A 55,560-nucleotide genomic window follows, 5' to 3' on the forward strand; every position below is an offset into this window, starting at 1 on the left:
GCTTCATGGTACGGATTTCCGGACCCTTGGTGTCCAGCAGGATAGCTGCGTGCTTGCCGGTCTCGGCCATTACAGCGCGCAGGTTGCTGATGCGGCTGCCGTGCTCGGCGTAGTCACCGTGGGAGAAGTTCAGGCGCATGACGTTCATGCCGGCGTCCAGCATTTTGGCCAGCATTTCTTTGGATTCGGTCTTCGGACCGATGGTGCAGACAATTTTGGTCTTTTTCATGTCAATCTTCATGGTTAAGGAATTTCCGCCGAGCAATATACACCAGTTTTTGGAATCTTTTTATGATCCAGAAACAACGTTTTGACCAGATAACGTTTTCTTTTCAGGGATAACGTTTTCCTGTGAGTCACATTTTAGAGCATACGGCCACAGGTTCGGGCTGAAGGGATACAAATGTTGCCATCTGTGGTTGTTTGGCCGGGTTGAGGTTCAGATGTTGTAAAATGACCACCCGTCCGCTGTCACCGTCTTGTCACCGGCTTGCGCAAAAATGTTAGTTCATTGGCGCACGGGTGAAGGAGGTCGGGATGAAAAACAGCCATGAAACCGGATGGGCTCTGCTCTTGCTAGGCGCCGCCCTGCTGCTGGTTCAGACGCTGCCAGCTCGCTACTGGCCTGATAATGCCGGTCTGCTGGCGATCTTCTCCCATCCAGTGAAAGGGGAGGCGGCCGCCGAGGGATTGGCGTGGCGAGAGTGGCAGGATCACAGTGCAGCGACCCGGATGGCGCTTCGTGTAGCCCGACAGCTGCCTGAAGCGCCGCAGCCTTGATATCTATTGCTGCTTACCGGTCGTGAAAGCGTGAAATTATCAACCATTAGTTGATAGTTCTTATCTATCTTGCTGGATTGTCCACCTTTCATGGCGGGAGGATAATCGATTCCAACAGCGATATCCCCTCCGGTATCGCCCCCTGATACTTTGTTGGAGTCCGCTTTATGTCCCTCGCCCCCGTCTGGTTTATCTCTCACGGCGCACCGGATCTGGTGCTGCGTGAGCAACCCGCCACTCGCTTTCTGCGAACCCTGCGTCTGGGTGAGCTCAAGGGGCTGGTGGTCATCTCCGCCCACTGGTTCAGCCGCGAGTTGCAGATCAACGTCGAGCCCAAACCGGCCTTGATGTACGACTTTTACGGCTTTCCCGAGCCCCTCTACCGGATGCGCTGGCCTGCCAGCAGCCCCGAGTGGCTGCAACAAGGGGTGAGCGACCAGCTGGCACTGGCCGGACTGACCGCCACCCCGGTGCGGCGCGAGCTGGATCACGGAGTCTGGTCGCCCCTATCTCTGATCGACCCAAACAGCGAGATCCCGCTGGTGCAGGTCTCCATTCCCGCGAGCTTCACCCCGGCCCAGTTGTGGCAGTTGGGAGAGGTGTTGGGGGCACTGCGCAGTCAGGGGATTGGCATCCTCGCCTCCGGCGCCATCACCCACAACCTGCGGGCGCTGGCACCGGAAGGCTCGCCAGTGCCGGAGTGGGCCAGCCTGTTTGTCGACTGGCTGGAGCAGAAGATGGCCGACGAGGATCGGCTGGCGCTGCTCGACTATCGTCGGCTGGCTCCAGGCGCGGTGGAGTCCCATCCCCACGACGATCATCTGCGCCCACTCTTTGTGGCGTTGGGGGCGGCCGATGGTGTGGCGCCGACCCGGCTGCACGAGAGCTGGGATGGCGGCAGCCTCTATATGGGGGCCTACCGCTTCGGCTGATAGCCTCTCAACAAGACCCCGCCAATTGGCGGGGTCTTGCTATTTACGGCGTGGGGGTTGAGCCGATGGTACTGGTGATTGAGCCGAAGGCTCTCAGGGAACCACTACCCGGCTCTCGCCACCGCCGAGGGCTTCGACCCTGATCTGCACGCCAATCCGCTCCACCAGCGTCTGGACGTGGGAGATGACCCCGATCTGGCGACCGGCGGCTTGGAGGGAGTCGAGGCTGGCGAGCGCCAGATCCAGACTGTCCGGATCCAGGGTGCCAAACCCCTCGTCGATAAACAGCGACTCGACCTGGGTCTGCCGTGACGAGAGGCTGGAGAGGGCCAGCGCCAGCGCCAGCGACACCAGAAAACTCTCGCCACCGGAGAGGGAGTCCACCGAACGCACCTCGTCCCCCATGTCGAGATCCACCACTTGTAGCGCCAGATCGGTGCCGGGTACCCGCTCCAGCCGGTAGCGCGGTGATAGCTCGGCGAGCTGGGCGTTGGCCTCCAGCAGCAGACGCTCGAGGGTGAGGCTCTGGGCGAAGGTGCGGAACTTGGCGCCGTTGGCCTGCCCAATCAGATCGCACAGCTGCTGCCAGTGGTCGGCCACCGCCTGCTGGGCGGCCAGCTCCTGTTGCAGGCTGCCTGCCTTGAGAGCGGCGGCTTCGGCCTGTGCCAGCTTGCTCTTGCACTCGAACAGCTGCTCTTCAAGGGCGCGACAACGGGCATCGAGTGCCGCCAGTTGGTCGCTCAGCTCTGCATCCGGCAGGGCGGCCAGCTCGGGGTGATGTTCCCGATAGCGATCCCGTTTGCTCTCCTCCAGCGCCAGCGCCCGTTGCCGCTCGGCAAGGCGGGTGCGCGCCTCGCCAACCGCATCCTCCAGCCCTTGCAGGGCAGTGCGGCGAGCCTTGAGTTCATCGGGGGTGATGGCGAGCAGGCGGCGAAGGTCATATTCGGCGATGCTGAGGGTACTGGCGTGGGCAGCCCAGCGCCCCAGCACCTCCCGTTTGCGGCGGCTGCTCACCTGCTTCTCCTGCTCCACATGGGTGAGACGGGTCTTGAGCTCGGTCTGCCGCTCGTGCAGGGCGCGGGCGCTCTGTTGCATCGCCTCCAGTTCGCTGGCGAGCTGCTGCAGTCGTTGCTGCCAGCGGCTCTCGACCTGCGGGATCTCCTCGCCATTCAGACAGGCGGCGCGGCTGGTGAGCAGCCCCTGCCGCTGCTGTTCGTGCTCCTTGTAGTCCCGCTCCAGCTTGTGCAGCAGCTCGCGCTGGGTCTGCAGGCGTGCCTCCTGCGCACTCAGTGCCGGGGTGAGGCTTGCGATCTCGCTGGCCAGCCGCTCCCACTCGCTCTGGCCGTGCAGCCAGGCTTCGCAGGCCTGCTGCCACTCGTGCCACTGTTGGCTGCCGAGCCACTGGCGCCAGGGTTGGCCAGCCATCTGCTCATCGAGACGGTTGCCCCCCTGTTCGAGGCGCTGGCGCAGGGTCGCTTCCTGCTCGCCCATTGCCTTCACTTCTCCTTCCAGCGCGATGCGCTGGCGATCGGCCTCCTGCCACTGCTGGTCAAACTGCTGGTGCTGGGCAGCCAACTGGCTAAGTTGCTGACGCACTCCCTGCAGCTGTTGTTGGCCAAGCTGGGCCTGACGCAGCTGCTGCTGGCTTTGGGCCAACCCCTGTTCCAGCGCTTGGCCACGGCTAAGCAGGGTGCTCATCAGCTCGTTCCACTCAATGGGGCTTTGGCGCAGCGGCAGCGGATGGCCAAGCAGGGTATCGCCCCCCAGCTGTTGCCAGCGCTGGGTCAGCTGCTCGGCGCGGGCTTCCAGCTCCGGCAGATGTTGCTGACGCACCGCCAGCTGGCGGGCCAGCTCCTGACGCTCGCTCTCGCACTGAATGTATTGATGATTGAGCCGCTCCCATTCGAGTTCGAGGCTTCTGACCCGCTCCGCCAGCTGACCTAGGATCCCCGCCACCTGGGGCTGGCTCTGGCTGTAGGGGTGCTCCACGGAACCGCACAGCGGGCAAGGTTCGCCATCGCTCAGGATATGGCGATACTGCTCGAAGCTGGCGATGGCGCGGGACTGCTCCAGCGCATGGCGCGCCTCATCCCGCTGCAGGGCGAGCCGCTCGCGGGCGGGGGCCAGCTCTTCGCCGAGGGTGGCGAGCTTGCCAAGGGCCTGCTCCAGCTGGGCAATCTCCTGTTGCAGGCGGGTATGCTGCTCGCCGTGGTTGCGGCCGTAATCGGCCAGCTCCAGCAGCTGGCGCAGCTGGCCCAGCTGTTCGGTTTGCTGCTGCCACTGCTCCTGCGCTTTGGCGAGGCGGCTCTCCCACTGCTGCTCCTGCAGCTCGTTCTGTTGCTGTTGCAGCCGAGCTTGTTCATGTTGCCAGTAGTCGCGCTCCTGCTGCCCCTTTTCCAGCTGGCGTTGCAGCTGCTGCAGGGCGCGCAGCTTGTGATCGCGCAGGGTGAGCAGTTGCTGCAGCTTGTCGGCATCCTCTGCCCAATCTTGCATGGCGCTGAGCAGGGGCTGCCACTGGCGGGCCACCGGTGCCAGCTCCTTGTGCTCTTCGAGCCAAAGGCCCCACTGCTGGTGCTGCTGCTTGAGCAGCTCCACCTGTCGGCTTTGCTCGCGCCAGCCCTGCTCCAGCGTGAGTTGCACTTCTCGCTCCTGTGCCCCCTCCTGCTGGATCTTCTGCAACTGCTGCACTTTTTCCCGGATGCGGGTATCGAGCTCCTGCGCCCGCTTGAGTTCGGGTTGCAGGGCACCCCATTCCCGCTCGGCGGCGATCTTCTCCGCCAGCAACTGCTGTTCGGTCAGCGCGCTCTGCTGGGTCTGCTCCTCGAGTTTGGCCAGCTCCGGCCCCAGCTCGGCGATCACCTTCTCCTGCTGCTGTACCTCAAGGGTGAGGCGGGCCAGCTCGTCGTGATCGGCGCGGGCCACCTGGGCCTGTTCGGCACGGGCAAACTCCTCGCGCTCGGGGGCCGCGGCGCCGTGGGCCTGCAGGGCGGCATCGAGCGCCGCCTGTCCCTCGGCGCAGCCCTGCAGCTGGGCTGCAATGCGACTGTTGAGGTCGCGCAAGTCCTGCATCAGCAGCTGCTGTTGCTGCTCGTGCTTGAGGGTGGTGGAGAGGCTCACCTGCTGGCTTACCCACTGTTCGCGGGTCGCTTCATCCATCAGCGCCACGTCGCCGAGGCGCTGGGCGATGGTGGCCAGCTTCTGCTGTTCTTCCCGCGCCCGTTCATAGGTCTGGATGGAGATGGCAGAGTAGAGTTCGGTGCCGGTCATCCGTTCGAGCAGGGCGGAGCGCTCGTTGGCATCCGATTTGAGGAAGGCGGCAAATTCCCCCTGCGGCAGGATCACCGCGCGGCGGAACTGCTCCCAGGAGAGACCCACCAGCTCGTCGATGCGATCCTGCAGCTCCCGCTTGCTGCCGGAGAAAACCTGCCCTGACGCCACATCGGTCAGGGTTCGCTCCTGCGCCTGAAAACGCCCCTCCGAGCGGTTTCGCGCCCGGCGCACCGCCCAGCGGGCCAGCCAGATGCGGCCATCGCAGCCACGAAACTGCACCTCGGCAAAGCCGCTGGCGTGGCCGCGACTGAGGATGCCACGCACGTCGTTGGCCTTGAGCTTCTCTTCGTCATCCATGCGGCCCACTTCGGCCACGTTCTTGCGATTGGCAATAAAGCGCGGCATCTCGTCGTAGAGGGCCAGACAAATGGCGTCGAGCAATGTGCTCTTGCCCGCGCCAGTGTTGCCGGTGATGGCAAACAGACCGGCGGCGCCGAGCGCCCCCCTGGTAAAGTCGATGGTGAAGGGGCCGGTCAGACTGGCCAGATTCTCACCTGACAGAGACAAGATTTTCATTGGTTTGACTCCTTCACCTGCTCCAGGATCTCTTCAAACGAGGCGACCAGTTGTGCTTCGGGTTCCCCCTCGAACTGGCGCTGATAGCAGAGGCGAAACACCTCGGTGGGGGAGAGCTCATCGAGCCTGCGCCGCTCGCGACCATCGGCCAGCCCTTCGCCCGAGCCCTGATACTGGGTGCTGATGCGGGCCAGACGCACCGGTTTGTCTGCGATTGCGGCGAGAATGCGCTCGCGGATGCGCGCTTCTGGCTTGGGCAGCAGCAGCCGCACTTCGAGGAAGGGTTGTGCCTCTTGTGGACAAGCAGGCAGCTCGAGCGATGCGATGGCTTGGAGTGCGTCGTCGAGGCTGCTCTGGGGCAGGCGGATCATCTCCACCGCGCGGGGTACAGGGATCCGCTCCAGCCCGGCCAGTTTCCCCTCTGAAAAGGTCACTTCCAGCACCTGATGGTTGTAGTTGGCTTCGGCCAGCGAAAGCGGCAGCGGCGAGCCGCTGTAGTGCACCCCCTCGGCCGGGCTCTGGGCCAGATGGAGGTGGCCGAGCGCCGTGTAGTCGGCACCGGCAAAGAGTTCGGCAGGCAGTGCGTGCTGGTTGCCGCCGAGCACCCGCCGCTCCGACAGCTCCGAGAGCTGGCCCGCCGCCAGATAGGCATGGCCCATGGCGATGAGCGGCAGACCCTCCCCGCAGCGGGCGCGCCCTTCGGCCAATACCTCGGCGTAGATTTGGCGTACCCCTTCGATCAGCCGGTCCTGCCCTTCTTCCAACGGCTCCACCCGCAAGTCGCTGCTGCGCAGGAACGGCACGGCGGCGCACCAGGCGGCAATGTTGCCCTCCTTGTCTTGCAGCGGTACCAGCAGGCGGTCGGTCTCGAGCTTGCCCTCACTGTCGCGACTGATGCTGCCCACCAGATGCAGATCAAAGGCGCGCAGCAGCTCGTGGGGGGCATCGAGCTTGGAGGGAGAGTCGTGGTTGCCGCCGATCAGCACCATGTTGAGGTGGGGCATCTCGGCGCGCAGCCGCGCCAGAAAACGGTAGAGTTGTTGCCAGGCGCTGGCGGGCGGATTGGCGGTATCAAACAGATCGCCCGCTACCAACAGGGCGTCGATCTCGCGCGCCTTGAGGGTGTCGCTCAGCCAGTCGAGGAAGGCATCGTGTTCAAAACGGCGGTCATGACCATGGAGTTGATGGCCAAGATGCCAGTCGGCGGTATGGAGGATTTTCATTGGAAAGCAGCCCGGTTGCAGGGACGGTGCCTAGGGCACCCGATGGAGACAAGATGAGGATGCCCCGTGCTTTTTTCAAGTAAAACAGCGGTCTGTCATCAGTTCATGCGGGTTCGCAGCACATCTTGTACTGGGGGTGACCGGTGAGGGGATCGGACTCTTCACCCTTGATGACGAAACCGTGGCGACGATAGAAACGTACCGCCTGATCGTTCTCGACGAAGACCCGGGCGTAGAGCGACGCCCCCTGACGCTTGGCCTCCTGCAGCAGGGCGTGGCCGACACCGCGACCCTGACGGTCGGGACGCACAAAGAGGGCGGCGAGATAGTTGTCCACCATCGCCATGAAACCGAGCAGATCGCCGCGCTCCTCGAACACCCAGATGGCGGCACGATCGAGATAGCGGGTACGCAGATCCTCCTGTGCCTGCCACCAGCAGGAGGCATCGACGAAATCGTGGGCCTGCAGGGAGGCCAGCAGCCAGATTTCGACGATCTCTTCCATATCTTCCGGGCGACTGGGCCGCAACATAAATCCATCCTTGGTAACAACTTGTACACTCGCAGTCTAGGGGAACTTGACGGCCGTTCAGGTGATATAAATGAGACCCTGTGAGGTCGATCGCCCTTTATTTAGCGAGAATGATTGGCTGATCACAAAGCGCCTCTCTAGTACAATGCCCGCCGGACAATCTAGAGACCGAGGACGCCATGTGGTTTAAAAACCTGCAGATTTATCGCTTTACCCGCCCCTTTGACCTGACCGTGGATCAGCTGGAAACCCAGCTGGAAGCCTGTGCCTTCACCCCTTGCGGCAGTCAGGACATCTCCCGTTTCGGGTGGGTCAAGCCCCTTGGCAAATTCGGCTCAACCCTGACCCACTCTGCCTCCGGCCACATCCTCATCTGCGCCCGCAAAGAGGAGAAGATGCTGCCCGGTACCGTGGTCAAGGAGATGCTGGCCGAGAAGGTAGAAGCGATCGAGTTCGAACAGGGACGCGCCCTCAAGAAGAAAGAGAAGGAGGCGCTGAAAGAGGAGATCCTCCACACCCTGCTGCCCCGTGCCTTTAGTCGTACCAGCCAGACCTTCGCCTGGATCAATCCGGCCGACAATTTGATGGTGGTGGACGCAGGTTCTGCCAAGAAGGCGGACGACCTGCTGGCACTGTTGCGCAAATCCATCGGCTCCCTGCCGGTGGTGCCGGTGGCTCTCAAGAATCCGCCCGAGATCACCATGACCGAGTGGCTGAATGAGGGCAACCTGCCCGCTTCCTTCACTCTGGAAGATGAAGCCGAGCTGCGCAGCGCCATGGAGCACGGCGGCATCATCCGCTGCAAGCAGCAGGATCTGATGACGGATGAAATCAAGAACCACCTGGCCAATGACAAGCTGGTGACCAAGCTGGCCCTCAACTGGGGCGAGACCGTCAGCTTCGTGCTGGGGGATGATCTCTCCATCAAGCGTCTGAAATTCAGCGAAGAGCTGCGCGAGCAGAACGACGACGTCACCAGCGAAGATCCGGCCGCCCGTCTGGATGCAGACTTCGCGCTGGTCACCGCCGAGCTGTCCCAGTTTATCCCGGCGCTGTTTGCCGCCCTGGGTGGCGAAGAGCAGTCCATCTAAGCTAACTGGCTCTACCTGATTGAAAAAAACCGCCTTCGGGCGGTTTTTTTATGTCTGTTACGGATAGCCATTATTGATAGATGAGTAAGATATTGATCTTGCTCAATAACTTGAGCTACCAGCGCCAATCGTGACATAGTCCCTCTTCATGGTCATAAAACAGACAAGGAGAGAGTCATGTTGCGCAAACCTCTGGGGCTCGCTATCGCCCTTGCCCTGCTGGCCGGTTGTGCCAGTGACAACGGCTTTCACTACACCCCGCCAGCCCAGACCCTGATCGCGCCGGAGGCGGCCAGTGGCTGGACCGACAAGCAGGGCTGGCAGGGCCATGACTTCATGGTGGCGGCCGCCAACCCGCTGGCGGTGGATGCGGGCTACCAGATCATCAAGGCCGGTGGCAGTGCCGTCGATGCCGCCATTGCGGTGCAGCTGGTGTTGACGCTGGTGGAGCCGCAATCCTCCGGGATCGGTGGCGGAACGCTGCTGCTGGTGTGGGATGGCCGCAAGGTGAGTGCGGTGGATGGCCGCGAGACGGCGCCGGCCGCTGCCACCGACCAGCTGTTTATGCAAGATGGCAAGCCGCTGGCGTTTTATGACGGGGTGGTGGGGGGCCGCTCGGTCGGCGTTCCCGGCACCCTGCGCGCTCTGGCACTGGCCCATCAGCGTTATGGCAAGTTGCCCTGGGCTGCGCTGTTCGAGCCTGCCATCACGCTGGCAGAGCAAGGATTTGTGATAAGTCCACGGCTGGCCACATTGCTGGCCAAGGATCCCTATCTGGCACGGGATCCGCAGGCGCGAGCCTATTTCTATCAGGCGGATGGCAGCCCCAAAACGGCGGGTACCCGGCTGACCAACCCGGCGCTGGCCAAGGTGCTGCGCACTCTGGCAACGGAGGGGGCGGATGCCTTCTATCGGGGGCCGCTGGCGGATGCCATGGTGGCCAAGGTACGCCAGCATCCCACCAATCCCGGGGTACTGGCGGCCACCGATCTGGCCAGCTATCAGGCCAAACTGCGGGATGGCCTCTGCTTTGACTATCGCCAGAGCAAGATCTGCGGTTTCCCCACTCCCTCATCCGGCACTCTGGCGCTCGGCCAGATTTTCGGCATGCTGGAGAGCCGCGATATGGCGGCCCTCAAGCCGATCACCACGAAGGAGGGGGGGCTGGCTGCCTCCAGCGAGGCTATCCACCTCTACAGCGAAGCGGCGCGTCTGGCCTTCGCCGATCGCAACCAGTACGTCGCCGACAGCGATTTTGTCAGGGTGCCGGTGCAGGGGTTGCTGGACAAGGGCTATCTGGCCGAGCGCGGCAAGCTTGTCGGTCAGCACTCCATGGGGATTGCCAAGCCCGGTACGCCGCCACTGGCGCTGGCGCGCGGCAAGGATGCGACCCCGGAACTCCCCTCTACCAGCCATGTCTCGATCGTCGACAAGGCGGGGATGGCCATCTCCATGACCAGCTCCATCGAGGATGGTTTTGGATCGCGTCAGATGGTCAACGGCTACCTGCTCAACAACCAGCTCACCGATTTCTCCTTCACCTCGGTAGATGCTGCCGGTCTGCCGGTGGCAAACCGGGTGGAGCCGGGCAAGCGGCCCCGATCCTCCATGTCACCCCTGCTGGTGTTTGACAAGCCAAGCGGCGAGCTGACCATGACGCTGGGCTCGCCGGGGGGCTCCGCCATCATCAACTACGTGGGCAAGACCCTGCTCGGCACCCAGGATTGGGGTCTGAACCTGCAACAGGCCATCAATCTGCCCAACTTTGGCAGCCGCAACGGCCCCACTGAGCTGGAAGCGGGACGCACCCCCATGTCGGTGGTCGAGGGGTTGAAGGCGAGGGGACACGAGGTGGTATTGAACGAGCAGACCTCCGGCCTGCAGGGGGTTGAGCGCAACACTGGCGGCTGGTTTGGCGCTGCGGATCCGCGCCGGGAAGGGATCGCCAAGGGGGAGTGAGGTTCCCATAGCAACAAGGCCAGCATGATGCTGGCCTTGTTGTTGATGGAGCGTGACGGAGCGCTTACTGGATACCCAACAGCTCCACGTCGAAGATCAGGACTGATCCCGGCGGGATTTTGCCTGCGGCACGGTCGCCGTAGGCGAGGTTGGCGGGGATGTAGAAACGGGTCTTCTCACCTTCCACCATCAGCTGTACCCCTTCGGTCCAGCCAGCGATCACCTGATTGAGGCCAAACTCGATGGGCTCGCCACGGGCGACCGAGCTGTCAAAGACGGTACCGTCCAGCAGCTTGCCCTCGTAGTGCACCTTCACCTTGCTGGTGGCGGTGGGGTGAACGGTGCCGGTGCCCGGGGTCAGCACTTCGTACTGCAGGCCGGAGGCGGTGGTGGTCACCAGCGGTTTGTCCTTGTTGCTGGCGAGGAACTCGGCGCCAATCCGCACGTTGTCGGCCGCCAGCTTCTTGTTGTTGCTGCTGGAGTAAAAATAGTAGGCCACACCGGCGATGAGCAGCGCGATCAGTATGAATTTCATCGGTTTTTCCTGTTCCATGAAATGTAAAAAGTGCAAGGAGGGCGCCATCTTATCGCGCACCGCCCCTGATGGCGAGCCACAGGGCGGGAGGATGTGAGCGGGCAGGCAAAGCCCGGCGAGCTGGACGCAAAAAGGGGCGAGTCGGTGACTCGCCCCTTTTCATGGCAGCTGCGCTTACTTGGCGGCCACCATCATCAGGGCGGGCAGGGCGAAGAAGAGACCCGTCACATAACCCAGAGCCAGCAGCTTGTTCTCGCTGCCTACCCGGGCCAGCCCCTCGGCGGCGCGCACCGGCAGGTCGCGCAGGAAGGGGATGCCATAGATGATGACCACGGCAAAGAGGTTGAACAGCACGTGGACCAGTGCGATGGTCAGAGCCAGCTGGGCACCGGCTCCGCTGATGGCGGTGGCTGCCAGCAGGGCGGTGATGGTGGTCCCGATATTGGCCCCCAGGGTGAAGGGGTAGAGCTGACGGGTGCTGAACACGCCGCCGCCGGCCAGCGGGATCATCAGGCTGGTGGTGGTGGAGGAGGACTGCACCATGATGGTCACCAGCGCACCTGAGGTGATGCCGGTCAGCGGGCCACGGCCCAGCGCCTTGTGCAGCACCTCTTTGGCACGGCCAACCAGTACCTGTTGCAGCACTTTGCCGAGATAAGTGACGCAGGCGAGGATCAGCAGGATACCGATGACGATAGTGGCGATGGCGGCACCCTTGCCCGGCAGGAAGGCGACGGCGCTGTCAATCAGCTGCTGGGCCGGTGCGGTCAGCGGCTTCATGAAATCCATGCCCTTCATCGACATATTGGCGGAGCCTACCAGCAGGTTGGCCAGCCACTCGGCGCTATGTTGCAGCAGACCGAACATCAGCTCCAGCGGCAGGAAGATGAACACCGCCAGCAGGTTGAAAAAGTCGTGCACGGTGGCGGCGGCGAAGGCGCGGCGGAACTCGGCGCGATCCCGCACATGGCCCATGGAGACGATGGTGTTGGTGATGGTGGTGCCGAGGTTGGCACCCATCACCATGGGGATGGCCATGCTGATGGGCAGGCCGCCAGCCACCAGACCGACGATCACCGAGGTGACGGTGCTGGAGGATTGCACCAGCGCGGTAGCGAGAATACCCAGCAGCAGGGCGACAAAGGGGTTGTTGGCAAAGGCGAAGATCTGGGCTGCGCCCTCGGCGCCGCCGGAGAAATCTTTGAAGCCGTGGGAGATGGCGCCCACGGCAACCAGGATCAGGTAGACCAGTACGATGACACTCATCCAGTTGAACAGGGCGCGGGTCGCGGGCGGCTGTGACAAGGAGTGATGGTGTTGCATAAAGCCTCTTGAGACGGTCGTTCCGTCTTGGGTTGTTGATGACCCGCGCATTTAATCAATGGTTAATGACAGAAATATGACAACGTGACATTTCGATGATGTTTTTATGACGACGAACTGCGGCGACAGGCGCTGACCGAGTCGGTTGGCTCTGGGGTGGCAAAAGGGGGGGACGAAAGCACTGCCGCCTTGCCAGCCGGAATGTGAGCGCTACACTGCGCCCCTTTATTGGCAAGCAGGAGTAAACAAGATGATGCGTGCATGGATCCTCTCTCTGTCGCTGGGGCTGCTCTCGGCAGGGGCACAGGCCAGCCTGTTGAAAACCGACTGCAACCTCGACAAGGCCCTCAAAAACGAAGCGGTGAATGCCACTCTGGGGGTCAAGGGCAACTGTGATACCAGCAAGCTGGTGAAGCAGGAGAAAGAGAAGGTGAAAGCTGAGGTGCAAAAAGGCCGCACCGACCTGCTGGGCGAGAAGCGTGCCGACCTCAAGGAGAGCGGCAACGGTATGCAGCAGAAGATGGACAAGGCAAACCACCAGCTGCACAAGGCGGAGCAGGATGTCAAGACCATCACTCGCGATCCGGTCAAGGCTGCGGCGACCGCCGTACTGGATAAGCAGTAAGCAGACCGGGCCCAAGCCCGTGTGACCGGCCACAGACCGGCAGCAAAAAGGGGAGCCATGGCTCCCCTTCTGTCTATCCGTTATCCGCAAAGGATCAGGCGTCAGCCGCTTCCTCGTACTGACGGAACGGGATACGGAACACCGCCAGACGCAGGAACAGATAGGTTGCGCCGAGGCCCGCCCAGATCAGGCCCAGCTCCAGCGAGCTCTGCTCCAGGTTGATCCACAGAGCACCGATGGTGGCGGCGCCGAGCAGCGGCATCAGCAGGTAGATGACGTGATCCTTGAGGGTCTTGTTGCGTTTCTCGCGCACCCAGAACTGACCGATCACCGAGAGGTTGACGAAGCTGAACGCCACCAGTGCGCCAAAGTTGACCAGCGCCAGTGCGGTATCCAGATCAAACGACACGGCGGAGAGGGCCAGACCGCCCACCATCAGCACGTTGATGGCCGGAGTGCGGTATTTCGGGTGGATGTAGCCAAACACCCGCTCCGGGATCATCCGGTCACGCCCCATCACGTAGAGGATGCGCGACACACCGGCGTGAGCCGCCATGCCGGAAGCCAGTACCGCGACCGTGGTGCAGACCAGCACCACGGACTGGAAGAAGGTGCCGCCAACGTAGAGGGCGATCTCCGGCAGTACCGCATCCGGATGCTGGAAGCGGGCAAGGCTCGGGAAGTAGAGCTGCAGGCAGTAAGAGACCACCACGAAGATGATGCCGCCGATAAGGGCCGTCAGCACGATCGCCTTGGGGATCACCTTGCCAGCGTTCGGCGTCTCTTCGGAGAGGGAGCTCAGACCGTCAAAGCCCAGGAACGAGAAGCAGAGGATGGTCGCACCGGTAAAGAGCGGTACCAGCTGTGCTGACTCGAAGTGGAACGGACGGCTGCTCATCAGGGTGCCAGCCCCTTCACCGTGGTAGATGCCCCACGCCATCAGGCCGATAAAGAGGGTGATGATGGCCAGCTGGATCACCACGATCAGACCATTGAAGTTGGCGACCAGATTGATGCCACGCAGGTTCAGGAAGGTCATCACGGTCACCAGACCGAAGATGAACACCCAGGGCTCAACGCCCGGGAACATGGCGGTCAGGTAGATCTTGGCCAGCAGGATGTTGATCATCGGCATGAACATGTAGTCGAGCAGGGATGACCAGCCGACCATGAAACCGACGTAGGGGTTGAACACCTTCTGGGCATAGGTATAGGCAGAGCCCGCAGAGGGGAACTTGCGTACCAGATGACCGTAGCTGAAAGCGGTGAGCAGGATGCCACCCAGAGCCAGCAGATAGGCGGTGGCGACCCGGCCATCGGTGATGTCACCGACGATGGCGAAGGTGTCGAAGACAGCCATGGGGGTCAGATAGGCCAGACCCATCACAATCACTTGTGTCAGGGTAAGGGTCTTGAGCAGCTTGGCGTTTTGCGATGCCATTACGCTTTCTCCTCAATCAGTGCCGCAGCACGTGCTTGCAACGAGCGCAGGGATACGATGGATTCGCAAGCCTGTACATCAAGGGCGCCGGGGAGGCGCATACCGGGCTGTACCGGCAGGAAAGCATTAAAACGCCCCATTGTTATCCTCTCAACGTCGGGAGATTGTTTGGCAATCTCGGATATCACTTCCGGAAATGTTCCGGCCTCTTGTGGTGGGTTTGTACTGCACTTCAAAATAGAAAAACCGATGTCGCAGTGAACATCGGTCCTTTATTGGCGGCGTATTGTGCATTCGGTCAGCCCCCTTGACAAGCAAAAAAGGGCGGATTAACGCATTTTTTTGCATACGCAGGGGGCGGGTAAGTGGTCACTCGCCCCCGGCAGCCGTCCCCGAGCCGCTCCCCCCTTTTCGGGGGGGAAGAGAACCCTGTCGTAACGTATGAAAAGTCGGCAAATTGGGGCTGCAGGGTGCATAGCGCCTCAACATTGATCCTGATCATATTTGCCGGCGTTCCCCCGGGCTCGAGTCCAGCGATCTTATCGGCTGGCGGGGGATGGGAGGGGGTGAAATGGAAAAAGAGTGATTGCATATCCATTCACATTAGTGACTAATGATAGGAGGCGACGCGGCTCGGGCCATGGCACGGCGAGCGGTCCGGCTGGGTAGTTATTTGAAATCAGTCACACTTCCTGCAGAAACCGCGTTTCTGGCAACCAGCTCGCCGCAAAAACAACAAGGAGCCCGCAGGCTCCTTGTTTTGTATGGCGGTATGGTTGAGCCGCGATTACTGGGCGATCTCCACCTTGTCAGCAGGTTGTAGCGGGATGCGGAACACGGTGAGGCGCAGGAACAGGTAGATGGCACCCAGCGCCGCCCAGATCAGCCCCAGCTCGAAGGAGGCGGGTTCCAGATTGAGCCACAACACCCCGATGCAGGCGGCGCCACAGAGCGGCAGCAGCAGGTACATCAGGTGATCCTTGAGACACTTGTTGCGGCCCAGCTTCACATAGAAGTGGGCAATCACCGCCAGATTGACGAAGGTGAAGGCCACCAGGGCGCCAAAGTTGATCAGTGCCAGTGCCATCTCGAGATCGAACGATACTGCGGAGAGGGCCAGCAGACCGACCAGCAGCACATTGCATGCCGGGGTCTGCCACTTCGGATGCACATAGGAGAAGAAGCGACTCGGCAGAGCGCGATCACGACCCATTACATAAAGCAGGCGCGACACCCCGGCGTGAGAGGCGAGTCCCGAGGCCAGCACCGCCACCGTAGTGCAGACCAGTACCACCGCCTGGAACAGTTTGCCACCGACATAGAGAGCGATCTCCGGCAGGACTGCATCCGGTTGCTTGAAGCGGGAGATGTCCGGGAAGTAGAGCTGCAGGAAGTAGGACGTGCTGACAAACAGCACACCGCCGATCAGCGCCGTCAGCACGATGGCGCGGGGGATCACCCGATCCGCGTCCGGTGTCTCTTCCGACAGGGTGCTGATGGCATCAAAGCCGAGGAACGACAGACAGAGGATGGAGGCACCCATCAACAACGGCGAGATGTTGATCTGCTCGGAGAAGAAGGGACGGCTGCTGGCCACGGTCCCCAACCCTTCACCGTTGTGGACGCCCCAGGCGATCAGGCCGATGAAGACGGCGATAATACTGAACTGCATGATGACGATCAGGCTGTTGAAGTTGGCCACCAGCTTGATACCGCGCAGGTTAAGGGCGGTCATCACCGCCGCCAGACCAAAAATATAGGTCCAGGGCTCCACCTCGGGGAAGAGAGCCTGCAGATAGATCTTGGCCAGCAGCATGTTGATCATCGGCATGAACATATAGTCGAGCAGGGAGGTCCAGCCCACCATAAAGCCGACATAGGGGTGAAACACCTTCTGGGCATAGGTATAGGCGGAGCCTGCCGACGGGAACTTGCGTACCAGATGGCCGTAGCTCAGGGCGGTGAACAACATGCCGATGAGGGCAAAGAGGTAGGCGGTCGGCACATGGCCTTCGGTAATTTCGGTGACGATGCCGAAGGTATCGAATACCGCCATGGGAGTGAGGTAGGCAAGACCCATGACCACGACCTGCCACAGTTTCAGGGTCTTTTTCAGACCAACCGGTTGGGCGTTCATCATGCCTGTTCCTCACGCGGTGCCAGGGCGGCACACTCCATCAACGAAACCGGGAGAGAGGCCCGGGAATCAAGGGCGCCGGGGTGGCGCGCGCCGGTCAGAGCCGGCAGGAAAGCATAGAGATGCCCCATGTTGTTCCTCACAGAATGTGGTGTCGGGAGATTGCTGCCAATCTCGCTATCTTTTCCGGGGGTTATCCGGCCTCGTTTATGGGTTTGTTCGCTGCACAAAAAAGGACCGGTGAGATGTGGTGATACCGGTCCTTGCAGTGGCGGCGCATTGTGCATTTGCAGGGCCCCCTTGACAAGTAAAAAAGGGGGGCGAAACTGCATTTTTTTGCACAGGTTAGCGATTGCTTTCCTGCTGGTCAGTCCAGCACGGCCTCCAGCGATTTTTCAAGGAGTCGCAACCCTTCGTCAATCACTGCCGCAGGGGCGGTCAGGGGGGCGAGAAAACGGATGACATTTGCGCGCACCCCGCATGAGAGCAGGATCAGACCGCGTTTGCCCGCTTCGGTCACCAGACGTTTGGTGAGGTCGGGATCGGGCCGGCTGGCATCACGTTGTTTCACCAGTTCCATGGCCACCATGGCTCCGGGTCCACGAATTTGACCTATGCAGTCAAAACGCTCGGCTATGCGTTCCAGTCCCGCCTTGATCTGCTCACCTTGCGCCTGGGCCTTCTGGTTGAGCTGCTCCTCTTCGATCACCTGCAACACCGCCAGCGCGGCGGCGCAGGCAATGGGGGAACCGGCATAGGTGCCACCCAGGCCCCCCGGCTTGGCGGCGTTCATGATCTCTGCCTTGCCGACTACTGCAGAGAGCGGGAAGCCCCCCGCCAGACTCTTGGCCAGGGTCATGATGTCCGGCTCGATGCCGGCATACTCGGTGGCGAAGGTCTTGCCGGTGCGGCAGAAGCCGCTCTGGATCTCGTCACAGATGAGCAGAATGCCGTGCTGATCGCAGATGCTGCGCAGCTTTTGCATAAAGCTCACGGAGGCAGGATAGAAGCCCCCTTCTCCCTGTACCGGCTCGATGATGATGGCGGCAACGCGGGAGGGTTCGATGTCGGCGCTGAAGCAGAGATCGAGGGCGTACAGGGCATCCTCTTCACTTACCCCCAGATAGTCGGCGGGGAAGGGGATGTGGTAGACCTCACCCGGGAAGGGGCCAAAGCCGGTCTTGTAGGGGACCACCTTGCCGGTGAGCGCCATCCCCATCATGGTGCGGCCGTGAAAGCCCCCCTTGAAAGCGATGGTGCCGCTGCGACCGGTATGGGCGCGGGCGATCTTGATGGCGTTCTCGACTGCCTCGGCACCGGTGGAGAGAAACAGGGTGCGTTTCGGGGTCGGGCCGGGCACCAGGGCGTTGAGCTTTTCGGCAAGCTCGATATAGCCCGGGTAAGGGGTGACCTGAAAGCAGGTGTGGCTGAATTTTTCCAGCTGCTCGCGCACCGCCGCCACCACCTTCGGGTGGTTGTGGCCGGTGTTGAGCACGGCGATGCCGGAGGCAAAGTCGATGTAGCGGTTGCCCTCCACATCCCACAGCTCGGCATTTTGCGCTCGGTCGATAAAGACCGGCAGCAGGGTGCCAACGCCGTTGACCACGGCCGCTTCGCGGCGCGCTTGCCACGCCTTGTTTGATTCTGACTGACTCATCTTTCCTCCCTGAGGGGCCGCAGCCCCGGATATTCCCTGAAAATGTGGCGGGCGTTTTGGCGCCCATCACCGCTAATTAGCCTATCGGGCCAGATCGGCGGCGTGTGGTGTGTGTTGCAGAAGCCCTCTTGGGAGGCAGCGCAGGCCAAATTATGCCCCTTGCCGCCTCGGGTAAACGTCTGCATCTATCTGTAAAAGCGATGAATCTTGCGGCTAAAGCATCGATGAATACGATGCTTTAGCCCTCTTCTGCCCTAGCGAATGGCGCCAAAGCAGAGGTATTTGGTCTCCAGATACTCCTCCAGCCCCTCGGCGGCCCCTTCCCGGCCCAGACCTGACTCCTTGATGCCGCCGAAGGGAGCCAGCTCAGTTGAAATGATCCCCTCGTTGATGCCGACCATGCCGTATTCAAGCTGCTCGGCGACGCGCCAGACACGGGCGATATCGCGGCCATAGAAGTAGGCGGCGAGCCCATAAGGGGTATCGTTAGCCAGCGCGATGGCTTCGGCTTCCGTCTCGAAGCGCACCAGCGGGGCGACCGGGCCGAAGATCTCCTCCTGCAGGATGGGGTTGGTTTTATCCACCTTGCCCAAAATGGTGGGTTGGTAGAAGAGGGGGCCGGCGGGGTGGGCTTTGCCCCCCAGCAGTACTTCGGCACCGGCGGCGACTGATTGCTGCACCAACTCGGCTACCTTGCTGGCGGCGGCGGGGTTGATGAGCGGGCCGATCTGGGTGCCTTCCGCCATGCCATCTCCCACCTTGAAGGCTCTGACGGCAGCGGTCAGCTTCTCGGCGAAGGCGTCATAGATACTGGCCTGCACCAGAATGCGGTTGGCGCAGACGCAGGTTTGCCCGGCGTTGCGGTATTTGGAGGCGAGTGCCCCGGCCACGGCGGCGTCGAGGTCGGCGTCGTCAAAGACGATAAAGGGGGCGTTACCGCCCAGCTCCAGCGACAGCTTCTTCATGGTGTCGGCGCACTGGCGCATCAGCAGCTTGCCGATGCGGGTGGAGCCGGTGAAGGAGAGCTTGCGCACCACCGGATTGCTGCACAGCTCGTTGCCCACAGCGCTCGCCTGATGGCTGGTGACGATATTGATGACACCGGCGGGGATGCCCGCCTGCTCGGCCAACACCGCCAGCGCCAGCGCGCAGAGCGGCGTTTCTGCGGCGGGTTTGATGACGATGGTGCAACCCGCTGCCAGCGCAGGGCCCGCCTTGCGGGTGATCATGGCAATGGGGAAGTTCCACGGAGTGATGGCGGCGACTACCCCGACCGGCTGCTTGATGGTGGCCAGCCGGCGATCGCCGCTAAAACCCGGGATGGTGCGGCCATAGGCGCGCTTGCCCTCCTCGGCGAACCACTGGATAAAGCTGGCGCCATAGGCCACCTCGCCCTTGGCTTCTGCCAGCGGCTTGCCCTGCTCGCAGGTCATGATGCGCGCCAGCTCGTCGCTATGGGTTGTGATGGCGGCAAACCAGGCGTAGAGCTTGTTGCTGCGCTCCTTGGCGGTCAGCGCAGCCCAGGCGGGTTGCGCCGCGTGGGCGGCCGCGATGGCGCGGCGGGTATCCTCGGCATCCATGTCGGGCACCTGGGTAATGACGGCCCCGCTGGCAGGATTGGTCACCTCGAAGGTGCGGCCGCTGGCGGCCTCGCACCAGTGACCAGCTATATAGGCACGGGATTTGATCAAGCTTTGATTGGAACTGGTAGCGGACATGGCAAGCCTCGATGATGAAACCTGGCAGCAAGGTGGCGATGATGCGGCTCATCCTGTACTGCTGCCGTATAAAATAATAAGCACAGAGAGACCATAAATTGAGCGCAAATGTTTTTCAAGTGTTAAATATATTTGAATTGTTGGTGTGTCGCATGCTAGAAATTGGGCTGTGTAGCGCAGTTTAACCAGATGAACAGGGTATCGCACGATAAGTGGTGTGCAAAATAATGAACGCCAGGCTGTGTAAGATAGCAAACAGTGATGCCATGGCTGGTCCGCTATTTTAACCAGTGGCAACAGGGAGGTGGCCAATGTACCAACGTGACAAGGGAATCGATGGCGGAGGCCTGCCATGAGCGGGGCGTCAACCCAGAGCAGCAGTACCCGCTCCGGTCAGGGGGCTGCACGGCAGGCGAGCATGGGGGAGCGGCTGGCGGCGGTGCGTCATCAACTGGGGCTCTCCCAGCGGAGGGCGGCCGAGCTGAGCGGCCTGACCCACGGTGCTATCTGCATGATCGAGCAGGATAAGGTGAGCCCCTCGGTCGCCTCGCTGCAAAAGCTGCTCACCGTATATGGCTTGCCACTGTCACGCTTTTTTGCCGAAGAGGAGCTGAGTCGCCCGCCGCAGGTGGTGATCAAGGGTGATCAGTTGATCGAGCTGGGCAGTCAGGGGGTCTCGATGAAGCTGGTGCACAACGGCAACAACCGCCGCCAGCTCGGCTTTATGCTGGAGACCTATCCCCCGGGCACCGACACCGGTGGTCAGGTGACCCACCAGGGAGAAGAGGTGGGCACTGTGCTGGAGGGTTCGGTGATCCTGACCGTGGCAGGAGAGAGTTATCAGCTGGAGGCGGGTGACAGCTATGTGATCGACACTGGCGAACCCCACAGCTTCAGCAATCCGTCGGGGGAGACCTGTCGCATCGTCAGTGCCCATACCCCGGCCAGTTTTTAATCTTGGAATAGGGTTTGCCAACCAAACCGGTAAGGAAACAGGATCATGACCGAACATGTAAACAGTTACTACGCAGCCAGCGCCAATAAACACGCGCCCTACCCGACACTGACCGAGCAGCTGGAGTGCGATGTCTGCGTCATCGGGGCGGGGTATACCGGCCTCTCCAGTGCCCTGCATCTGGTGGAGAAGGGCTACAAGGTGGTGGTACTGGAGGCAGCCCGGGTCGGTTTTGGCGCCAGCGGCCGCAACGGCGGCCAAATAGTCAACTCCTACAGCCGCGACATTGACACCATAGAAGCGAACTGCCCGCCGGATCAGGCCAGGCTGCTCGGTTCCATGCTGTTTGAGGGGGGGCAGATCATCCGCGAGCGGATCAAACGCTACAACATCCAGTGCGATCTGCAGGAGGGGGGCGTCTTTGCCGCCGAGACCGAGAAACAGTTCCACGAGCTCAAGGCGCAGCAGGCGCGCTGGCAGAAGTGGGGCAACGACAAGCTGGAGCTGCTCGATGCCAGAGGCGTGCGCGAAGTGGTGGCGAGCGATCGCTACGTCGGCGCCCTGCTCGACAAGAGCGGCGGCCATATTCACCCCCTCAATCTGGCTCTCGGCGAGGCTGAAGCGATCCGCATGCAGGGTGGGCAGATCTTCGAGCAGTCTGCCGTTACCAGCATCACCCCGGGCCAGCCTGCTCTGGTCAAGACCGCCAAAGGAGCGGTGAAGGCGCGCTACATAGTGGTGGCCGGTAACGCCTACCTCGGCAATCTGGTGCCCGAGCTCGCCGGCAAGAGCATGCCTTGCGGCACCCAGGTGATCGCCACCGAGGTGCTGGGGGAGGAGCGGGCCCGCGAGCTGCTGCCGCAGAATTACTGCCTGGAGGATTGCAACTACCTGCTCGACTACTACCGCACCAGCGCCGATCACCGGCTGATCTATGGCGGCGGCGTGGTCTATGGCGCACGGGATCCGGCAGATATCGAGCGGCTGATCATCCCCAAGATGCTCAAGACCTTCCCCCAGCTTAAAGACGTCAAGGTGGAGTACACCTGGACAGGCAATTTCCTGCTCACCCTGTCGAGGCTGCCACAGTTTGGTCGCATCGGCCCCAACATCTACTACATGCAGGGCTACAGCGGCCACGGTGTCACCTGTACCCATCTGGCGGGCAAGCTGCTCTCCGAGGTGCTGAGCGGTCAGGCGGAGCGCTTCGATGCCTTTGCCAAGCTGCCGCACTACCCCTTCCCGGGCGGTCGCCTGTTCCGCATTCCCTTCACCGCCGCGGGCGCCGCCTGGTACACCTTGCGCGATCGGTTGGGGGTATAAGGGCTGCCCGGCGAGAAATATGGTCTGGTGCTGGCGACGATGCGAGCGCAGATGCCAGCACAAATGCCGAAAAACAGAAGGCCACCGCGAGGGTGGCCTTCTGTTTTACCCGAAGCGGGTTGCCGCGATTAGCTGTAATAGGCTTCGACGGTGCCCTTGAGTTTGATCAGGATGGGTTGACCACGGCGATCCAGCGCCTTGGGGGAGGGGATCTTCACCCAGCCTTCACTGATGCAGTACTCCTCGACATCGGTGCGCTCTTTGCCGTTCAGGCGAATACCGATCGGGTGCTCGAAGCAGGCTGCCACATAGTGAGGGCTGCGGGGATTGCAGGAGAGGTGATCCGGCAGAGCCGGTTTGGTGCTGGTATCGGTCATCGATATAACCCGAAATGAATAAAAAGTGGGTCATTGTAGAGAATGCCGCCATGGCATTCAAGGCGGCCACAATACCGGCCAAGGCGGGCGGCCATTTATGTTGGTGACTTGCTTATCCCCGTTGCCAATCCATCCCCAGCTCGGGGCGACCGCTATGCCCGATCCGGATTGCGTTATCGGGCATAGCGTCTATTACAGGCTGACTTCTATTTGCGGGTCAGCTTGTCGAGGTAGCCCATGGCGAAGGCCGAGAGGACAAAGGTGATGTGGATCAGCAGGTACCACTTGATCTTGTCGTTGGGGAGGTTTTCGGCATTCATAAACACCTTGAGCAGGTGAATGGAGGAGATGGCGACAATGGAGGCGGCGACCTTGTTTTTCAGGGAGCCGGCATCGAGCTTGCCGAGCCACACCAGTTTGTCGTTCTCATCCCCTACATCGAGACGCGAGACGAAGTTCTCATAGCCGGAAAACATCACCATCACGATAAGTCCCCCTACCAGGGTGATATCGATCAGCGACAGTGTGACCAGCACCAGATCTACCTCTTTCATCTCCAGTATGTTGGGCAGGATATGGAGGATCTCCTGAAAGAATTTCACCCCCAGTGCCAGCAGTATGAGGCTGAGCCCAAGATAGATGGGGGCCATGATCCAGCGGGATGCGTACATCAATCTTTCAAACATGTTTTCCATAGTGCGATTAAAGATCCATCAAATGGTTAACAAACGAGTCGGCCATAGCTTAACCGAGATGCATCACATCTCAAGTATCTCGATAGCATATTGCTGAATTGGGTGGTGCCAGGCAGGATTTTTTAACCCCGGGGAGGGCGATGGAGCGGTTGGCAGGGCTCGTGGCCTTGCCCATCCGGTGTCAGGGAAGATCCAGGGTAAAGCGGGCACCGCCGAGGGGAGATTCATCGACCCGGATCTGGCCGCCGTAGCTGTGAACGATCTCGGTCACGACAGCCAGACCGATGCCCTGGCCGGGCGAGCTGTCAGCGCGCACGCCACGCTGAAAGATCTGCTCCGATTTGGCCGGATCGATGCCCGGGCCATCATCTTCTACCTCGATGCGTAACCGATCGAGATGGCGGCGTACCGTCACCTTCACTTCGCTGATGGCAAATTTGCAGGCGTTGTCGAGCAGGTTGCCCATCAGTTCCATCAGATCGCCCTGTTCGCCGTGGAAGAGGGCATCATCATCGAACTGGAAGTGGGTCTGCAGCTTCTTGTGGCGATAGACCTTGGCCAGACTGGCCAGCAGCTTCTCGATGAGCGGTACCGGCTCGGTGCCCTTGCTGGCGAGGCGCTGGCGACCGGTGACGGCTCGTCTGAGTTGGTACTGGATCATCTGATCCATGGTGAGGATCTGTTCATTGATGTTGTCGTGGATCTCCCGCCCCAGCTTCATTTCTCGGGTGGTGATCTGGATCAGCGCCAGCCGTGTTTTCAGGCTGTGAGCGAGATCGTTGAGGGCATGCTGGTAGCGCTGGGTCTGCTGGCGTTCGTTCTCCAGTAACTGGTTGATGGAATCGGTCAGCGGGGCCAACTCCCGTTCAAAATCATGGGCGATAGCATCCCGCTTGCCTGCCCGGATATCGTCGAGCTGATTAGCGATAGTGCGCAGGGAGCGAAGGCTCCAGAAGGTGGTGAGCAGCAGCAGCCCGGCAAGCAGCAGATAGGCGAGCAACGCCTGTTTGGCCGTCTGGTAGAGGTAGGCGCGGGACTCTTCGTGATAGCGTTTGGCCGAGTCAATCATCACCACGTAGTAGGCTGTGGTGCCGCTGCCGGGATTGCGGGTAAAACGCAGGCTGTAGACGAAGTAGCTCTCGCCGTTCTTGATGGTGTGCTTCTTGAAGAAGTAGTCGAGATCCATTCCCCCCAGATACTTCATCAGGTCCCGACAGATGGTCTGTTTGGCCTTGATCACCTCCGGCATATGGAGGCTCGACCAAATCAGCTCGCCATCGGCACGACAGATCAGCGTATCGAGATTGCTGTTACTGACCTGGCGGGAAATGCGTCCGATCTCGGTGGCTTCGCTGTTGACTGGCTTGGTAGAGGAGAACATCTTGGCAAGGTTCTCCTGCATGCCGGCGCTTGCCTTCTGGCTCTGCTCCTCCATATGGCCGAGGTAGAGGGCATAGACGGCGAACCCCATGCTCAGTGCGATGACCAGCAGCGAACTGAGCAGCAGTTTGATGTGCAGAGAGCTGCGGAGCATCCTGATGGGACGTGGCAGATGAAACTGCATCAGCTACAGGAGAGGTTGAAGATGTAGCCCTGACGACGGATGGTCGAGATGGGTTGAATCGTCCCTTCCGGATCCAGCTTTTTGCGCAGGCGGCTCACCATCACCTCTATGGTGTTGGGATCCCCCTCTCCATCGCCGTAGAGCTGGTCGAGTAACTGCTGCTTGGAGACCACCTGACGGGCGTTGCGCATCAGGTACTCCAGAATCAGGTATTCAAAGCTGGTGAGCACTGCCACTTCACCGTCGATGGTCAGCTCCTTGCGGGAGAGATCCAGCTCGTAATCACCGGCCTTCACTCTGGGGGAGATAAAGCCGGCGCTGCGGCGCATCAAGGCATTGAGGCGGGCCAGCAACTCATCTTTCTGGAACGGTTTGACCAGATAGTCATCAGCCCCCGCCTCCAGTCCTTCGACCTTGTCCTGCCAGTTGCCACGGGCGGTCAGCACAATGATGGGGAAGGGGATCTGCCGTTCGCGCAGTTGGCGGATCAACTGCAAGCCATCCATATCGGGCAGACCGAGATCGATGATCGCCACATCAATGGGGTAGTCGGCGGCATAGTGCAACGCAATTCCGGCCTGATCGGTGCTGTATACCTGATTGTTGGCTTCGGTCAGCAGAGAGGAGAGGTGGTGATTGAGCAGCTTGTCGTCTTCGACCAACAGAATTTTCATGATGTGAACGGTCATAGGGATCCAGACTGTCAATTAGAAAGTGTATGTCGCTTTGAGTCAATTCGAATCCTATCGTGCAGCTCCTGTATCGGGACTGAATCATAAGGCGTTCTGCTTGTAGAGACCTGTCAGAGGCCTGAGCAGTGGGCCGCTTCAGAGACACCGGTCTTGTCGCGTTCAAAAAACAGAAGGGGCAATGTGTGCCCCTTCTGTTTTTGTTCTGCTGCTTGTTAGCTGCGGCGCGGCGGCAGCATATTGGTGAGGGTGTTGTCTTTGAGAATATGGTGGTGATAGAGGGCCGCCACCGTGTGCAGGCCGATCAGGGCGTAACCGATATTGCCTAGGGTCTCGTGCACTTCCTTGATCAGTCCCTTGAGATCCGGACTTGGGGAGAGCAGGGCAGGCAGCTCAAGCCCGAAGAAGGGGATGGGTTTGCCCGCGGCGCTCAGCAGCAGCCAGCCAAACAGCGGGGTCAGAATAAGAAAACCGTAGAGGGCGAGGTGGGCCAGTTTTGCCAGCTTGTGCATGACCGGGGAGAGCTCGGGCACGATACGAGGTGTCGGGCTCATCCAGCGCAGGACCAGTCTGACAAAGACCAGGGCGAAGATAAGCAGCCCCAGCATAAAGTGCCACTCCTTCATCAGATCCCGGCCAGGGTCCCCTTTGGGGAAAATATCGCGAAATTCGATCAGGGCGTAGACGGCGATCATGGCCCACAGGGTCAGCCAGTGCAGCCCGATATTCAGGGTGCCATAACGTTGTTCACTGTTCATCAGCATAGGTTTGTTCCTTCGAAGTGCTGTCACATCCGTTTGGCATCCCCGCACTCAAACGTGTCGGGGCGAGGCCAGATCCTTTGGCGGCAATAGCAGAGCTACCATGCTTGCCATACATCGATAGCCTGCTTCTGACATCAGTCAGAGAGGAGATGCCCTCTGCTGTCTGCATGGTATCACTGGCAACCGGGTGGATAGTCTGATCAATGCCACACAATTTACAGGCTCATTAAGCCCCTTGTGACGTGAAGAAGGCGTGAAATAGCATCCGTGATGTCGGCCCGCCCAGGTTCAGGCGGGCTCGATGGCCAGCACCACGCAATCCGGCTCGCTGATGCGAAAACGGACGTTGCAGTCAAACAGCCGCACCCCGTACTCCTTCTCATCGGGCTTGCCCTTCTTGTAGGCGGGGCGCGGATCTTGCGCCAGCACTTCGCTCACCAGCTGGCGCAGCTCGGGATGGGCCTTGAGCCAGGGTTGCAACTGCAGCTCGGCCTCGGCACTGAAGCTCACCGCCAGCGGCGGGGTGGGGGCGTCGGGGGCAAAACCGCCACGGGCATCCGGCAGGCTGTCGGCATAGGGAATGTAGGGCTTGATATCGACGATGGGGGTGCCATCGAGCAGATCCACCGCACCCAGCTCCAGCCACAGCTTGCCCCGTTCGCGACCGACCCCGTGCAGCTCGACCACCGAGAGCCCTAGCGGATTGGGGCGGAAGGTGGAGCGAGTGGCAAAGACGCCGACCCGTTCGTTGCCGCCAAGGCGCGGCGGGCGCACCGTCGGGTGCCAGCCCTGCGCCATGGTCTGGTGAAAGACGAAGCTGAGCCACAGATGGGAGAACTGCTCGATGCCGCGCAGCACATCCGGCTGATCGTAAGGGGGAAGCAGCTCGAGGCGGGCGCGGGCCGATTTGACCAGTCCGGGCTGGCGGGGGATGGCGAACTTCTCCTTGTAGGGAGAGCGGATGATCCCGAGGGTGTCGATTTCGAACTTCATGGCGGATCCTGACTGAAAACCCCGGCAATTTAGCACAGGCGGCCCCAAAACGCAGGTTTGGCCTCATTACGCCCTTTTCTGCGGCGCTGCCGTGATCCCTGTCCCATCCCGGCCAGTCGGGGGCTGTGCCCGCGCGCCAAGTTGCGTAGGGTGGAGGCAACTGGCGTGTCAGGATGAAATATGCGCACTCGCGCCGAAGGGGGAGGGAGAGGGATGAAACTGCTGATTATCGGTGGCACCGGCTTTTTGGGGCGCCACCTCACCGCGCTGGCACTGGATTGGGGCCATGAAGTGACCCTGTTCAACCGTGGCCTGCACCAGCATCCGGACTGGCGCGATCTGGTGCAGCTCACCGGCGACAGGGACAAGAACCTGAGCCCCCTGCAAGGGGCCGGGTTGCAGTGGGATCTCGTCATCGACACCTGCTGCTATCGCCCCGAGCAGGCGGCGAGCCTCTCGGCGGCCTTGCTCGGGTGCTGCGCACGGCTGATCTTTATCTCCACCATCAGCGTCTATCGCGATTTCTCATTGCCCGGGATGAATGAGTCGGCGCCGCTGCATGCTATCCCCGAAGGTGAAATGCCCTGCGACTATGGCCCGCTCAAGGTGTTGTGCGAGCAGGAGTATCGCGCCCGCTGGGGTGAGCGGCTTTGCATCCTGCGCCCGGGCGTGCTCTGTGGCCCCCATGATCCCACCGGTCGCATGGCCTGGTGGATTAAGCGGGTGCAGCAGGGCGGGCCCTGGTTGTTACCGGGCTGTGGCGAGGATCGCTTGCAGTATCTCGATGTGCGCGACTGCGCCGAGTTTGTGTTGCGTGCGGCGGAGCAGCAGTTGGGGGGCACATTCAACTTGCTCAAACCCGGCATTACCCTCTGCGACTGGCTGGAGCGGTTGAGCGCCCGGTTGCAGCCCGCTCGCCCCATCCAGCCCGAGTGGCTGCCCTGGTCGACCCTAATGGCGGCCGGAATCGAGCCCTGGCAGAGCTATCCCACCCTGCTGCCCTGCGCGCAGGTGGAGTTTGCCAGTTACGGCTCTATAAGCGCCGAGGCGGCCATCGTTAAGGGATTGAACTTTCGGCCGCTGGAGGAGACCGCCGCCGACCTTGCCCACTGGCTGGCCATCGAGCCTGCCGCCGGGGTGGCGGAACATGCCATGACTCAGGCCGAGGAGACCTCGCTGCGGCAGCAGTTGCTGGAGCCCAGCCTGTAATAGGAGAGTGCATCGAGCCGCTGCTGCCGAGCGTGGTACGGCAGGTGCGAATACAACGAGAGAGGGCATCCCGCGGGATGCCCTCTCTGTCTATCCATGCCTGATGGTTGCCGAATAGAGGCTGACGCGATTCCCCATCCCATCGCTGTCGCTCACCGAGTTAGCGGATGGCGGCCCCCGCGGCTACCAGCAGCTCTTTCAAGATGGCGCGATGGCAGCGGGACTCCTGCTCGCAGTAGCAACCGACCGAGAGGTTGGTGGTATGAGAGAGGGCGGCCAGCAGCGCCAGATCGTGCTTGGCGGCAGGTTGCGCCATCTCGGCCTTGTACTGTTTGCCAAACGCTGCCCACTGGGCGGGTGTCTCGGCTGCCTGCCCCAGCTTCATGGTCTCGCTGCTGGGGGCCAGATTGGGGAACCAGACATCGTACCAATGCTGGCTGGCAAATTCGCTCTTGGGTACGCCGCGGGGCGGGCGGCGCACCGTGCCGATCCGCAGTCCCTCATCGGGCAGGCGCGGGCTGCCAAGGCGAACGATAGCAAGGGCCATGACAGCGGGTTACTTCTCTTCGGCCACTTTCAGCGCCTGCCCGTAGCAGATCACCTGTTTCAGGCAGCCCGGGGTGTCGCTGAATTCGGCGCATTTGTCGATGGTGACGCCGTTGCCACCCATGTCTGCCGCGCGGCGACGGGCCTGGGTGCGCGCTTCACCGGCGTTGGGCACCGGCTGGTTGGCATCGGCCTGGCAGGATTCACCCTCGATGGTGCCGAGGTAGAGGTAGTTGAGGTCAGCCAGCTCATCCTGTTCATAGATGCGCACGCTACCGGGTTTGAAGTATTCGTCGAAGTTCTCTTTATCCAGATTGCTGTTGAAGGCGTAGTTGGCACAGCCGGAAGCAATCAGGGGCATCATCAGGATCAGGCGTTTCATCGTCTCGTATCTTGTGTCGGTGATGAGGACAGTAGAAATGCGCGGGCGCTCCATGTCGGCATCTTGTTGAATAATGAGGGGGACATTATAGGGGCCAGCCGCCTGCGGCGACCAGCCCCGTTTTGCGCCCTGTTGTCAGGGTGTGACCCCCATCAGCCTGATATCAAACCGGAGCCAGCCGCTGATAGAGGCTGCGGTAGTAATCATCCGCCAGCAGCTCGTCGTGAGGGGCGCAGAGGCGGATCTGTCCCTCTTCCATCAGGGCAATCCGGTCCATCTGCTCCATCCCCAGCAGGCGGTGGGAGATGAGCAGCAAGGTGCGATCTGCCCCGAGCAGGAACAGCAGATCCATGATCTCCCGCTCGGTCTGATTGTCTAGCCCTTCGGTCGGTTCGTCCAGCAGCCAGAGCGGCGCATCGTGCAGCAGTGCGCGGGCGATACCGATACGGCGACGCTCACCACCGGAGAGGGGGCGACCACCGTCACCCAGCCAGGCGTCGAGGCCCGCCTCATCTTCCAGCAGATTGGCCAGCCCGACCTGGGTCAGCACCGCAATCAGCTGCTCGTCAGTGGCGGTCGGGGCGGCCAGTTTGAGGTTGCCGCGTAGGGTATCGGCAAACAGATGCACCCGCTGGCTCACTACCGAGATGGAGGCGCGCAGTGCCCCTTCGCTGTAGTCGGTGAGCGGCTTGCCATCGAGCAGGATCTTGCCCGCCTGCGGGCTCCACTCCCGGGTCAGCAGCCCCATCAGGGTTGATTTACCGCAGCCGGTCTGGCCCAGCAGCGCCAGCTTTTCACCGGCGTGCAGTTGCAGGGTGCAGCCACGCAGCACCGGCTGGGGGTTGCCGGGGTAGCCAAAATAGAGGTCATTGATCTGCAGCGCACCAACGGTGGCATGGGTCTGTTCGTCGCCCCACACGGGGGCTTTGGCCTCTTGCAGGATCTCGTTCAGGCGGCGTGCCGAGGTAAGGCTGGTGGAGAGGTGCTGGAAAGCACCGGCCAGCGGCATCAGTGCCTCGAAGCTGGCCAGGGTGGCAAACACCATCAGCGCGGTAATGGGGTCGGGGGCCGCGCCCGCCACGCCATGACCGGCCAGCCAGAGCATCAGGGTCAGGGTCCAGCCGCTCAGCAGTTGCACCGAGAAGTTGGCCAGCCCGCTCACCTTGGCCATCCGGGCCTGGGCAGTGAGCAGCGCCTGTTCGGCTTGTTGCAGCTCCACCAGCGCCTTGGGGGCGGCTGCAAACATCTGCAGTTCGGCCTGACCATCCAGATAGTCCACCATCCGGGTGCGCAGGGTCGATTTTTCGGCAATCAGCGCCTGACCGGGGCGACGACCGAGGAAGTAGAACACCAGCGGCAGGGCAATCATGCCAAACAGCAGAATGGCACCCAGGGTGAGGGCGAGGCGGCTGTCGAAAAACGACAGGAAGAAGACCAGTCCGGCTGTGCTGAGCAGGGCCGCGCCTATGGGGGTGAGCAGCCGCAGATAGACGTGGTCCATCGCATCGATGTCTGCCACCAGTCGGTTGAGCAGATCCGCCTGACGGAAACCGGCCAGGGTGCCGGTGGAGAGCGGCGAGAGTTTTTGCCAGAACCATACCCGCAACCGGGTCAGCACCCGGAAAGTGGCGTCGTGGCTCACCACCCGCTCACCCCAGCGACCGGCGGTGCGGATGATGGAGAAGAAGCGCACCCCGCCCGCGGGGGTCATGTAGTTAAAGGCATGGGTTGTCGCAACTGTCATCCCCGCCACGGCAGCGGCGGAGAGGAACCAGCCGGAGAGGGAGAGCAGCCCCATGCCGGCGGCCAGGGTCACCAGCGCCAGCAGCAAACCAAGGGTGAGGCTGAGCCAATGTTGGCGATAGAGGCGCAGAAACGGCAACAGATCACTCATCGAGAGAACCTCCGGAACGTTGGGAGAGCAGGCGGGCAAAAGGCCCCTGCCCAGAACTAAGTTGCTGGAAGCTGCCTTGCTCCACCAGCTGGCCGCGAGCCAGCACCAGGATCTTGTCCATTTTGGTGAGCTGATCGAGGCGGTGGGTGATCATCAGCAGGGTCTGGCCCGCCATCGCCTGCTCAAGGGTGTTCATGATGGCGCGCTCGGAGTGGCGATCAAGACTGGCTGTCGGCTCATCGAGCACCATCAGCTGGGTCGATTTGAGCAGGGTACGCGCCAGGGCGAGACGCTGGGCCTGGCCAACCGAGAGGCCGCCTGCCTGATCGCCGACTGGATAGTCGAGCCCCTTCTCCATGGCAAATTCCCACGCCTGTGCCCGTTTCAGGGCATCTTCCAGCTCTGCATCGCTGGCCGTTGGCTTGGCAAGCAGCAGGTTGTCACGCAAGGAAGCGTGGAACAGCTGCGGGTTTTGCGAGAGCCAGCCCAGTTGCAGGCGCCACTGGCTCATGTCGAGGGTGGCAAGCTCCTGCCCGTTGACCTTGAGCTCACCGCGATAGGGGGCAAAGCCGAGCAGGGCATTGACCAGCGAGCTCTTGCCTGCGCCGCTGACGCCGATGAGGGCGGTACGTGAACCGGCTTCCAGGGTGAAGTCGATGGGGCCGACCAGCACCTTGCCCTCGGCGCTCAGCACTTCAAGGCCTTTTGCTTCTACCTTGACCGGGCTGTCGGCATGGAACGGCGCCGTGCCTGCGGCCGGTTCGCTCACCTCGGCTTCGAGGAATTCAAGCAACTGCTCGGCAGCGCCGATAGCCTGTGCCTTGGCGTGGTAGTGGGCACCCAGTTCTCGCAGCGGGGCGTAGAACTCGGGGGCGAGAAACAGCACGAACAGGCCGGTAAAGAGGGTGACCTTTACCCCATAGCTACCAAAGTTCAGATGGTCGATATAAGAGAAGCCGAAGTAGACGGCGACCAGCGCCACTGAAATGGCGGCGAAGAACTCCAGCACGGCGGTGCTCAAAAACGCCAGGCGCAGCACCTCCATGGTGCGCTCGCGAAAATCTTCCGAGGCGTCGCGAATGGCGTCACCTTCCGCTTGGGTACGCATAAAGAGTTGCAGGGTTCGCAGCCCCTTCAGGCGATCGAGGAAGTGGCCGGAGAGACGGGCCAGCGCCTGAAAATTGCGGCGGTTGGCATCGGCGGCGCCCACACCTACCAGGATCATAAAGATGGGTATGAGGGGGGCTGTGCCCAGCAGGATCAGACCTGCCGCCCAGTTGACCGGGAATACGGCTACCAGAATGACCACCGGAATAAAGACGGCGATGGCCATCTGTGGCAGATAGCGGGAGAAGAAATCCTGCATATTTTCAATCTGTTCCAGCAGCAGGCTGGCCCAGCTACCGGCCGGACGGCGCTGGATATAGGCAGGGCCGAGACGGCTTAAGCGAGTGAGCACGAGTCGGCGGATGGTCTGGCGCACCGCGCTGCCCGCCTTGAAGCTGGCCACTTCGCGGCCGTAGGCCAGCGCCGCCTTGCCAAGCGTCACCAGCAGCAGGGTAATAAAGAGCGTGATGGATTGCTCAGGCGTGGAGCCTTCGATGATAAAGCCGTGCAACAGGGTCGCCAGCAGCCAGGCTTGCGCCACCATCAGAATGCCCTGGCCAAGGCCAAAAGCGATGGATATCGTGATCCAGCGGCGACCGTGACTCGATTGCTTGCGCAACCAGCCATAGAGACGTTTTTGCGTTTTTTTATCCATTACCACCATCCTCGCGTCGGGTGGCGCAAGACTATCCTTGCCGTTTGGCCTTGGCAACCTTGTAAATTATCTGTGTTGAAAATGTTTGATTGAAAAAGCAACTGTCTGCTCAATCCTTGTCCGAACAGATTGATTTATTGAAAAAAGTGGCAAAGGCGCCATTGCGCTCGGCGGCAAAATGCATATAGTAGGAGCCCTGACGCGGGTGTAGTTCAATGGTAGAACGGTAGCTTCCCAAGCTGCATACGTGGGTTCGATTCCCATCACCCGCTCCAAATTTCAGATGCCAGGCGGGCATCGTATAATGGCTATTACCTCAGCCTTCCAAGCTGATGATGCGGGTTCGATTCCCGCTGCCCGCTCCAGCTTCAAAACAAAAAGCCCACTCCTGCGAGTGGGCTTTTTGTTTTTCATCTGTCTTGTGCGCCGTTCGACGTCACGCTCACCGTTTCTCAGCTTTTAAGGCAAATCGCAGAGACAGAAAAGGCGCCCGAGGCGCCTTTTCAGATCAACAGCGTAGCGGGAGCTTATTCCTGCTCCAGCTCACCACAGAAACGGTAGCCTTCGCCGTGGATGGTGGCGATGATCTCCGGAGTATCGTTAACGCTTTCGAAGTGCTTGCGAATGCGACGGATGGTCACGTCGACGGTACGGTCGTGGGGCTTGAGCTCACGGCCGGTCATCTTCTTCAGCAGCTCGGCACGGGTCTGGATCTGGCCCGGGTTTTCGCAGAAGTGCAGCATGGCGCGGAACTCGGAGCGCGGCAGCTTGAACATGTCGCCAGTCGGGCTGACCAGTGCGCGGCTGTTGATATCCAGCGCCCAGCCGTTGAACAGATAACGTTCAACCAGCTTTTTCTCTTCGCCACCGGCAGCCACGTTCATGGTGCGGCTCAGCAGGTTGCGGGCACGGATGGTCAGCTCGCGCGGGTTGAACGGCTTGGTGATGTAATCATCGGCGCCGATCTCCAGACCCAGGATCTTGTCCACTTCGTTGTCACGACCGGTCAGGAACATCAGGGCGATGTTGTCGTTCTCACGCAGCTCACGGGCCAGCAGCAGGCCGTTCTTGCCCGGCAGGTTGATGTCCATGATCACCAGATTGATGGTGTGGGAAGTGAGGGCTTGATGCATTTCGTCGCCGTTGTTGGCTTCGAGCACGATGTAGCCTTCGGCTTCAAAAATGCTTTTCAGGGTATTGCGTGTGACCAGCTCGTCTTCGACGATCAGAATGTGTGGTGTTTGCATGAGTATTCCCAGATTCTTATCAGTTAATTATCTTAAATTTAACACTCTTTGGCGTTTCAAACCGATTTCCTGACTGATCCTGAAAATTTATTACGTCATCCTGGGTATGAGAGTCAGGTCGGAATATCGCGAATTAGGCATCAGTACCGGCAAGTATCCCTGTGCCACTTATAGGTTCCCGACAAGTCTGGTCGAGCAGAGCCTGGAAAGGTCGTCCATTACGAAAGTGGCCGCATTTTATCAGTTAACAGGAGCATAACAACACTCTTTGCCGTCAGATAGCAACTTTTTAACTCTGATTTGATATAGGTCAAACCCTGGTACAGCAGCATCATACTTGGCCTGAACCGGGTTTTCGCCCCTACAAAATGTAATGGAATGTAACATGTGATTGACATGAATTTGTGGGAAAACTACAAGAAAATCTGCTTTATCGCGCCATTTGAACCACCAGAGTGGTCTGCTTTTGCCATCATCACAGCCTGGAATCCGGCCAGCCAGTGGGCCACACAACGACGCAATATGCGGCGGGAACGGGCGCTGTGGTGCCATCTGACCGTGGATTTGCAGGTGCCCGTGGTGGGGCCGTTTTGGGGATCTGACCCGGACGAACGCTGGCAGGAGTCATCGCTGGCGGTGGCGCTATCCCTGCCACAAGCCCGTCAGCTGGCTGCCCGTTTTGGCCAGAACGCCATCTACTGGGTGGAGGATGGCCAGCTCTGGCTGACACCTGTATTGACGGATAAATCAGCAGTTTGTCTGGGCAATATTGAATCCTTCTGGATTGCCAGAAACCTTGCCTGATGAAAGAATGAACACCTTCATGCATCTGAAAGGAATCAAATCATGCTGGATCTCCTGCCCGACCTCTGCGATCAACACGGCGACTTGCTGCAAGTGGCCGACCCGGTGTTTCAGGATTTTGGCGGCAAGGCCATCTTCTATGGTCGCGCCGTAACGCTCTCCTGTTATGAAGACAACAGTCTGGTGCGGGATCTGGTGACCCGCTCCGGTCACGGCAAGGTGATGGTGATCGACGGCGGCGGCTCGCTGCGCCGTGCGCTGCTTGGCGATCAACTGGCGGTCAAGGCGGTGGAGCAGGGGTGGGAGGGTATCCTGATCCACGGCGCGGCGCGGGATGTGGGCACTCTGGCGACACTGGCGCTCGGGGTCAAGGCGCTGGCCGCCTGTCCGGTCAAAACCGAGAAGCGGGGATTGGGAGAGCTGGGGGCTGTGGTCAGCTTTGCCGGTGTGACCATCCACGAAGGGGATTATGTCTATGCGGATCGCAACGGCGTGGTGGTGAGCGCCACGCCGCTGTTGTGATCATCAGAAATTGAAGCCGACCCCCAGACTCAGTGCCTGATCGGCAGTGATGGCGCTGACCCCGTAGTTGGCGGTGAGGGAGAGTCTGGGGGTCAGCAGCAGGCTGGAGTTGAGCTCCAGCAGGGTGCTGGCCTTGTTGAGATCGAGATGTTTGATCTGGCTGCCGATATTGAATGCCGGAGAGAGCTGGTAGCGTACCCCCGAACTCATATTGAAACCTGATGTGCGATTCTGATCCGCCACCGCCGGGCCCGCTTCCATAAAGAGGGTCACATCATCCACCACCGGATATTGATAGCCGCTATTGACCAGCCAGAGATCAAAACTGTCGCTGTGATGGCTATGGCCATTGAGCAGCACACCCGAGTAACTTTTGACATAGAGAGACGGATTGGATTGCGGCTGAACCACTGCCCAGTCGGCGGCCTGTGCGGCCATGCTGGCGCAGGTTGCAAGCAGTGTGATGATGAGCGATTTGACCATTCGTTTCCCCTCCCTGGGTCCGGAACTGAGCCTAAGCATGGCACATGCCAGCTGGTAGTAAAGTGAAGGGAGATCACAATAAAATCCTTTGGCATGGGCGCCAGCCATGTTAAACAGGCTGCCGTATTGATGGCTCTAATCATTAAGAGGTGAATCCATGAACAAGAAACTGACTCTGCTGGCCGCGCTGGCACTGGGAGGCTGCGCAATGGCAACAGGTTCCAGCATGGCTCAACTGCAAGCATCCAGCTGGCAGCTGCAAGGCGCCACCGGCGATACCTTCACCCTGCAAGTGGTCGACGGCAAGGTGGCGGGCAAGGGCGGCTGTAACCGCTATTTTGGCGGGATCACCAAGCAGGGTGACGGTGTCTTGACGCTGGGCGCCATGGGCTCCACTCGCATGATGTGCATCGGCGACGCCATGAACAAAGAGACCGAGTTCCTGCAAAAGCTGGAGAAGGTGGCAACCTACTCCATCAACGGCAACCAGCTGACTCTGAGCGATGCCAACAAGGCGGCCCTGCTCACCTTCAACGCGGTGCCAGCTGCCAAATAAGGCACGCCTTTGTCTGATTGCCCCGACAGCGCTGACTGTGCTGCCGGTCAAACGCTCTGATACGCCCTCCCTCTGGAGGGCGTCTGTTTATCTGCGATGAGCCCTGTGTGGTCGTCCTCAACGGTTGTTCACTCGTCGCCCCCTTTCTGCCCGGTTTGATGCCAGCACTTCGGATCTTCGTTTCAGTACGTATCTTGATCATTTCAATAATTCTTGTATAGTTGAAATGAAAGGTCGCACCAAGGGGAGTGAAGATGAACAAAGAGATGGCCACCAAGGTCTTTGAATCGCTGGCATCCGGCATTCGGCTCGATGTATGGCGGCTGCTGGTGAAGGCCGGGCTGGAGGGGCGGGTCGCCGGTGAACTGGCCAGCGAGCTCGATATTGCCCCCAATACCCTCTCGTTTCACCTCAAGGCGATGCTCAACACCGGTCTGCTGTCGGTGGAGCAGGAGGGGCGCTTTCTGCGCTACCGCGCCAATATTCCCCTGATGCTGGATGTGATCGCCTACCTCACCGAGGAGTGCTGTGCCGGTCATCCCGAGGCGTGCGGCGTGATGCGTGCCGAGTCAGCCTGCTCCCCCCATGTTCTGCCTGCGCAGCCCTGCTGCAACAAGGAGTAATGCCATGTCCTCCATTCAGATTTTTGATCCCGCCCTCTGCTGCTCCAGCGGTGTCTGCGGTACCGAGGTTGATCAGGCACTGGTCACCTTCGCAGCCGACCTTGCCTGGGCCAAGGAGCAGGGAGTTGCCATCGAGCGTTTCAATCTGGCCCAGCAGCCGATGCAATTTGCCGAGACACCTGCCGTCAGTGCTTTTCTGACCCACGCCGGGGAGGAGGGGTTGCCACTGGTGCTGGTGGAGGGACAGGTGGTGTTGACCGGCCGTTATCCGAGCCGCAGCGAGCTGGCCCGTTATGCCGGGCTGCCTGCGCCACAAGCGGCCATCAAGGGGATCGTCAAGGGCGGCTGCTGCTCCGGCAGCGGTTGCTGCTGAGTCGCGACGCACCATTCGGGAGAGGCTATGTACCATTTTCTGACCAATCCACCGCCGTTTCTCTTTTTCACCGGCAAGGGCGGGGTGGGCAAGACCTCGCTAGCCTGCGCCAGTGCGGTGGCTCTCTGTGATATTGGCAAGCGGGTGCTGCTGGTGAGCACCGACCCTGCCTCCAACGTGGGGCAGGTGTTTGCCACCGAGATCGGCAATCGCGTCACCACCATCGCCGCTGTGTCCGGTTTGTCGGCGCTGGAGATAGATCCCCCCGCGGCGGCCAAAGCTTATCGGGAGCGGATTGTCGGGCCGGTGCGCGGCAAGTTGCCCGAGAGCGTGGTGCGCAGCATCGAGGAGCAGCTCTCCGGCGCCTGCACCACCGAGATCGCCGCCTTTGACGAGTTCACCGCCCTGCTGACCGACCAAACACTGCTGGCCGAGTATGACCATATCGTCTTTGATACGGCCCCAACCGGTCACACCATCCGGCTGCTGCAACTGCCGGGCGCCTGGAGCGAATTTCTGGAGCAGGGCAAGGGGGATGCCTCCTGCCTCGGCCCGCTGGCGGGGCTGGAGAAACAGCGCAGCCAGTATGCCGACGCGGTCACCGCACTGGCTGATGCTGCCCGCACCCGCTTGGTGCTGGTGGCGCGGGCCCAGCAATCCACTCTGCGGGAAGTGGCCCGCACCCACGAGGAGCTGGCCGCCATCGGCTTGTTGAATCAGCAACTGGTGATCAATGGCCTCTTCCCCGAAGGTGCCATTGCCGGAGATCCGCTGGCAATGGCGCTCTGGCAGCGTGAGCAACAGGCTCTTGTACAGATGCCGCAGGGGATAAAGGGGCTGGCGCAGGATCATATCCCGCTGCTGGCCACCAATCTGGTGGGGGTCGACAGTTTGCGCCAGCTGCTGCAATCAGAGGGAAGATCCGCTCAATTCTCGACCGCACACTCCACTGTCAAGCAAGCCCAGCCTGAGTTGAGTTCACTGGTGGACGAGCTGGCCGCCGATGGTCATGGCCTTATCATGCTGATGGGTAAGGGCGGGGTAGGCAAGACAACCTTGGCGGCCGCCGTGGCGGTGGAGTTGGCGAGCCGCGGCCTGCCGGTGCACCTCACCACCTCGGATCCTGCCGCGCACCTGAGCGAGACGCTGGCAGGTAGTTTGCCCCATCTTGAGGTGAGTCGCATCGACCCCCACGCCGAGACCGAGCGTTACCGCGCCCAGGTGCTGGCCACCAAGGGAGCAGCCCTGGACGAGCAGGGGCGGGCACTGCTGGAGGAGGACTTGCGCTCCCCCTGTACCGAGGAGATCGCCGTGTTCCAGGCCTTCTCGCGCATCATTCGCGAGGCGGGCAAGCGCTTCGTGGTAATGGATACCGCCCCCACCGGCCACACCCTGCTGCTGCTCGACGCCACCGGCGCCTACCACAGGGAGATCGCTCGCCAGATGGGAAACAAGGGGCTGCACTTCACCACCCCCATGATGCAGTTGCAGGACCCCAAGCAGACCAAGGTGTTGATTGTGACGCTGCCCGAGCCGACGCCAGTGCAGGAGGCGGCCAATCTGCAGGCCGATCTGCGCCGGGCCGGCATCGAGCCCTGGGGCTGGCTCATCAACCACAGCTTGCAGCAAGCCGCGGTCAGCTCACCGCTGCTGCAACTGCGGGCCGAGCGCCAGTTGCCCCATATCGAGGCGGTCGAGCAGCAACATGCCAGCCGCTTCGCCGTGGTGCCGCTGCTCGCCGAGGAGCCGGTGGGGCCCGATGCCCTGCGCCATCTCTGCCAGCACCATTGAGTCGCCGCCCCGGTCTGCTGCCGGGGCGGCTTGAATATGCCGTTACTTGTTATAAACCTGTGTTTTGAACCAATAGAAGATGCGGGATTGCGCCGCATCGGGAGCTGTGATGTCTGCAACATGTGATGCCAAGGCCGTGCCTGCCATCGGCTTTTTTGAACGTTATCTGACCGCCTGGGTCGCCCTCTGCATTCTGGTGGGGATTGGTCTCGGGCAGGGGTTGCCGGATCTCTTCAAGGCGATCGGCGCCATGGAGGTGGCCAAGGTCAACCTGCCGGTGGGGCTGCTGATCTGGGTGATGATCATCCCCATGCTGCTCAAGATCGATTTTGGCGCCCTGCATCAGGTGAAGGGGCACATGAAGGGCATTGGGGTCACCCTCTTTATCAACTGGCTGGTCAAGCCCTTCTCCATGGCCTTCCTCGGTTGGCTCTTTATCCGCGTGCTGTTTGCCGACTGGTTGCCGGCTGATCAGCTCGACAGTTACGTAGCGGGCCTGATCCTGCTGGCGGCGGCTCCCTGCACCGCCATGGTGTTTGTCTGGAGTCGCCTCACCAATGGCGATCCCTACTTCACCCTGTCGCAGGTGGCGGTGAACGACCTCATCATGGTGTTTGCCTTCGCCCCGCTAGTGGCGCTGCTGCTCGGGGTCTCCAGCATCATAGTGCCGTGGGATACCCTGCTTACCTCTGTGGTGCTCTATATCGTCATCCCGGTGATCATCGCCCAACTGCTGCGCAAGGCTTTGCTGAAAAAGGGTGAGGCCCATTTTGACGGCGTTATGACCCGCATCCAGCCCTGGTCGGTGGCGGCCCTGCTGCTCACTCTGGTGCTGCTGTTTGCCTTTCAGGGCAACGCCATCATCGAGCAGCCGCTGGTTATCGCCCTGTTGGCGGTGCCCATTCTGATCCAGGTGCTTTTCAACTCCGGGCTGGCTTACTGGCTCAACCGCAAGGTGGGGGAGAAGCACTCGGTTGCCTGTCCTTCCGCCCTGATCGGCGCCTCCAACTTCTTCGAACTGGCGGTGGCTGCCGCCATCAGCCTGTTCGGCTTTCACTCCGGCGCGGCGCTCGCCACCGTGGTCGGGGTGCTGATCGAGGTGCCGGTCATGCTGCTGGTGGTGCGGGTGGTTAACGCCAGCAAACCCTGGTACGAAGCGGGGCTAAGCCGTTAACTGATGGCAGCTAACAGATGGCCGCGAACTGATGCTATCCATTTTCTATTCACTTGATTAATGAGAGACACGCAAATGAGTGCAATCACCATCTATCACAACCCGGAATGTGGTACCTCCCGCAATACCCTGGAGCTGATCCGCAACAGCGGCGTGGAGCCCACTGTCATCCACTATCTGGAGACGCCCCCCTCCCGTGACCAGCTGGTGGCGCTGATCGCCGCCATGGCCATGCCGGTGCGCGATCTGCTGCGCAAGAACGTGCCACCCTACGAGGCGCTCGGTCTGGCGGAAGATCGTTTCAGCGATGATGAACTGATCGATGCCATGCTGGCCCACCCCATCCTCATCAACCGTCCCATCGTCGTCACGCCTCTTGGCACCAAACTGTGCCGCCCGTCGGAAGTGGTGCTCGATATATTGCCCGATCAGCAAAAAGGGGCCTTCGCCAAGGAGGATGGCGAGCAGGTGGTGGACGCGAGTGGCAAGCGCCTCAAGTAATCATCTGAGTACTCAAGTACGGATTGAAACAGGGCCAGCGTCACGCTGGCCCTGTTTCGTTGTGTGAACAAGTTGAAAAAGTTACCCCGGCCAATCGTTTTACCGCTTTTTCTGTGACGATGATCACTGTACCATCGCCGCCCGACCTGCCACCCGGCCGCATCTCCCCCTGCGACGGCGCTGGCGTCACCCGATACATGCTGTCACCCGGAACGTGAATGACCCCAGGATGGGACCCGCCACTAACCTGTAGGTTTGTGGTCTGCGTGTCGCGTGGGTCGGCACCTCTCCCGCCGGATCTCCCGCGACGCCTGTCTGCAGACTTGCCATATGAAACTCCTCTCTTCATAGGTGCAAGATGACACTGTTATTGAGTCTGGTCGGTATGCTGGCCCTGATGTTTATCGCCTGGCTGGCGAGTGAAAACCGCCGAGCCATCCGCTGGCGAACCGTGCTGGGTGCACTCGCCCTTCAAACCGGTTTTGCTGCCCTGGTGCTCTATTTCCCCCCCGGACAAATCATGCTCGGTGCCATGAGCAATGGCGTCTCCGCCCTGCTCGGCTTCGCCGACAGCGGCATCCGTTTCGTGTTTGGCGATCTCGCCAGCAACGGCTTTATCTTCGCCGTGCGGGTGCTGCCGCTGGTGATCTTTATCAGCGCGCTGATCGCTGTGCTCTACCACTTCGGCATCATGCAGTGGGTGATCCGGGTATTGGGCGGCGCCATCCATCGCCTGCTCGGCACCAGCCGCGCCGAATCTCTGGTGGCCACCGGCAATATCTTCCTGTCGCAAGGGGAGTCGCCGCTGCTTATTCGTCCCTTCCTCGCCGGTATGACCCGCTCCGAGCTCTTTGCGGTGATGACCTGCGGCATGGCATCGGTAGCGGGCTCGGTGCTGGGCGGTTACGCCGGTCTGGGTGTGGATCTGAAATATCTGATTGCCGCCTCCTTTATGGCGGCGCCGGGTGGCCTGCTGATGGCCAAACTGCTGGTGCCGGAGCAGCAACAGGTGAGCGATCAGACCGAGATCACCCTCGACAAGAGCGACTACAGCAACGCCATCGACGCGCTGGCGGGCGGCGCTATGGGCGGCATGAAGATTGCCGTGGCCATCGGTACCATCCTGCTCGCCTTCGTCAGCGTCATCACCATGATCAACGCCGGTCTCACCACCGTCGGCGAGTGGTTCGGCTGGGCCGATCTCTCCCTGCAGCAGCTGCTGGGTTATCTGTTTGCCCCTGTGGCCTGGCTGATTGGTGTGCCTGCCAGCGAGATGATGGCGGCAGGCTCCCTGATTGGTCAGAAGGTGATCATGAACGAGTTTGTCGCCTATCTGGACTTTGCCAATATCAAGGCGGATCTGAGCGCCCATACCCAGATCATCATCACCTTCGCGCTGTGCGGTTTCGCCAATCTGGGCTCCATTGCGGTGCAGCTTGGCTCCATCGGCACCATGGCGCCGGAGCGCCGTCACGATGTGGCCAGTATGGGCTTCAAGGCGGTGTTGGCGGCGACCTTGGCCAACCTGATGAGCGCCACCCTGGCCGGGATCTTTGTCTCGCTGGCCTGATAGTGTGATGCAATAGCCGGTTAGTCTGCGGCAGAAACGAAGACCCCCCTCTTGCCGCTTGGCAAGAGGGGGTCTTTTTATTGGTTTCGCCGGTTGGGCAACTGCGCTGCCTGCCCATTGAAAATGTTGGTAGCACTGCTTAACGCCATTTCGGCGCTGTGCCAGATAATCCGGTTCGGCGAGGAGCGCGGCTCCAGTATGGGACTACGCCAAACCGGGTCATTTTATCACCGTGTGTTTCGGTGGACGTGGGCCTCGTTGTGTTTCGCGTAACGGGGCGGCAGCTGCTGCTACAGTGTGTCACCGTGCAGAATGAATAGTTTTTTAGATTGAATGTTGCATATTCAATCGATTATTTAGTTGGGCGTTTGGGGGACGTGTGGTGTCTGAATAGGGGAGCAGGTTGGCCAATGCGCCGTCAGCCAGTCTTTAAGCGGTCATACAAAGGAGACACTCTGATGGAAACACTTGACCTTAACATCGACACCATGCGCGAAGAGTTCCAGCTTCAGGAACGCAAAAAAGCCCAAGAGAAGTGGCAAGCCCGAGTCGATGAGCTGCAACAGTTGCGGGGTGGGGAGAGACAACCGGAGGAGCAGGAAGAGTAGTGCTCGTTCCCGGGCGAAAGTTGAGGTAGCGAACGCTTTGTATCGGCTACCCGTGATCTGCCACCGATAAAAAAACCACCGACCTTTTGCAGGTAGGTGGTTTTTTTATGGATTGCGGTCGATTGGATGGCCTGACTTCCGGGCCGATCAATGGGAGCAAATCCAGGGGCGTAGGGATGCGACTAATTCGAATGGGTGACGGGCTCTTCGGAGAGCAACTCGTTGACGAGTCCAACGGCTAGATGAATATTCGACTCCATCTTGTCGCCATCCACCGCGTTCGCTTTCCACGATTCGGGGGCTTCGGAGTGTGGCCCGGAAACGGCCACCTTGCCTTTCCCGTATGAGCTGATCAGCGCGGCAATATGCTGGTTTTGAAAATGGGCGATGACCTTGACCTGCTCTGGGCTTGGCACCGGCGTAAATTGCGGGCCGGCCTGGTAATACATCTGGCGCTCTTCACCAAGCCAGCTGATCGGGAAGATCCTGGCGCTAAAGTCGCCGTCATAATCATCGGATGTGGCAGGAACAAGGCCCAGCGCCGGTACAAAGCCCTCTTCTTCAGACCAGCCGGTGGATGCCACAAAGGCACCCCCACAGATCCCGAGGTAGCGACCACCGCTTAGCAAATAGGCTTTTAACGCCGAACGAGCGTCCGCAGTGAAGGCGTTGAGGAGCGGCTCAACATCGTCCTCTGTGCCGCCAACGATAAACACCCTGGCATTATCGAGCTCTGCAGGCAGCGCCTCGAGATTGGAGAGATACCTCACTGGCAAGCCCACCTGCTTGACCACATCCGCAATCGCCTTGGTGCTATCCCCATCAGAAACCGGCCCGTTATAGATCAGCGCGTACTGCTCTTGCTGCGGCTGCGCAGAAGCGGCCTCTGCCATGCATCCTGTCATTAACCAAAGGCTGATAACGCTCGCAATCAGCCTGATGCTTATTAATACATTCATCGCTGCCACTGTCCCTGTGATGTGAACCGAGGAGACTACTTATCACGATCCCATTCTGCATGTCAGCCGCGGTTAAATGAACATTTCAAGTTCACGCGCCAACGCTGATTGGATCTGCGTTTAGCAAACAACGATCGAGCCAATGCGCAGGGTCCAAACGGCAGAAGCTCGGTCCCGGCTTAGCGTGTAACAGCCGTTTTCATCACTTTCTGAGTGACGCCTCTTTTGGCTGATGGATAAGGATTCGAGGGAGGAATCAAGCAACATAAGAGGGTGCACTTCACCTTCACTTCACCGAGCGGGGGTAGGGTAGGCTCACGTTTTCAGTTGGAGCTTTATCCTATGCCCACCATAGTTACCCACGCATCCGTACCTCTCTGCCTTGGGCTCGGGCTTGGCAGCCGGATTATCCCGCCGCGCCTGCTGCTGGCTGGGGTTGCCATCGCCATGCTGCCCGATGCCGATGTGCTCGCCTTTAAGCTGGGGGTTGCCTACGGCCATGTCTTTGGCCACCGCGGCTTTACCCACTCATTGCTGTTCGCTTTTGCCCTGCCCACTCTGGCCATGCTGTTTCACCGCCAATTTCGGGCCAGCGCCGCCACCGTCTGGTCGTTTCTGCTGGTCTCGCTACTCTCCCACAGCATGCTCGATTCCCTCACCACCGGCGGCAAGGGGGTTGGCTTGCTCTGGCCGTGGCGTGACGAGCGTTTCTTCACCCCCTTGCAGGTGATCCGGGTCGCCCCCTTCAAGCTGGAGGCCTATTTCACCGCCCGAGGTGAGGCGGTGGTCCTCTCCGAGCTCTACTGGGTCTGGCTGCCGGGGGCTGTATTGATGCTGACTTTGACGGGGTGGAGGGTGTGGGGAAGGGGGCGGTAGGTGTGGGATTGAGAATATCTGCTGGATATATCGTGGCTGAGCAAAAAATCAAAACTTGGACACCCATCTCTTGAGTTCTAGCTAGGCTATATCTTGCTCAGAAAGGTAAGTGTCCCAGATTTGTTTCCATGTCAGGGGGAACCGGTAATGCGGGCTGTGTATCGATAGGCTGGCCTGCCAGATGCGGAATCGATAATGCTTTCTCGTTCCACGTTTAACACTGCTTCCGCAACCCTCTGGGAGGGTAGGTTGGTTACATCGACGACCGCTTCTATATACAGAGCCTCAATACCATTTCTTTTTGCCTGATATATCTGGTCATTGATGACATCTCGAAAAATTTCCTTTGCACGACCCTGGTTTCGTCCATCTGCTGGAACTGCGTAACCCACTGACACACAGGGGAATCCCTCTACCTCCCCATTCATGACGCAAGAAAGGAAAGCCATTACCGCGCGGCGGTCCTTGCTCAGACGCACATAAGTAAGCCGCCGCACTCCCGGCGCTGGAACATCAAAGTGGCTGAACAGGTCTTGATGATTTTTTACCGGACCCAGCTCTAATATTCCCGCACGCAGACCTTGCTGAAATGAAACCATGCCGTCATGGGGATCAGTCATTGATGTGCTCATATCAGTACCTTCTTAGAATTTTTGCTGTGTTGAAGATCCTCCGCGATATGCGGCTGTGAGTGTTATTTTCCTTGTATTCAAAACTTGGACACCTATCTCTTTGGCCATAGTGATGCAACACCTTGCTCAGAAAGGTGGGTGTCCTGAGTTCCTACTGCTTTTATTTCCTTATGCGCCTAATGCCGCCGCAAGGGCACGAAAGCCAGAGCGAAGCAGCGGTTTTTGTGCCCCTCTGGCTGGGCTTGTTAACTGTTTACTCTCGATCTTCCAGCAAATTCATTAGGTTATCTTCGATGCCGTTTCTTTCAGAGACTATATCCCCAAAACTCATACCATCTAGATAATCAGCCATTTTGATACGTATATCTTCTTTCTCAATTAGACTACTAAAAAAGCGGTCAGCTCCTGCCCCTTGATACATTAGCTCTTTGTAATCTTTCAATCTGATAGATGGCTCACCTTCTACATAAAAATAATATGCAAGAAGACCAATAGCTTCATGGAATGCCACATTACCTTCCATATCCCCTGAAGACGCTACTTTTTGATAGCTAGACGCAAATTTTAAAGGGCTATCGCCATCAATTTCTGGGTATGACTTAAACATTGAAATTGGCCACACAATGGCTTTTCCCATGTTGTATGGATAACCTCGGTAACTATGCTCTCCAAATAGCCACATGAAGATGCTAAACACAAAAGCTATAGCTAAATACCCACCGATAAGTCCTTGCTTCATAAATTTCCCTCTTTTTCTTATTACAGTTAACGTTAGAAATCAGCGGCACCGGTATGGCGTCCGCTGGATTGATTTTCTCGGCACTTATTCTGCGAGCCCAGCAACAATTGCGGTAATGATGGAATGTCTGGCCCCGATGGTGCTTTCCGTATACACTCCATCGCGTATGTTGGGCTAAAAATCGTAGGTTTGAGCTGAACGAAGTGAAGCCCAACGTTTACCGCGAATATATCTGTAAATCTGTTTTACCGACCTACCACATCCTTGTTTATCCCGATCTGGTTGGCGCAATAATGCTCGCCTGTTGGGCTTCGCTACAGCTGCGCCAATCTACAAAAACCACGCTACCGCCCCAGAGTTACATCCCCCAGTTCGCTGCTGTTAACCTGCGAGATAGCAACAATCGCAGCCATGGTGCGCTCCCGAGAGAGGGGTTGTCGTTTGGCTATCTTAAGGGCGAGGGGAGAGGGTTGAGAAGCATTTTTTTGTGGGAATCTGTGTTGGATCAATAAATTAGTCATTGAGGCGTGGGTTGAGAGAGCAACTCATTTGGCAGGGAATGCAAAGCCGCCCTCACCCCAGCCCTCTCCCGGAGGGAGAGGGGGCAATACGCCCAGATCCGCAAGCGGGGACAAGCGACAAAAAGAAAGGGAGCCGGTCAGGCTCCCTTTGATGTGGTGATGCAGCGATACACCTATGAGTAAGGCTGATATGCAGCCGGATCACTACGGATAATGGCATTTGACCCATGCCGCCACTTATCGATTGGTCGCAGCCTTCATCCCTTCCACAAACTCTTTCAGACGAGTGAGCATATGTTCCGGGTTATGGTGGTGGGTCTCGATGATCTTCACCACGGCGGAGCCGGAGATGGCACCGGCGGCGCCAGCGGCAATGGCTTCACGCACCTGAGCCGGTTCGCTGATGCCAAAGCCGAGCAGGGCAGGGGGAGCATTGAACTCGCGCAGGGTATTGATCAGTCCTTCCACCGGCATACCGGCCTTGGTCTCGGCACCGGTGACGCCGGCGCGGCTCACCAGATAGGTGTAACCATTGCCGAGCTCCGCCACCTGTTTCAGGGTCTCGGCGTCGCCATTGGGCGGGGCGATAAAGATGCTGTCGATACCGAACTTGTCGGCGGCCGCCTTGTAGGGGGCGCACATCTGCACCGGCACGTCGGCGACCAGCACCGAGTCCACGCCCGCCTGCTGGCACTTCTCGTAGAAGCCGTCAATTTTGCGCACATAGACCAGATTGGCGTAGACCAGCAGGCCAATGGGCAGCTGCGGGTACTTGGCGCGGATGCGGCCAAGCAGCTCGAAGCAGTCGTCCGGGGTGGTGTGGCTGGCAAAAGCGCGCAGGGCGGCGCCCTGAATGGTGGGGCCGTCCGCTACCGGATCGGAGAAGGGAATGCCGAGCTCGAGGGCATCGGCGCCCCCTTCGACCAGCGCATCGACGATGGCCAGCGACAATTCGGGGGTGGGGTCACCCAGCATCACGAACGGCACAAAGGCGCCCTGATTGGCCGCGTCCAGACGGGAGAAGAGTTGTGCGTAACGGTTCATGACAAGGTTCCTTCTTTCTCAAAAATGTCAGCGACGGTGAAGATATCTTTGTCGCCACGGCCGGAGAGGTTGACGATGAGCACCTGCTCTTTTTCCGGTTCACTGCGGGCCATCTTGAGGGCGTGGGCCAGTGCGTGGGAGGACTCCAGCGCGGGTATGATGCCTTCGGATTTGGCCAGCTCCTGGAAGGCGTCCAGCGCCTCCTTGTCGGTCACCGAGGGGTACTCGGCGCGGCCGATGGCGGCCAGGTGGGCGTGCTGCGGGCCGACGGAGGGGAAATCCAGCCCTGCCGAGACAGAGTAGGACTCCTGAATCTGGCCCTGATTGTCCTGCATCAGGTAGGAGTGCATGCCAAAGAAGACCCCCTTGCTGCCGTGACCCAGCGGCGCGCCGTGCTCGCCGCTCTCGATGCCGTGACCACCGGGTTCGACCCCGATAAGGCGCACGGAAGGCTCATCGATAAAGTCGGCAAACATGCCGATGGCATTCGAGCCGCCGCCGACGCAGGCGATCACCGCATCCGGCAGGCGCTCCTCCTTCTCGAAGCACTGGGCCTTGGCCTCTTCCCCGATCATCTTCTGGAACTCCCGCACGATAGTGGGGAAGGGGTGCGGGCCAGCGGCGGTGCCGAGCAGGTAGTGGGCCGACTCGTAGTTGGCTGCCCAGTCGCGCAGCGCCTCGTTGCAGGCATCTTTCAGGGTGCTGGAGCCGGAGTGCACCGGGATAACGGTGGCGCCCATCAGCTTCATGCGAAAGACGTTGGGCTTCTGGCGCTCGCAATCCTTGGCACCCATATAGACCCGGCACTTGAGGCCGAGCAGGGCGCAGGCCAGTGCCGTGGCCACGCCGTGCTGACCGGCGCCGGTCTCGGCGATGATCTCGCTCTTGCCCATCCGCTTGGCCAGCAGCGCCTGACCCAGCACCTGGTTGGTCTTGTGGGCGCCGCCGTGCAGCAGGTCTTCACGCTTGAGATAGAGGCGGGTCTTGGTGCCCTTGGTCAGATTGCGGGTCAGGGTGAGCGGGGTCGGGCGACCGGCATACTCGGTCAGCAGGGACTGAAACTCGGCGATAAAGGCGGGATCATCCTTGGCATCGACGAAGGCTTTCTCCAGCTGGAGCAGGGCCGGGATGAGGATCTGGGGCACATACATACCGCCAAATTCACCGAAAAACGGGTTGAGCAGGGTCATGGCTTCTTCCTTGTATTAGCTAAATCGAAATATCAAAAAGGGTTGCGTTACAGGTTGCGCAGTGCGCCGAAGGCGGCTGCAATCTTGTGCGCATCCTTCTGGCCCGGGGCACTCTCCACCCCGGAGTTGAAATCAAGGCCGAGGCAGCCCACTTGCGCCGCCTGCAGGGCGTTGTCGGGATTAAGGCCCCCCGCCAGCATCAGCTTGCTCTTGTCGAGGGTGGCCAGCATGGCCCAGTCGAACGCCTGACCGGTGCCGCCGCTCTGGCTGCCGACTTTCGTATCCAGCAGCAGGCGATCCGCCGGGTAGTCGAGGGCGGGCAGCGGTTCGCCGTTCGTTATTCCTACGGCTTTCCAGATCTGGCAGCCTGTCGGCAGCAGTGGGCGCAGGGTCTCGATATAGGCGGCATCTTCATCGCCGTGCAGCTGCACCGCGGCGAGCCCCAGCGCATCTACCGTCTTGGCAATGGTGGCGGGCTGGGCGTTGCGAAATACCCCGACGTAGGAGAGCGGCGCACCCGCCATCACGGCGCGGGCGGCGGGGATGTCCACATAGCGCGGGCTTTTGGCCACAAAGATAAGACCGCCAAATACCGTGCCCGCCTGATGGGCGGCGGCGGCATCTTCGGCACGGGTCAGGCCACACACCTTGTTCTGGCCCAGCACCAGCTTGCGCACCGCCGCTTCCAGATCCGGCTCGGCCATCAATGACGAGCCCACCAGAAAGCCCTTGGCGTAGTGGCGCAGATCCGCTACCTGGGCGCGATGGTTGATGCCGGACTCGCTGATCACCACCCGATCGCTCGGAATATCTTTGGCCAGCTGTTTGGTGCGGTTGAGATCGACGCTCAAGTCGCGCAGATCCCGGTTGTTGATGCCAATCACCGGCGCCCCCAGCGCGATGGCGCGGGTCAGCTCCTCTTCGTTACTCACTTCGGTGAGCACGCCCAGACCCAGCTCCTTGGCGACCGCGAACAGGGCACGATAGCCCTCGTCGGTGAGCACGGAGAGCATCAGCAGGATGGCGTCTGCCTGATAGTGGCGGGCCAGATAGACCTGATAGGGGTCAATCATGAAATCCTTGCAGAGCACCGGCTGCGATACGCGGCTGCGCACCCGCGGCAAAAAGGCGAAATCCCCCTGAAAGAACTTCTCGTCGGTCAGCACCGAGATGGCGGTGGCGTATTTGCCATAGATGTCGGCGATGGCCTCCGGGCTGAAGTCATCGCGGATCAAGCCCTTGGAGGGGGAGGCCTTCTTGCACTCCAGAATAAAGCGGGTGGAGCCCGCCTTGAGCGCCCCGACGAAATCCCGATCGCTTGGGGTCAGCTCGCTCTGGAAGCTATCCAGCGGTTGAGCCAGCTTGCGGGCGGCGACCCACTCCTGTTTGGCCGCCACGATCTTGCCGAGAATGGTCTGGCTGATGGAGGCCATGTTCAGAAATGCATGGGGGGCAATACGGTCTGACATCTCGTTATCCTTGCGAAACTGGCTCTTGCCCTGCGGGCGTTCTGAATGACTGTTGTGCAACGTGGTGGCTGACATCATGCCTCCTGATGACCCGCGTCCTGATGGCTCAAAGTGGCGAGCCGAGCGGCGAGATCCGCAGCCTTGCCACTCGCCAGCACCGCCAGTACCTCGGCCGCCGCGCTCTTGAGATCGGTAGCCTTGCCCGCCATCAGCAGCAGCGGCGCCACATTGGCGGCGATGGCGGCGTTGTGGGCCGGGGTGCCACGCCCTTCCAGAATGGCGGCGGTGATGGCGCGGTTCTCTTCAGGCTCACCACCCTGAATGGCGCTGACCGGATAGGTCTCCAGGCCAAAGTCAGCCGGGGTGATCATAAATTCGCGGATCTCGCCGTCACGGATCTGGGCCACTTGGGTCGGGCCGTGGATGGCAATCTCATCCAGCCCGGCACCGTGCACCACCATACCGGTTTTCAGCCCCAGTGCCAGCAGGGTTTCTGCGATGGGGCGCACCAGCTCGGGGGCATAGACCCCCATCAGCTGATAGGTAGGGCGAGCGGGGTTGATAAGCGGCCCCAGCACGTTGAACAGGGTGCGGGTTTTGAGGGCCTGTCGCACCGGCATGGCGTGGCGCACGCCGGCGTGATACTGGGGGGCGAACAGGAAGCAGATGCCGAGCTCGTCCAGACAGCGGCGCGCCTGCGCCGGGCTCATGTCGAGCTTGATGCCCATCTTGTCGAGCAGATCGCTCGAACCCGACTTGCTCGAGACCGAGCGGTTGCCATGCTTGGCCACTTTCAGGCCGCAGGCGGCGGCGACCAGCGCCGAGGTGGTGGAGACGTTGATGGTGTTGAGGCCATCGCCACCGGTGCCGACGATGTCGCAGAACTCGTAATCCGGACGCGGGAAGTCGCGCGCTTCTGCCAAAAGCGCCTCGGCGGCGCCGGCGATCTCCTCCGGGGTCTCTCCCTTGATCTTGAGGGCTGTCAGCAGGCTTGCGAGCACGATGGGGTCCACTTCGCCACGAACCACCTGGCCGAAGGCGTCGCGGGTACTTTCACGGCTCAGAGACTGACCCTGATAGAGGGTGTTGAGATGATGATGCATGTTGGTCTCCTTACCGCGCGCCGCGTGTCGAAAAAATGCTTTCTGGACGAGTGATATGGGCGAGCGCCTGAGTCAGCAGACGGGCCCCTTCCGAGGTCATGATGGATTCCGGGTGGAACTGGAAACCCAGTACCCGCTCATCCTGCTGCTCGATGGCCATGGGCATCCCCTGATAGTGGGCAATCACCGTCAGCTCTTCCGGTACATAGGTGGCGACCAGCGAGTGGTAACGGGCTACCGGCAGCGGGCTCGGCAGACCGGCGAAGGCGCCGTGGCCGTTGTGCTCAATCAGCGAACGCTTGCCGTGGACGATTTCGCCTGCTGCGCCGACGGTGCCGCCGTAGGCTTCGCACAGGGCCTGATGACCGAGGCAGATACCGAGGATGGGTACCTGACCACGGGCCAGCTTGATGAGGTCTATGAGACAACCCGCTTCGTGGGGGGCGCCCGGGCCCGGCGAGAGCACCAGTACGGCGTCCCCTTCACAGGCGGCGATTTCGCTCATGATGCGGCTGGCCGGCAGGCTGTTGCGGTAGATCCGCACCGGATAGCCGAGGGATCGGAACTGGTCAACGAGGTTGTAGGTAAATGAATCGAAGTTATCGAGCAGGAAGATATTAGTCATGGCTCACGTCCTTATGTTGCTCCTGCTGGGCACTCAGAGCTTGCAGGGAGGTGCCATGGCTGGCAGCGATGGCGGCCAGCACGGCGGCCGCCTTGGCGCGGGTTTCGTCCGCTTCTGCTTGCGGCTTGGAGTCATAGACCACCCCGGCACCGGCCTGCACATGGGCCACGCCATCTTTCACGAAAGCCGAGCGAATGACGATGCAGGTATCCATCTCGCCAGCGCCGTTGATGTAGCCGACGGCGCCGCCGTAGCTGCCGCGGCGCTTGCCTTCCACCATGCGAATAAGCTCGCTGGCGCGGATCTTCGGTGCGCCGGTGAGGGTGCCCATGTTCATGCAGGCCTGATAGGCGTGCAGGGCGTCAAGATCGGAGCGCAGTGTGCCGACCACCTTGGAGACCAGGTGCATCACGTGGCTGTAGCGATCCACTTTCAGCAGCTCCTTGACGTAGCGGGTGCCGGGCTCCGAGATGCGGGCTATGTCGTTGCGGCCCAGATCCACCAGCATCAGGTGCTCGGCCACCTCTTTCTCGTCCTGACGCAACTCCAGCTCGATGCGGCCGTCGAGATCCCGGTTGATGCTGCCATCGGGGTTGAAGCCACGGCGGCGGGTACCGGCGATGGGGTACATCTCCACATCGCGGCTGGCGGCGCAGAATTTCACCGCGCTCTCCGGCGAGGCGCCAAAGAGGGTGAAGCCCTCATCCTGCACGTAGAACATGTAGGGGCTGGGATTGGTCTGTTTGAGGCGGCGATAGGCGGCCAGGGGGCTCGGGCAGGGCAGGGAGAAGCAGCGGGACGGCACCACCTGAAAGATGTCGCCACGGCGGATAAAGCCCTTGAGCTTCTCTACCTCGGCGCAGAACTGCTTGTCGCTCTTGTCCACGCTCATGCCACCGGTCAGGGGCTGGGTGGTCAGCTCGGCGCAGAGGGGTTGCTGGCAAATCTGTTTGAAGTCGGTGAGCCGTTCGGTCAGGCGGGTGTATCTGTCTTCCACCTGGCTTTCGTCGCTGTCGCCGCCAAAGATGCAGGCCAGCAGTTGAGTGGTGCGTTCGATATGGTCGATGGTGATCAGGGTCTCGGCCACGTAGAAGCAGTAGTCGGGGCAGTCATTGCTCCCCTGTGGCACTTCGGGCAGATCTTCAAAAGAGGCGATGAGGTCGTAGGCGAAGCTGCCCGCCATAAAGAGCGCTTCTTTGCCGAGCTGGCAATCAAGCTCCCGCTGCAGGGTGCGCAGCACGTCCAGCACGCTGCACCCCTTGAGGCGGGAATCTTCGTCTTGCTCCCGATCGGAGGCAGGGAAGTCGAGTTGCAGCTCGCCATCGACCAGCGAGCGGGCAACCACCGCAGGCAGCCGCTCGGCCAGCAGGCTCTGCAACTGAGCGCCGTTGTCGTTCAGGCTGCGCACCCGCACGGTGCGACCACGGCACTCGATGCGCAGGCAGGCATCGACCAGCAGCAGGCTCTGTTTACCCGCCTTGGAGTCGATCTCCACCGATTCCAGCAGCAGGTTGTTGGGGCGGCCCTGACAGAGGCGGGTATAGAGCGCCAGCGGATCGGCCACATAGGGGGCGTTGAGTTTGAGGGTATCGAATTCACCCAGAGGAAGGCGATGTGTGGCTGTCATAGTGCGTTCCCTTGCGTGTGATGCGTGTTACCGATGTTCATGACGTTGAATTCCTTAGAAATTTAATTGGTCTGGGGTGGCTGGCTCAGGGGCGCCATCGCCAGGTCAGCTTGCTTGTCTGAATTCTCGGTTTCATCACAGGTCCATTTGCCGGATAATAAAAAAGCCCGCTGGGGTCAGCGGGCTTTTTCTTTGGGTTCTTAATTTGCTGTCAGATTACAGGTACAGCAACGACCACACGCCCGCATGTCAGGGAGTGTGCCACCACCAGATGGTCAGGATGGAAGTCGTTTGCATGATAAAGTCCTGTAAAAAGATGTTTGCAATGAAGTGCCTACAGAAGACGATAAAGCCGCGGCCAAGTCAAGTCGCTTTTTAGCCTTCTTTCACCGATTTGCCATGAATGGTGACCTGACCACGAGAGCGGAATAACCTGATGAGATTCGATCTTCACTGCCATACCACTGCCTCCGACGGGGTGCTGAGCCCCGCCGAACTGGTGCGTCGCGCTGCCGAAAAACAGGTCGAGGTGTTAGCAGTTACTGACCACGATACCCTCGCTGGGCTTGATGAGGTGCGCCGCACCATCGAAGCCGAGCAACTGCCGCTGCGATTGGTGAGCGGGGTCGAGATCTCCACCGGCTGGGAGCATCACGAAATTCATATCGTGGCGCTGGGGGTGGATGAAAACAATCCGCAGCTGACCGACTTTCTGGCCGGTCAGTTGGCCCGCCGTCAGGCGCGCGCGCTGGAAATCGGGCGTCGTCTGGAGAAGTGCCTCATCCCCGGCACCTATGAAGAGGCCAAGGCGCTCGCCGGTGATGCTGCCGTGACCCGCGCCCACTTTGCCAGGGTGCTGGTGGCGCGTGGGGTGGCCGACAACATGCAGAAGGTATTCAAAAAGTACCTGAGCCGTGGCAATAAAGGGTATGCCCCGGCCGAGTGGCCCGAGATGAGCGAAGCCATCGCTGCCATTCACGCCGCTGGCGGGCTGGCGGTGCTGGCCCACCCCAGCCGTTACGATCTCACCGCCAAGTGGATCAAGCGGCTGCTGGTGGCCTTCAAGGCGGCCGGTGGCGATGCCATGGAGGTCTCATTGCCCCAGCAGAGTCCGCAGGAGCGGGCCAATCTGGGCCAGTGGGCCAAGGATCACGACCTCTATATCTCGGTGGGATCGGATTTTCACTTCCCCTCCAACTGGACCGAGCTGGGCCGCCACCTCTGGCTGCCCAAAGAGGGGATGCCCATCTGGTTGGCCTATCCAAATCACTTTGGGCTCACCACCGAGCAACAAGCCGAGCTGCTGGCAAGCCGGTAACGGCGCCAGCGAAGCGGCCACAAACAGGTTCAAACAGGTTAAGGTAGTGTCATGGGTCTTTGACCCGTGACCATACGAGCGGGCAGGTATTGCTGCCCCCATTGCGAGAACAAGCTATGAGTCAGCATTTTTACGTACATCCGGAAAACCCCCAGGCCCGTCTGATCGGTCAGGCGGTACAGATCATCCAGAACGGCGGTGTGATCGTCTATCCGACCGACTCCGGTTATGCGCTGGGTTGCCAGATGGGTGA

The 55,560-nt window shown here is 60.4% G+C and carries 53 protein-coding genes and 2 tRNA genes (2 of these 55 only partly in view); 23 read left to right on the plus strand and 32 right to left on the minus strand.

Annotation, left to right across the window (positions count from 1 at the left end; genetic code table 11):
* Positions 1 to 229, minus strand: the start of a protein-coding gene (gene pykF / locus G5179_RS03625) for a pyruvate kinase PykF (protein ID WP_031227651.1). The gene continues 1,184 nt to the left of window position 1, outside the view; 229 of the gene's 1,413 nt are visible here — the first part of the coding sequence; its start codon is at positions 227 to 229; its stop codon lies beyond the left edge, outside the window.
* A gap of 308 nt (positions 230 to 537) precedes the next feature.
* Between pykF and G5179_RS03630 the strand changes: the two genes are divergently transcribed.
* Complete coding sequence (locus G5179_RS03630) at positions 538 to 780, plus strand: hypothetical protein (RefSeq protein WP_021230511.1); 243 nt, start codon at positions 538 to 540, stop codon at positions 778 to 780.
* A gap of 167 nt (positions 781 to 947) precedes the next feature.
* On the plus strand, positions 948 to 1,712 hold the full coding sequence (locus G5179_RS03635) for a class III extradiol ring-cleavage dioxygenase (RefSeq protein WP_337072348.1): 765 nt from the start codon (positions 948 to 950) through the stop codon (positions 1,710 to 1,712).
* Between the two features lie 93 nt (positions 1,713 to 1,805).
* On the opposite strand, the gene G5179_RS03640 is transcribed toward G5179_RS03635, so the two are convergent.
* The 3 genes from G5179_RS03640 to G5179_RS03650 all read right to left on the minus strand — a co-directional run bounded on the left by G5179_RS03640 (position 1,806) and on the right by G5179_RS03650 (position 7,313).
* Positions 1,806 to 5,558 carry an AAA family ATPase gene (locus G5179_RS03640; protein ID WP_421257886.1) on the minus strand — a complete coding sequence of 1,251 codons (3,753 nt, stop codon included), beginning with the start codon at positions 5,556 to 5,558 and terminating at the stop codon, positions 1,806 to 1,808.
* Entirely contained in the window at positions 5,555 to 6,781 is a 1,227-nt protein-coding gene (locus G5179_RS03645; protein WP_216978333.1) for an exonuclease SbcCD subunit D C-terminal domain-containing protein, read from the minus strand. The genes G5179_RS03640 and G5179_RS03645 overlap by 4 nt, the downstream gene beginning before the upstream one ends.
* Positions 6,782 to 6,884: 103 nt before the next feature.
* Entirely contained in the window at positions 6,885 to 7,313 is a 429-nt protein-coding gene (locus tag G5179_RS03650) for a GNAT family N-acetyltransferase (RefSeq protein ID WP_266134224.1), read from the minus strand.
* 179 nt (positions 7,314 to 7,492) lie between these two features.
* On the opposite strand from G5179_RS03650, the gene rdgC reads away from it, so the two are divergent.
* The gene (rdgC, locus tag G5179_RS03655) at positions 7,493 to 8,404 is read left to right on the plus strand and encodes a recombination-associated protein RdgC (protein ID WP_005347467.1); all 912 of its coding nucleotides are present in this window, start codon (positions 7,493 to 7,495) and stop codon (positions 8,402 to 8,404) included.
* Between the two features lie 177 nt (positions 8,405 to 8,581).
* Positions 8,582 to 10,363 carry a gamma-glutamyltransferase gene (gene ggt, locus G5179_RS03660; protein WP_421257887.1) on the plus strand — a complete coding sequence of 594 codons (1,782 nt, stop codon included), beginning with the start codon at positions 8,582 to 8,584 and terminating at the stop codon, positions 10,361 to 10,363.
* A 64-nt stretch (positions 10,364 to 10,427) separates the two neighbouring features.
* On the opposite strand, the gene G5179_RS03665 is transcribed toward ggt, so the two are convergent.
* Positions 10,428 to 10,898 (minus strand): FKBP-type peptidyl-prolyl cis-trans isomerase, encoded by a 471-nt coding sequence (locus G5179_RS03665; protein WP_005338245.1) that lies wholly within the window; start codon positions 10,896 to 10,898, stop codon positions 10,428 to 10,430.
* Between the two features lie 174 nt (positions 10,899 to 11,072).
* Entirely contained in the window at positions 11,073 to 12,221 is a 1,149-nt protein-coding gene (locus tag G5179_RS03670) for a sodium:phosphate symporter (protein ID WP_005359054.1), read from the minus strand.
* Between the two features lie 250 nt (positions 12,222 to 12,471).
* On the opposite strand from G5179_RS03670, the gene G5179_RS03675 reads away from it, so the two are divergent.
* Complete coding sequence (locus G5179_RS03675) at positions 12,472 to 12,846, plus strand: hypothetical protein (protein WP_421257888.1); 375 nt, start codon at positions 12,472 to 12,474, stop codon at positions 12,844 to 12,846.
* Between the two features lie 94 nt (positions 12,847 to 12,940).
* Here G5179_RS03675 and G5179_RS03680 read toward each other — a convergent pair whose 3' ends face one another.
* The 5 genes from G5179_RS03680 to G5179_RS03700 form a co-directional block, all read right to left on the minus strand.
* Positions 12,941 to 14,287 (minus strand): APC family permease, encoded by a 1,347-nt coding sequence (locus tag G5179_RS03680; protein ID WP_021230506.1) that lies wholly within the window; start codon positions 14,285 to 14,287, stop codon positions 12,941 to 12,943.
* Positions 14,287 to 14,427 carry a hypothetical protein gene (locus G5179_RS03685; protein ID WP_005338239.1) on the minus strand — a complete coding sequence of 47 codons (141 nt, stop codon included), beginning with the start codon at positions 14,425 to 14,427 and terminating at the stop codon, positions 14,287 to 14,289. Before G5179_RS03685 ends, G5179_RS03680 begins: the two co-directional genes overlap by 1 nt.
* 647 nt (positions 14,428 to 15,074) lie before the next feature.
* Entirely contained in the window at positions 15,075 to 16,424 is a 1,350-nt protein-coding gene (locus G5179_RS03690) for an APC family permease (protein WP_227343014.1), read from the minus strand.
* A 367-nt stretch (positions 16,425 to 16,791) separates the two neighbouring features.
* A complete protein-coding gene (gabT, locus tag G5179_RS03695; RefSeq protein ID WP_421257889.1) occupies positions 16,792 to 18,081 on the minus strand; it encodes a 4-aminobutyrate--2-oxoglutarate transaminase in 1,290 nt (429 codons plus the stop codon).
* A 254-nt stretch (positions 18,082 to 18,335) separates the two neighbouring features.
* Complete coding sequence (locus G5179_RS03700) at positions 18,336 to 19,799, minus strand: NAD-dependent succinate-semialdehyde dehydrogenase (protein ID WP_421257890.1); 1,464 nt, start codon at positions 19,797 to 19,799, stop codon at positions 18,336 to 18,338.
* 352 nt (positions 19,800 to 20,151) lie between these two features.
* On the opposite strand from G5179_RS03700, the gene puuR reads away from it, so the two are divergent.
* Positions 20,152 to 20,754, plus strand: coding sequence for an HTH-type transcriptional regulator PuuR (gene puuR, locus G5179_RS03705; protein WP_421257891.1), 603 nt, complete (start codon positions 20,152 to 20,154; stop codon positions 20,752 to 20,754).
* A 45-nt stretch (positions 20,755 to 20,799) separates the two neighbouring features.
* Positions 20,800 to 22,077 (plus strand): NAD(P)/FAD-dependent oxidoreductase, encoded by a 1,278-nt coding sequence (locus G5179_RS03710; RefSeq protein ID WP_216953179.1) that lies wholly within the window; start codon positions 20,800 to 20,802, stop codon positions 22,075 to 22,077.
* A 128-nt stretch (positions 22,078 to 22,205) separates the two neighbouring features.
* Here G5179_RS03710 and G5179_RS03715 read toward each other — a convergent pair whose 3' ends face one another.
* From G5179_RS03715 to tsaA, 6 genes are all read right to left on the minus strand, one after another.
* Positions 22,206 to 22,454: a DUF3297 family protein gene (locus G5179_RS03715; RefSeq protein WP_421257892.1), complete on the minus strand. Its 249-nt coding sequence runs from the start codon at positions 22,452 to 22,454 to the stop codon at positions 22,206 to 22,208.
* A 206-nt stretch (positions 22,455 to 22,660) separates the two neighbouring features.
* On the minus strand, positions 22,661 to 23,149 hold the full coding sequence (locus G5179_RS03720; protein WP_216978340.1) for a TIGR00645 family protein: 489 nt from the start codon (positions 23,147 to 23,149) through the stop codon (positions 22,661 to 22,663).
* A gap of 181 nt (positions 23,150 to 23,330) precedes the next feature.
* Positions 23,331 to 24,713, minus strand: a complete 1,383-nt coding sequence (locus tag G5179_RS03725) for an ATP-binding protein (protein ID WP_216953180.1) — start codon at positions 24,711 to 24,713, stop codon at positions 23,331 to 23,333.
* The gene (locus G5179_RS03730) at positions 24,713 to 25,387 is read right to left on the minus strand and encodes a response regulator (RefSeq protein WP_216953181.1); all 675 of its coding nucleotides are present in this window, start codon (positions 25,385 to 25,387) and stop codon (positions 24,713 to 24,715) included. Before G5179_RS03730 ends, G5179_RS03725 begins: the two co-directional genes overlap by 1 nt.
* Positions 25,388 to 25,617: 230 nt before the next feature.
* Entirely contained in the window at positions 25,618 to 26,166 is a 549-nt protein-coding gene (locus tag G5179_RS03735) for a cytochrome b (protein WP_040065880.1), read from the minus strand.
* Positions 26,167 to 26,454: 288 nt separating this feature from the next.
* Positions 26,455 to 27,159 (minus strand): tRNA (N6-threonylcarbamoyladenosine(37)-N6)-methyltransferase TrmO, encoded by a 705-nt coding sequence (tsaA, locus tag G5179_RS03740; RefSeq protein WP_337072342.1) that lies wholly within the window; start codon positions 27,157 to 27,159, stop codon positions 26,455 to 26,457.
* Positions 27,160 to 27,372: 213 nt separating this feature from the next.
* On the opposite strand from tsaA, the gene G5179_RS03745 reads away from it, so the two are divergent.
* A complete protein-coding gene (locus G5179_RS03745; protein ID WP_337072341.1) occupies positions 27,373 to 28,368 on the plus strand; it encodes an NAD-dependent epimerase/dehydratase family protein in 996 nt (331 codons plus the stop codon).
* A gap of 160 nt (positions 28,369 to 28,528) precedes the next feature.
* Here the strand turns inward: G5179_RS03745 and G5179_RS03750 are convergent, their stop codons facing one another.
* The 4 genes from G5179_RS03750 to cydD all read right to left on the minus strand — a co-directional run bounded on the left by G5179_RS03750 (position 28,529) and on the right by cydD (position 32,952).
* On the minus strand, positions 28,529 to 28,915 hold the full coding sequence (locus tag G5179_RS03750) for a DUF488 domain-containing protein (RefSeq protein WP_421257893.1): 387 nt from the start codon (positions 28,913 to 28,915) through the stop codon (positions 28,529 to 28,531).
* A gap of 9 nt (positions 28,916 to 28,924) precedes the next feature.
* Entirely contained in the window at positions 28,925 to 29,296 is a 372-nt protein-coding gene (gene rcsF / locus G5179_RS03755) for an Rcs stress response system protein RcsF (protein WP_101529794.1), read from the minus strand.
* Between the two features lie 163 nt (positions 29,297 to 29,459).
* On the minus strand, positions 29,460 to 31,190 hold the full coding sequence (gene cydC / locus G5179_RS03760; protein ID WP_421257894.1) for a heme ABC transporter ATP-binding protein/permease CydC: 1,731 nt from the start codon (positions 31,188 to 31,190) through the stop codon (positions 29,460 to 29,462).
* Positions 31,183 to 32,952 carry a heme ABC transporter permease/ATP-binding protein CydD gene (gene cydD / locus G5179_RS03765; RefSeq protein WP_337072339.1) on the minus strand — a complete coding sequence of 590 codons (1,770 nt, stop codon included), beginning with the start codon at positions 32,950 to 32,952 and terminating at the stop codon, positions 31,183 to 31,185. The genes cydC and cydD overlap by 8 nt, the downstream gene beginning before the upstream one ends.
* Positions 32,953 to 33,153: 201 nt before the next feature.
* Between cydD and G5179_RS03770 the strand changes: the two genes are divergently transcribed.
* A tRNA-Gly gene (locus tag G5179_RS03770) sits at positions 33,154 to 33,227 on the plus strand.
* A 15-nt stretch (positions 33,228 to 33,242) separates the two neighbouring features.
* Positions 33,243 to 33,317 (plus strand) — tRNA-Gly (locus G5179_RS03775).
* Between the two features lie 162 nt (positions 33,318 to 33,479).
* Here the strand turns inward: G5179_RS03775 and arcA are convergent.
* A complete protein-coding gene (arcA, locus tag G5179_RS03780; RefSeq protein WP_005338193.1) occupies positions 33,480 to 34,199 on the minus strand; it encodes a two-component system response regulator ArcA in 720 nt (239 codons plus the stop codon).
* Positions 34,200 to 34,595: 396 nt separating this feature from the next.
* Here arcA and G5179_RS03785 point away from each other — a divergent pair, with 396 nt between their 5' ends.
* Both G5179_RS03785 and G5179_RS03790 read left to right on the plus strand, forming a co-directional pair.
* On the plus strand, positions 34,596 to 35,003 hold the full coding sequence (locus G5179_RS03785; protein ID WP_267511398.1) for a DUF3293 domain-containing protein: 408 nt from the start codon (positions 34,596 to 34,598) through the stop codon (positions 35,001 to 35,003).
* A gap of 42 nt (positions 35,004 to 35,045) precedes the next feature.
* Complete coding sequence (locus G5179_RS03790) at positions 35,046 to 35,525, plus strand: putative 4-hydroxy-4-methyl-2-oxoglutarate aldolase (RefSeq protein WP_267511397.1); 480 nt, start codon at positions 35,046 to 35,048, stop codon at positions 35,523 to 35,525.
* Positions 35,526 to 35,528: 3 nt separating this feature from the next.
* Here the strand turns inward: G5179_RS03790 and G5179_RS03795 are convergent, their stop codons facing one another.
* Positions 35,529 to 36,008, minus strand: coding sequence for a hypothetical protein (locus tag G5179_RS03795; protein ID WP_064338427.1), 480 nt, complete (start codon positions 36,006 to 36,008; stop codon positions 35,529 to 35,531).
* A gap of 157 nt (positions 36,009 to 36,165) precedes the next feature.
* Between G5179_RS03795 and G5179_RS03800 the strand changes: the two genes are divergently transcribed.
* The 8 genes from G5179_RS03800 to G5179_RS03835 all read left to right on the plus strand — a co-directional run bounded on the left by G5179_RS03800 (position 36,166) and on the right by G5179_RS03835 (position 43,204).
* A complete protein-coding gene (locus tag G5179_RS03800; RefSeq protein ID WP_005359119.1) occupies positions 36,166 to 36,564 on the plus strand; it encodes an META domain-containing protein in 399 nt (132 codons plus the stop codon).
* A 254-nt stretch (positions 36,565 to 36,818) separates the two neighbouring features.
* Positions 36,819 to 37,187: an ArsR/SmtB family transcription factor gene (locus G5179_RS03805; RefSeq protein WP_005338181.1), complete on the plus strand. Its 369-nt coding sequence runs from the start codon at positions 36,819 to 36,821 to the stop codon at positions 37,185 to 37,187.
* A 4-nt stretch (positions 37,188 to 37,191) separates the two neighbouring features.
* Complete coding sequence (arsD, locus tag G5179_RS03810) at positions 37,192 to 37,560, plus strand: arsenite efflux transporter metallochaperone ArsD (RefSeq protein ID WP_005347398.1); 369 nt, start codon at positions 37,192 to 37,194, stop codon at positions 37,558 to 37,560.
* A 27-nt stretch (positions 37,561 to 37,587) separates the two neighbouring features.
* Complete coding sequence (gene arsA, locus G5179_RS03815) at positions 37,588 to 39,351, plus strand: arsenical pump-driving ATPase (RefSeq protein WP_421257895.1); 1,764 nt, start codon at positions 37,588 to 37,590, stop codon at positions 39,349 to 39,351.
* A gap of 109 nt (positions 39,352 to 39,460) precedes the next feature.
* Positions 39,461 to 40,525, plus strand: coding sequence for an ACR3 family arsenite efflux transporter (gene arsB, locus G5179_RS03820; RefSeq protein ID WP_005338173.1), 1,065 nt, complete (start codon positions 39,461 to 39,463; stop codon positions 40,523 to 40,525).
* 75 nt (positions 40,526 to 40,600) lie between these two features.
* Positions 40,601 to 41,026 carry a glutaredoxin-dependent arsenate reductase gene (gene arsC / locus G5179_RS03825; protein ID WP_005338171.1) on the plus strand — a complete coding sequence of 142 codons (426 nt, stop codon included), beginning with the start codon at positions 40,601 to 40,603 and terminating at the stop codon, positions 41,024 to 41,026.
* A 358-nt stretch (positions 41,027 to 41,384) separates the two neighbouring features.
* Entirely contained in the window at positions 41,385 to 42,596 is a 1,212-nt protein-coding gene (locus G5179_RS03830) for a NupC/NupG family nucleoside CNT transporter (protein ID WP_421254961.1), read from the plus strand.
* A 458-nt stretch (positions 42,597 to 43,054) separates the two neighbouring features.
* Positions 43,055 to 43,204, plus strand: a complete 150-nt coding sequence (locus tag G5179_RS03835) for a hypothetical protein (protein WP_005347375.1) — start codon at positions 43,055 to 43,057, stop codon at positions 43,202 to 43,204.
* Between the two features lie 182 nt (positions 43,205 to 43,386).
* Here the strand turns inward: G5179_RS03835 and G5179_RS03840 are convergent, their stop codons facing one another.
* On the minus strand, positions 43,387 to 44,163 hold the full coding sequence (locus G5179_RS03840; protein ID WP_421257896.1) for a BPL-N domain-containing protein: 777 nt from the start codon (positions 44,161 to 44,163) through the stop codon (positions 43,387 to 43,389).
* A gap of 342 nt (positions 44,164 to 44,505) precedes the next feature.
* Here G5179_RS03840 and G5179_RS03845 point away from each other — a divergent pair, with 342 nt between their 5' ends.
* Positions 44,506 to 45,039: a metal-dependent hydrolase gene (locus G5179_RS03845; protein ID WP_421257897.1), complete on the plus strand. Its 534-nt coding sequence runs from the start codon at positions 44,506 to 44,508 to the stop codon at positions 45,037 to 45,039.
* Positions 45,040 to 45,170: 131 nt separating this feature from the next.
* On the opposite strand, the gene G5179_RS03850 is transcribed toward G5179_RS03845, so the two are convergent.
* From G5179_RS03850 to G5179_RS03885, 8 genes are all read right to left on the minus strand, one after another.
* On the minus strand, positions 45,171 to 45,671 hold the full coding sequence (locus G5179_RS03850; RefSeq protein ID WP_421257898.1) for a hypothetical protein: 501 nt from the start codon (positions 45,669 to 45,671) through the stop codon (positions 45,171 to 45,173).
* Positions 45,672 to 45,924: 253 nt separating this feature from the next.
* Complete coding sequence (locus G5179_RS03855) at positions 45,925 to 46,410, minus strand: hypothetical protein (protein ID WP_054544457.1); 486 nt, start codon at positions 46,408 to 46,410, stop codon at positions 45,925 to 45,927.
* A gap of 758 nt (positions 46,411 to 47,168) precedes the next feature.
* A complete protein-coding gene (gene trpA, locus G5179_RS03860; protein ID WP_139732537.1) occupies positions 47,169 to 47,975 on the minus strand; it encodes a tryptophan synthase subunit alpha in 807 nt (268 codons plus the stop codon).
* The gene (trpB, locus tag G5179_RS03865; protein WP_005347359.1) at positions 47,972 to 49,165 is read right to left on the minus strand and encodes a tryptophan synthase subunit beta; all 1,194 of its coding nucleotides are present in this window, start codon (positions 49,163 to 49,165) and stop codon (positions 47,972 to 47,974) included. The genes trpA and trpB overlap by 4 nt, the downstream gene beginning before the upstream one ends.
* Before the next feature lie 47 nt (positions 49,166 to 49,212).
* Positions 49,213 to 50,709, minus strand: a complete 1,497-nt coding sequence (trpCF, locus tag G5179_RS03870) for a bifunctional indole-3-glycerol-phosphate synthase TrpC/phosphoribosylanthranilate isomerase TrpF (RefSeq protein WP_421257932.1) — start codon at positions 50,707 to 50,709, stop codon at positions 49,213 to 49,215.
* Positions 50,709 to 51,737: an anthranilate phosphoribosyltransferase gene (trpD, locus tag G5179_RS03875; RefSeq protein ID WP_193859864.1), complete on the minus strand. Its 1,029-nt coding sequence runs from the start codon at positions 51,735 to 51,737 to the stop codon at positions 50,709 to 50,711. The genes trpCF and trpD overlap by 1 nt, the downstream gene beginning before the upstream one ends.
* A gap of 10 nt (positions 51,738 to 51,747) precedes the next feature.
* The gene (locus G5179_RS03880) at positions 51,748 to 52,362 is read right to left on the minus strand and encodes an aminodeoxychorismate/anthranilate synthase component II (protein WP_100646427.1); all 615 of its coding nucleotides are present in this window, start codon (positions 52,360 to 52,362) and stop codon (positions 51,748 to 51,750) included.
* A complete protein-coding gene (locus tag G5179_RS03885; RefSeq protein ID WP_421205380.1) occupies positions 52,355 to 53,989 on the minus strand; it encodes an anthranilate synthase component 1 in 1,635 nt (544 codons plus the stop codon). The genes G5179_RS03880 and G5179_RS03885 overlap by 8 nt, the downstream gene beginning before the upstream one ends.
* Before the next feature lie 436 nt (positions 53,990 to 54,425).
* On the opposite strand from G5179_RS03885, the gene rnm reads away from it, so the two are divergent.
* Positions 54,426 to 55,307 carry an RNase RNM gene (rnm, locus tag G5179_RS03890; protein ID WP_421257899.1) on the plus strand — a complete coding sequence of 294 codons (882 nt, stop codon included), beginning with the start codon at positions 54,426 to 54,428 and terminating at the stop codon, positions 55,305 to 55,307.
* Between the two features lie 116 nt (positions 55,308 to 55,423).
* Positions 55,424 to 55,560, plus strand: the start of a protein-coding gene (locus tag G5179_RS03895) for an L-threonylcarbamoyladenylate synthase (RefSeq protein ID WP_005338129.1). It continues 484 nt past the right edge of the window; only the first 137 of its 621 coding nucleotides appear in the window; its start codon is at positions 55,424 to 55,426; the stop codon falls past the right edge of the window.

It is taken from the genome of Aeromonas sp. 600886 (assembly GCF_049174935.1).
Classification (GTDB): domain Bacteria; phylum Pseudomonadota; class Gammaproteobacteria; order Enterobacterales; family Aeromonadaceae; genus Aeromonas; species Aeromonas veronii_A.

Excerpts from the sequence above, each read along its gene's own strand:
- G5179_RS03640 (WP_421257886.1), bottom strand. The coding sequence starts at position 5,558 with ATGAAAATCTTGTCTCTGTCAGGTGAGAATCTGGCCAGTCTGACCGGC.
- G5179_RS03630 (WP_021230511.1), top strand. The coding sequence starts at position 538 with ATGAAAAACAGCCATGAAACCGGATGGGCTCTGCTCTTGCTAGGCGCC.
- ggt (WP_421257887.1), top strand. The coding sequence starts at position 8,582 with ATGTTGCGCAAACCTCTGGGGCTCGCTATCGCCCTTGCCCTGCTGGCC.
- G5179_RS03735 (WP_040065880.1), bottom strand. The coding sequence starts at position 26,166 with ATGCTGATGAACAGTGAACAACGTTATGGCACCCTGAATATCGGGCTG.
- G5179_RS03665 (WP_005338245.1), bottom strand. The coding sequence starts at position 10,898 with ATGAAATTCATACTGATCGCGCTGCTCATCGCCGGTGTGGCCTACTAT.
- G5179_RS03800 (WP_005359119.1), top strand. The coding sequence starts at position 36,166 with ATGAACAAGAAACTGACTCTGCTGGCCGCGCTGGCACTGGGAGGCTGC.
- G5179_RS03730 (WP_216953181.1), bottom strand. The coding sequence starts at position 25,387 with ATGAAAATTCTGTTGGTCGAAGACGACAAGCTGCTCAATCACCACCTC.
- G5179_RS03805 (WP_005338181.1), top strand. The coding sequence starts at position 36,819 with ATGAACAAAGAGATGGCCACCAAGGTCTTTGAATCGCTGGCATCCGGC.
- rnm (WP_421257899.1), top strand. The coding sequence starts at position 54,426 with ATGAGATTCGATCTTCACTGCCATACCACTGCCTCCGACGGGGTGCTG.
- G5179_RS03745 (WP_337072341.1), top strand. The coding sequence starts at position 27,373 with ATGAAACTGCTGATTATCGGTGGCACCGGCTTTTTGGGGCGCCACCTC.
- G5179_RS03850 (WP_421257898.1), bottom strand. The coding sequence starts at position 45,671 with ATGAGCACATCAATGACTGATCCCCATGACGGCATGGTTTCATTTCAG.
- G5179_RS03680 (WP_021230506.1), bottom strand. The coding sequence starts at position 14,287 with ATGGCATCGCAAAACGCCAAGCTGCTCAAGACCCTTACCCTGACACAA.
- G5179_RS03855 (WP_054544457.1), bottom strand. The coding sequence starts at position 46,410 with ATGAAGCAAGGACTTATCGGTGGGTATTTAGCTATAGCTTTTGTGTTT.
- gabT (WP_421257889.1), bottom strand. The coding sequence starts at position 18,081 with ATGAGTCAGTCAGAATCAAACAAGGCGTGGCAAGCGCGCCGCGAAGCG.
- trpD (WP_193859864.1), bottom strand. The coding sequence starts at position 51,737 with ATGCATCATCATCTCAACACCCTCTATCAGGGTCAGTCTCTGAGCCGT.
- cydD (WP_337072339.1), bottom strand. The coding sequence starts at position 32,952 with ATGGATAAAAAAACGCAAAAACGTCTCTATGGCTGGTTGCGCAAGCAA.
- G5179_RS03840 (WP_421257896.1), bottom strand. The coding sequence starts at position 44,163 with ATGAATGTATTAATAAGCATCAGGCTGATTGCGAGCGTTATCAGCCTT.
- G5179_RS03845 (WP_421257897.1), top strand. The coding sequence starts at position 44,506 with ATGCCCACCATAGTTACCCACGCATCCGTACCTCTCTGCCTTGGGCTC.
- rcsF (WP_101529794.1), bottom strand. The coding sequence starts at position 29,296 with ATGAAACGCCTGATCCTGATGATGCCCCTGATTGCTTCCGGCTGTGCC.
- puuR (WP_421257891.1), top strand. The coding sequence starts at position 20,152 with ATGAGCGGGGCGTCAACCCAGAGCAGCAGTACCCGCTCCGGTCAGGGG.
- G5179_RS03835 (WP_005347375.1), top strand. The coding sequence starts at position 43,055 with ATGGAAACACTTGACCTTAACATCGACACCATGCGCGAAGAGTTCCAG.
- G5179_RS03885 (WP_421205380.1), bottom strand. The coding sequence starts at position 53,989 with ATGACAGCCACACATCGCCTTCCTCTGGGTGAATTCGATACCCTCAAA.
- cydC (WP_421257894.1), bottom strand. The coding sequence starts at position 31,190 with ATGAGTGATCTGTTGCCGTTTCTGCGCCTCTATCGCCAACATTGGCTC.
- G5179_RS03790 (WP_267511397.1), top strand. The coding sequence starts at position 35,046 with ATGCTGGATCTCCTGCCCGACCTCTGCGATCAACACGGCGACTTGCTG.
- G5179_RS03720 (WP_216978340.1), bottom strand. The coding sequence starts at position 23,149 with ATGGAAAACATGTTTGAAAGATTGATGTACGCATCCCGCTGGATCATG.
- rdgC (WP_005347467.1), top strand. The coding sequence starts at position 7,493 with ATGTGGTTTAAAAACCTGCAGATTTATCGCTTTACCCGCCCCTTTGAC.
- G5179_RS03830 (WP_421254961.1), top strand. The coding sequence starts at position 41,385 with ATGACACTGTTATTGAGTCTGGTCGGTATGCTGGCCCTGATGTTTATC.
- G5179_RS03650 (WP_266134224.1), bottom strand. The coding sequence starts at position 7,313 with ATGTTGCGGCCCAGTCGCCCGGAAGATATGGAAGAGATCGTCGAAATC.
- G5179_RS03795 (WP_064338427.1), bottom strand. The coding sequence starts at position 36,008 with ATGGTCAAATCGCTCATCATCACACTGCTTGCAACCTGCGCCAGCATG.
- G5179_RS03725 (WP_216953180.1), bottom strand. The coding sequence starts at position 24,713 with ATGCAGTTTCATCTGCCACGTCCCATCAGGATGCTCCGCAGCTCTCTG.
- arcA (WP_005338193.1), bottom strand. The coding sequence starts at position 34,199 with ATGCAAACACCACACATTCTGATCGTCGAAGACGAGCTGGTCACACGC.
- tsaA (WP_337072342.1), bottom strand. The coding sequence starts at position 27,159 with ATGAAGTTCGAAATCGACACCCTCGGGATCATCCGCTCTCCCTACAAG.
- G5179_RS03880 (WP_100646427.1), bottom strand. The coding sequence starts at position 52,362 with ATGACTAATATCTTCCTGCTCGATAACTTCGATTCATTTACCTACAAC.
- G5179_RS03710 (WP_216953179.1), top strand. The coding sequence starts at position 20,800 with ATGACCGAACATGTAAACAGTTACTACGCAGCCAGCGCCAATAAACAC.
- G5179_RS03685 (WP_005338239.1), bottom strand. The coding sequence starts at position 14,427 with ATGGGGCGTTTTAATGCTTTCCTGCCGGTACAGCCCGGTATGCGCCTC.
- arsB (WP_005338173.1), top strand. The coding sequence starts at position 39,461 with ATGTCTGCAACATGTGATGCCAAGGCCGTGCCTGCCATCGGCTTTTTT.
- G5179_RS03785 (WP_267511398.1), top strand. The coding sequence starts at position 34,596 with ATGAATTTGTGGGAAAACTACAAGAAAATCTGCTTTATCGCGCCATTT.
- trpCF (WP_421257932.1), bottom strand. The coding sequence starts at position 50,709 with ATGTCAGCCACCACGTTGCACAACAGTCATTCAGAACGCCCGCAGGGC.
- G5179_RS03635 (WP_337072348.1), top strand. The coding sequence starts at position 948 with ATGTCCCTCGCCCCCGTCTGGTTTATCTCTCACGGCGCACCGGATCTG.
- G5179_RS03675 (WP_421257888.1), top strand. The coding sequence starts at position 12,472 with ATGATGCGTGCATGGATCCTCTCTCTGTCGCTGGGGCTGCTCTCGGCA.
- arsA (WP_421257895.1), top strand. The coding sequence starts at position 37,588 with ATGTACCATTTTCTGACCAATCCACCGCCGTTTCTCTTTTTCACCGGC.
- arsD (WP_005347398.1), top strand. The coding sequence starts at position 37,192 with ATGTCCTCCATTCAGATTTTTGATCCCGCCCTCTGCTGCTCCAGCGGT.
- G5179_RS03750 (WP_421257893.1), bottom strand. The coding sequence starts at position 28,915 with ATGGCCCTTGCTATCGTTCGCCTTGGCAGCCCGCGCCTGCCCGATGAG.
- G5179_RS03670 (WP_005359054.1), bottom strand. The coding sequence starts at position 12,221 with ATGCAACACCATCACTCCTTGTCACAGCCGCCCGCGACCCGCGCCCTG.
- G5179_RS03690 (WP_227343014.1), bottom strand. The coding sequence starts at position 16,424 with ATGAACGCCCAACCGGTTGGTCTGAAAAAGACCCTGAAACTGTGGCAG.
- G5179_RS03700 (WP_421257890.1), bottom strand. The coding sequence starts at position 19,799 with ATGTCCGCTACCAGTTCCAATCAAAGCTTGATCAAATCCCGTGCCTAT.
- trpB (WP_005347359.1), bottom strand. The coding sequence starts at position 49,165 with ATGACCCTGCTCAACCCGTTTTTCGGTGAATTTGGCGGTATGTATGTG.
- trpA (WP_139732537.1), bottom strand. The coding sequence starts at position 47,975 with ATGAACCGTTACGCACAACTCTTCTCCCGTCTGGACGCGGCCAATCAG.
- G5179_RS03715 (WP_421257892.1), bottom strand. The coding sequence starts at position 22,454 with ATGACCGATACCAGCACCAAACCGGCTCTGCCGGATCACCTCTCCTGC.
- arsC (WP_005338171.1), top strand. The coding sequence starts at position 40,601 with ATGAGTGCAATCACCATCTATCACAACCCGGAATGTGGTACCTCCCGC.
- G5179_RS03645 (WP_216978333.1), bottom strand. The coding sequence starts at position 6,781 with ATGAAAATCCTCCATACCGCCGACTGGCATCTTGGCCATCAACTCCAT.